The sequence below is a fragment of the Pseudomonas berkeleyensis genome, assembly GCF_014109765.1.
Classification (GTDB): Bacteria; Pseudomonadota; Gammaproteobacteria; order Pseudomonadales; family Pseudomonadaceae; genus Aquipseudomonas; species Aquipseudomonas berkeleyensis.
In genome coordinates this window covers 2,417,672-2,473,334 of sequence record NZ_CP059139.1, presented here as the reverse complement: position 1 = coordinate 2,473,334, position 55,663 = coordinate 2,417,672, and the positions used below count along the sequence as shown (strand labels likewise).

Genomic DNA, 55,663 nt, shown 5'->3' with positions numbered 1-55,663 from the left:
ACTTCGCCGCGCTGGGCAGCGGCCAGCAGGCGCTGCGAACCGGCATTGGCCGGTGCGTGGTCATTGATCGGCAGGCCAAGGCGCGTGCGGTTGTCACGGATACGCTCGAGGATCTCGGCGGCGCGTTTCCAGGCCGCCTCCTCGGTGTCCGCCACGATCGGCCGGAACGACACCGACACCCGCGGGCTGCGCCCCTGCGCCTGGGCAGCGGCACGTACGCGCTGCACGTGCTCGGCGAAATCAGCGACCGGCTCGCCCCACAGCATGTAGGTGTCTGCGTGGCGTGCGGCAACGTCGATGGCCGCTGGCGAGGAGCCACTGAAGTAGATCGGGATATGCGGCTTCTGCTGGGTGCGCACGTTCGGCAGCGCGCCCTTGAAGCGGTAGTAGGTGCCGTCGTGATCGACCGGCGCATTGGCCGTCCAGATCGCCTTGAGGGCATTCAGGTATTCATCGGTGCGGGCGTAGCGCTGGTCGTGGTCGAGCCAGTCGCCATCGCGCTGCTGGTCGGCATCGCTGCCGCCACTGATGACGTTGAGCGCCAGGCGGCCATTGCTGAACTGATCCAGTGTCGCCAACTGGCGAGCGGCCAGCGGCGGCGCGATCACGCCCGGACGGTAGGCCAGCAGAATGCCAAGGCGCTCGGTGGCGGCGGCGATGAACGAGCTGACCACGGCGCCTTCGGCACCATTGGAGAAATAGCCGACCAGTGCGCGGTCGAAACCGGCCTGCTCGTGAGCCTGGGCGAAGCGGCGCACGAAGTCCGCATCCACCGCCTCGCCCAACGGCTGATCCACCTCGGCACTGGGGGTGGCGGTGATCATGCCGATGATTTCCACGCTCATGTCGCGCTCCTGTGTGGTTATGCCAATCGCCAGCACAAGAACGCGTTTTGCTTATAAGCAGACGTTATTGCCTAACGGATGCTTATAAGCTATCGACAAGTTTCGCAGGAGGGAAATTCATTTTAGTCATAACGTAATATGCAAATTGCGCACTTAATGATTTTTCATTTTGCGCGTTACGCATATTGATAGAGCAGGTGTTGCGTAGGCCGCGTACCGCCGTAGCCCGGATGCAATCCGGGAGCCCCGTGGCGGCAATCCCCGGATTTCATCCGGGCTACGGCCTCCCGCTGGGGCATGCCGCAACACCGGGCCTATGCATAGGCGAAGAACGCCAGCGCACAGCCCGTAGGGTGCGCCGTGCGCACCAAGACATTCGCCCCGATAACTCACCCACACCTGACAGCACTCTCTCCTGTCCAGGTGCCGGTGCGCACGGCGCACCCTACAGCTACAGGATCACGCTGCGCTGCCGCTTTCCCCCAGCCGCTCGGCGATCACTTCACCGAACAGGTCGACGGCGCCCTGCAGGTTGCCGACGAAGGCAGCACGCACCAGCCACAGGTCGATCACCGGTTTGAAGTCGCTGACGTTGAGCATTTCCAGGCGCTCGCGATGGCGGCTGCCTTCCAGCAACGGCGCCGGTACCAGGCCTAGGCCCATGCCATTGGCCACCAGGCCCAGTTGCAGATCGGTGCCGAAGATTTCCAGGTTCACCGACAAATTCAGTCCCTGCTCCGCCAGCGCCCGCTGCAGACCAGCGCGGAAACCGCAACCATCCGGATTGAGCACCCAGCCCCGTGCCTGGCACTCGGCCAGGCGGCAACTGCGTTTGCTGGCAAAGCCCTTGGGCGCCACCACTACCAGGTTCATGCGCGCCAGCGACTGCCCCACCAGGCCTTCGGGGAACACCTTGCCCGCCGGGAACAATGCCGCCACCGCATCCAGCTCACCGTTCTCCAGACGCTTGAGCAGCCCGCCGCCCCAGCCATTGGACACCTGCACCTGCAGATCCGGATAGGCGCCCTGCAGGCGCTGCAGCGCTTCCAGCAACAGCGTATCGCCCACCGTCTGTGGCACACCGAGGCGCAACGAGCCCGATGGCATCGCATCGCTGGCCACCAGATCGCGCAGGGCATCGACCTCGCGCTGCACCGAACGGCACTGTTCATACACTCGCAAACCGATGGGCGTCGGCTTGAGCGGCTTGGTGTTGCGATCGAGCAATTCCACACCCAGCGCTTCCTCGAAATTCTGCAGGCGCCGGGTAATAGCTGACTGGGTGAGTTGCAGCGATTCAGCCGCCTGGTTCAGCGACTGCAGGCGAATCACCGCGACGAAGGCATCGATGTCATCTATCTTCATTCTTAATTCGCATATTAGCTTATGAATAAATTGAATTTTTATGATTATAGCGAGCTTGCTACCTTAGCGTTGTCTTTCAGCGGAAACCACTCATGAGCGTCCAACCCAACCTGTCCAGGCTGCGCGGCTTCATCGACCAACTGGCCACCCTGCTCGACCAGCAGCCCGAGGAAACCGTGGTGCTGGAGCGCGGCGCCGAGCTGTTGCGGCAGTTGGTCAGCCACGACGACTGGCTGCCCGAAGCATTCGCCCAACCTGACCCACAACGCTACCAGCAGTACCTGCTGCACGCCGATTCGCGCCAGCGCTTTTCCATCGTCAGTTTCGTCTGGGGGCCGGGCCAGCAAACGCCGGTACACGACCACCGGGTCTGGGGCCTGATCGGCATGTTGCGCGGTGCCGAGCTGTCTCAAGGCTTTGCCATCGACGCCAGCGGCCTGCGCGCCGAGGGCCAAGCGGTGCGCCTGGAGCCGGGGCATGTCGAGGCGGTCTCACCGCGCATCGGCGACATCCACCAGGTCAGCAACGCCTTCGCCGACCGCACCTCGATCAGCATCCACGTCTACGGCGCCAACATCGGCGCTGTGAAGCGTGCCGTCTACCTGCAGGACGGCAGCGAGAAAACCTTCATTTCCGGCTATTCCAACAGTCTTCTTCCCAACCTCTGGGACCTGTCCAAAGAGAACCCCGCATGAGCCAGATTGCTACCCGTTCCTTCCATACCATCCGCCAGGCCCTGCTCGACAAGCAGGAAGTGGCCCTGATCGATGTACGTGAAGAAGCGCCTTTCGCCGAAGAGCACCCGCTGTTCGCCGCCAACATCCCGCTGTCCAAGCTGGAGTTGGAGGTCTACGCCCGCATCCCGCGTCGCGACACCGCCGTGACCGTCTATGACGATGGCGAAGGCCTCGCCCAGAAAGCCGGCAAGCGCCTGCTTGCCCTCGGCTACAGCGACGTGGCGCTGCTCGAAGGCGGCCTGGCCGGCTGGCGCACTGCTGGCGGCGAGCTGTTCCGCGACGTCAACGTGCCGAGCAAAGCCTTCGGTGAACTGGTGGAAAGCGTGCGCCACACGCCATCGCTGGCCGCAGAAGAAGTGAAAGCGCTGCTCGACGCCAAGACCGACGTGGTGGTGCTCGACGCGCGCCGCTTCGACGAATACCAGACCATGAGCATTCCTACCGGCATCAGCGTGCCGGGCGCCGAACTGGTACTGCGCGCACGCGAACTGGCGCCGAACCCGGCCACCCGCATCGTGGTCAACTGCGCCGGACGTACCCGCAGCATCATCGGCACCCAATCGCTGGTCAACGCCGGCATTCCCAACCCCGTGTCGGCCCTGCGCAATGGCACCATCGGCTGGACGCTGGCCGGCCAACAGCTGGAGCATGGCCAGGCCCGCCGCTTTGGCGAAGTCAGCGCGAACAACCATGAACAAGCGGCACAATCGGCCCGCGCCGTGGCGGACAAGGCCGGCGTGGGCCGCGCCAACCTGGAGGATCTGGCGCGCTGGCAAGCCGAAGCCGGACGCACCACCTACCTGTTCGATGTGCGCACTCCGGAAGAATACGAAGCCGGCCACCTGCCGGGCGCCCGTTCCACGCCGGGCGGGCAACTGGTGCAGGAAACCGATCATTTCGCCAGCGTGCGCGGCGCCCGCGTGGTGCTGGCCGATAGCGACGGTGTGCGCGCCAACATGAGCGCCTCCTGGCTGGCGCAGATGGGTTGGGACGTGCATGTGCTCGATGGCCTGCAGGACAGCGACTTCACTGCGCGCGGCGCCTGGCAGCCACCGCTGCCGGCCCTGCCCCAACCTGCCGCCATCGATGCCCCGACGCTGGCCACCTGGCAGGCCGAGGGCAATACCCTGGTGCTCGATTTCACCGCCAGCGCCAATCATGTCGCTCGGCATATCCCCGGCGCCTGGTGGGCGCTGCGTTCGCAACTGCCGCAAGCACTGGAGAAACTGCCGGTGGCCGAGCGCTACGTGCTGACCTGCGGCAGCAGCCTGCTGGCGCGTTTCGTGGTCAGCGAGCTGGAAGAGCTGACCGGCAAACCGGTGACGTTGCTTGAAGGCGGCACTGCAGCCTGGGTCGCTGCCGGCCTGCCGGTGGAAGCCGGTGACCAGCACCTGGCCGTGCCGCGCAGCGACCGCTATCGCCGCCCGTACGAGGGCACCGACAACCCGCGCGAGGCCATGCAGGGTTACCTGGACTGGGAGTTCGGCTTGGTCGAACAGCTTGGTCGCGACGGTACCCATCATTTCCGTGTGATCTGAGAAAGGGCGCGGCGGTTTCGTCGCGCATACCTGCGCACACTGGTGCTCCCTACTCCTACACCCCCACCACAACCGGCGATACACGCGGTGCGCACGGCGCACCCTACCGCCTCGTAGGAGCGGCTTCAGCCGCGAGCTTTTGAGTGGCTGAAGTAACGCCTATAGACCTCGCCATAATCGGCGATCCATGCGGTGTGCACAGCGCACCCTACCGCCCTGTAGGAGCGGCTTCAGCCGCGAGCCTTTTCGTGACTGAAGCAACGCCTGCAGATCCCGCCACAATCGGCGATACACGCGGTGCGCACGGCGCACCCTACCGCCTCGTAGGAGCGGCTTCAGCCGCGAGCTTTTGCGTGGCTGAAGCAACGCCTGCAGACCCCGTCATAATCGGCGAGCCATGCGGTGCGCACAGCGCACCCTACCGCCCCGTAGGAGCGGCTTCAGCCGCGAGCTTTTGCGTGGCTGAAGTAACGCCTGCAGACCCCGCCATAATCGGCGATCCATGCGGTGCGCACGGCGCACCCTACCGCCCTGTAGGAGCGGCTTCAGCCGCGAGCTTTTCGTGGCTGAAGCCACTCCTACAACCTCCACCACAATCGACGCGCCGCGTGGTGCGCAAGCTGCTGTTTGTCGGGCCATGGCCGCACAACGATAAATTCGTCCCATTATTGGTGCTCGCCTTCTTCGCTGCGGTTCTGCTGGCTGATCGGCTGCGCTAGCGTCGGGCTTCACTCATGCCACAAGCGCGCACAAGGAGGTTCCATGCCGACCAAGACGCTTTACGCTCTGCCGATACTCGCCAGCCTGATGCTGGCCGGTTGTGTCGGCAGTCCCATGGAGCGGGCCATTCCCAATATCCCCGGTCTGATGGCGAAGAACTCCTGGCCCGGCAAGCCTGCCTCAGAGGCCATCGCCCAGTATGGTGAACCGCACGTGATCAAGGATCTCGGCGACGGCCGCCAGCAGTATCTGTGGTTCGACAATTGGAATCGCAGCTGGGAAGAGCTTTCCTCCAGTTACATCGCGCCAGGGCCGGGCGGCTGGTACCGCTACAACGAATATTCAACGCGTACGCGTCATTACAGTTGCTCGGTGATGATGGACATCGATCAGAACAAGATCGTCCAGCGCTTCGACTACCACGACAATATCCGTGGTGCCTGTAGCAATTACTTCAGTCTGTGAGCCATGGGCACAGTGAATAGCCCGGCAGCGCCCAGATCCAGACGCGCAAAAAAAGAACGCCGAGTCGGCTAAGCCGGCTCGGCGTAAACGCAAACCCGTTGGTACAGGTTTACTACCGTGATCTACGGTGGGCAGCTGCGACACAAAAAGAGCCACCGGGTGGTCAATACCGATCAGCCATTCTGTAGGGGATTGCAGGATCACCTGCCGTGCGTCCCCTACGTAGTGATTGGCATCAGCCGGGTAAATCGGTTCAGAAAGCCGGCAGCACCGCACCTTCGTAACGTTTCTCGATGAAGGCCTTCACCTCCGGACTGGTCAGCGCAGCGGAGAGTTTCTTGATCGCCTCGCTGTCCTTGTTATCCGGGCGGGTCACCAGATAGTTGACGTATGGCGAGTCGCTGCCTTCGATCACCAACGCATCGCGCTTGGGATTGAGCTTGGCTTCCAGCGCGTAGTTGGTGTTGATCAGCGCCAGGTCGACCTGATTCAGCACGCGTGGCACGGTAGCCGCTTCCAGCTCACGGAACTTGAAGTTGCGTGGGTTATCGGCGATGTCGCGCGGCAGAGCCTGGGCGCTGTTGGGATCCTTGAGAGTTAGCAGGCCGGCCTTCTGCAGCAGGAGCAGCGCACGCCCGCTGGTGCTGACTTCGTTGGGGATGGCGATGGTGGCGCCATTGGGCAGTTCGTCGAGGGACTTGTACTTGGTCGAATAGGCGCCGAAGGGCTCGACGTGTACGCCCTGCACGATCACCAGCTCGGTACCGCGCTGCGCATTGAAAGTGTCCAGGTACGGCTTGGTCTGGAAGTAGTTGGCATCCAGATTCTTCTGGCTCACCTGCAGGTTGGGTTGAACGTAGTCGGTGAAGACCTTGATATCCAGATCCACGCCTTGCTTGGCCAGTTCTGGCTTGATCAGTTCGAGGATTTCGGCATGCGGCACCGGCGTGGCGGCGACGCTCAGCTTTTCGCCAGCGTGGGCCAGGGAGGCAGTCAGGGCAGCGGCCAGAGCGGTCAACAGCAGGGTCTTCTTCATGGTGTCCTTGTTCTCGGTCTGTGGCACCGGCTGGATCGACAGTCCGGCGCGTTTTGGCAGATGCCCGACGGATGTGGCGGGCTGAGCGCGACAGTACGAATAAATTTTTATTCCATAAAATAATTATTAATTATTTTCTTATATCCAAAATAATATTCCGCTTGCGCTTGTGAGCCCAGCCTTCTCCCACCTAGAGTCAATAGCCTTCGCCACCAGGAGGCTCCCATGCTCACCACCGCCCTCGCCCGCTTCCCCCGCCTGACGCTGGTTCCTCAGGCCACCGCCCTGCAACACCTGCCACGCCTGTCCCAGCATCTGGGCCGCGATATCTGGATAAAACGCGATGACCTGACTCCACTGGCACTCGGTGGCAACAAGGCGCGCAAACTGGAGTACCTCGCCGCCGATGCTCAGGCCAGGGGAGCCGACGTACTGGTCACCGCCGGGGCCATCCAGTCCAACCACGTGCGGCAGACCGCAGCGGTCGCCGCGCAATTGGGGCTGGGCTGCCTGGCCCTGCTGGAGAACCCCATCGACAGCCGCAGCGACGACTACCTGAGCAATGGCAATCGCCTGTTGCTCGACCTGTTCGGTGCCGAGGTGGAAAAGGTCGCCAGTCTGGACAACGCCGACCAGTTGTTGGAGGACGCCAGCCAACGCCTCAGCGCTGCCGGACGACGTCCCTACCTGGTGCCGATTGGCGGCTCCAATGCACTCGGCGCGCTCGGCTACGTGCGCGGTGGGCTGGAATTGGCCGAGCAGATCACCGCCAGCGGCCAGGACTTCGCCGCCGTGGTGCTGGCCTCCGGCAGCGCTGGCACTCACGCAGGCCTGGCGTTGGCGCTGGAAACGGCACGCCCCGGCACTCGGGTGATCGGCGTGACCGTTTCGCGCAGCGAAGCCGCGCAGCGCCCCAAGGTGGAAAGCCTGCTACAGCGCACGGCCGAGCTGCTTGGCGTAGACGTGCCACCCGGAGTCACACCAGAGCTATGGGACGCCTATTTCGCGCCACGCTACGGCGAGAGCAACGCTGCCGGCCTGGACGCCATTCGCCTGCTGGCGCGCCTGGAAGCGATTCTGCTCGACCCGGTCTACACTGCCAAAGCCTTCGCCGGCTTGCTCGATGGGCTTGAGCGAGGCGCCTTTCCTGGCAATGGGCCGCTGCTGTTCCTACACACGGGCGGCTCGCCTGCGCTCTTCGCCTACAAACAAAAGTGAATATTTGAATAATTTTTAATTATTTAGCGGCATAAGAATTTCCGCCTAGAGTGGCGCCACCTTCCCACTTGCATGAGGTCACCATGAAATTCTCCAACCTGCGTCGCCATTTTCTCTTCGGTAGCCTGGCCCTCATGCTGGGCGCCAGCCTCAGCGCGCCGAGCTTTGCCGCCGACCTGCTCGATGACATCAAGGCCCGTGGCGCCATCAAGGTCGGCCTCGAAGGCACCTACCCCCCCTTCAACTACCAGGATGAGAACGGCAAGCTGACCGGCTTCGAAGTCGAACTGGCCGAAGCGCTGGCCAAGGAGCTGGGGGTCAAGGCCGAGTTCCAGCCGACCAAGTGGGACGGCATCCTCGCCGCGCTGGAATCCAAGCGCCTGGACGTGGTGATCAATCAGGTAACCATCTCCGACGAGCGCAAGAAGAAATACGATTTTTCCACGCCCTACACCATCTCCGGCATCCAGGCGCTGACCCGCAAGGCTGACGGCGACAGCATCAAGAGCGCGCAGGATCTGGCCGGCAAGAAAGTCGGCGTGGGCCTCGGCACCAACTACGAACAGTGGCTCAAGGACAACGTACCGAAAGCCGACATCCGCACCTACGACGACGATCCGACCAAGTTTCAGGATCTCAACGTCGGTCGCATCGACGTGATTCTGGTGGATCGCCTGGCGGCGTTCGAGATGGTCGAGAAAACCGGTGGCCGCCTGGCCGTGGCCGGCGACGCCTTCTCCCGCCAGGAGGCCGGAATCGCGCTACGCAAGGGCAACCCTGAACTGCTCGCCGCCATCGACCAGGCGCTGGCAAAACTGAGTGCCGACGGCACCCTCAAGCAACTTTCCGAGAAATGGTTCAAGGCTGACGTCACCCGATGATCGAGTCCGCCCTGCAGCTGGCTCTGGAGTCTGCGCCTTTTCTCCTCAAGGGCGCCTACTACACCGTCGTACTCAGCCTGGGCGGCATGTTCTTCGGCCTGCTGCTGGGCTTCGGCCTGGCAGTTGGCCGTCTGTACGGGCCGGCGCCGCTGCGCTGGCTCACCCGCCTGTACGTGTCCTTCTTCCGCGGCACGCCACTGCTGGTGCAGCTGTTCCTGATCTACTACGGCCTGCCGCAACTGGGCATCCAGCTCGATCCGTTGCCGGCTGCGCTGATCGGTTTCTCGCTGAACATGGCCGCCTATACCTCCGAGATTCTCCGCGCCGCCATTGCCTCCATCGACCGTGGCCAGTGGGAAGCCGCCGCCAGCATCGGCATGAGCAAGACGCAGACGCTGTACCGGGCCATTCTCCCGCAGGCGGCGCGTACCGCCCTGCCGCCGCTGGGCAACAGCTTCATTTCGCTGGTCAAGGACACCGCCCTGGCCGCCACCATTCAGGTGCCGGAACTGTTCCGTCAGGCGCAGCTGATCACCGCGCGCACCTTCGAGATTTTCACCATGTACCTGGCGGCCGCGCTGATCTACTGGGCGCTGGCCAGCATCCTCGCGCACTTCCAGGCGCGCCTGGAGGCCAGGGTCAACCGGCACGAGCAGGACAACTGATGATTTCCGTGCGCAATCTGCGAAAAGCCTTCGGCAGCAACGAAGTGCTCAAGGGCATTGATCTGGACGTCGCCGCCGGGGAAGTGGTCGCCATCATCGGCCCCAGCGGCTCGGGCAAGACCACCCTGCTGCGCTGCCTCAACCTGCTGGAACAACCCAGCGGCGGGCAGATCACCATTGGCGATATCCATATCGACGCCGACCGGCCGCTGAAGAGTCAACAGAAACTGATTCGTCAGCTGCGCCAGCACGCCGGCTTCGTGTTTCAGAACTTCAACCTGTTCCCGCACCGCACCGCGCTGGAAAACGTTATCGAAGGCCCGATACAGGTGAAGAAGGAGCCGCGCGAACAGGCACTGGCCCACGCCTATGCCTTGCTCGCCAAGGTGGGTTTGAGCGGCAAGGAAGACGCCTATCCCAAACGCCTGTCCGGCGGTCAGCAGCAACGCGTAGCCATCGCCCGTGCCCTGGCCATGCGCCCGCAGGTGATCCTCTTCGACGAACCCACCTCGGCACTCGACCCGGAGCTGGTGGGTGAAGTGCTGACCACCATCCGCGACCTCGCCGAAGAAAAGCGCACCATGGTCATCGTCACCCATGAAATGGCTTTCGCCCGCGATGTGGCGGATCGGGCGATCTTCATCGACCAGGGACGCATCGTCGAACAGGGCCCGGCCAAGACGCTGTTCACCGCGCCCCAGCACGAACGCACGCGGCAGTTCCTCAGCAAGTTCCTGCTCGACCGCTCGCTTTAGGAAACTGTAGACCCGCGCCTTTCTCCGTAGCGCTGGCGATCTGCTCTCACGCAATGCACTGACGCAGCCCAGGGGATTGCATCGAGCTGTTGCGAGGGATGCAGGCTGAAGGAGAGCGGGAGCAAGCGAGATTCTGGCGCCGCTTGCGGCCGACTCTGTTGTGTATTCCAGTGATTGCGACCCGCGACACCATGCTCGCGGCTCCGCGGCGATGGCGCCGTTCGTCTGCCTGGCAATGCCTAAGGCACTCGCCGAAGGCTGACTGCAAGCATCAAAAAACCCGCCCGGCGTGCACCGGGCGGGTTTCGTTTTTACTGAAGAATCAGGCCAGTCGGCTTAGCCCTGCCACTTGCCACCTTCGACGATGATCGCGTTCGGGTCGGTATCTTCGGCCAGTTGCGGACGCACGTACTGGTCATACAGCTTGAGCAGGAACTGCTCCTCGCCCAGCTTGGCCAGCTCGGCATTGACCCAGTCGCGCAGCTCGAGGTTGCCCTTCTTCACCGCCGGAGCGATGGGGGCTTCGTCGCCGAGGGTGTCACCCAGCACGCGGTAGCCCGGGTTCTGCTTGGCCCAGCTGAACAGCACCAGGTTGTCCTGTGCATAGGCATCACCACGGCCGTTGGCCAGGGCCTGCAGCGACTCGGAGTTCTTCTCGAACTTGAGCAGTTTCCAGTCCGGGTGGTTCTGCGTCAGCCAGATGTCGGCCGTGGTGCCGCTGGTGACGATGATGGTCTTGTCGGCCAGGTCGTCAAGCTTCTCGATGCCACTGTCGTCACGCACGATGGCCTGCACGGCGACACGCAGGTTGGGGTTGGTGAAGTCCACCGCCTCGGCGCGCTCCGGGGTGACGGTCATGTTGGCCAGGATCAGGTCGACCTTGTCGCTTTGCAGGAACGGAATGCGGCTGGCCGGCTCGACCACCACGAACTCCACCTTCTTCTCGTCGCCGAGCAGATCCTTGGCGAAGCGCTTGGCGATATCGGTATCGAAGCCGACGTACTCGCCCTGCTCGTTGACGAAGCCGAACGGTGGCTTGTCGCTGAACACGCCGACGATCAGCTTGTCGCGCTCCTTGATCTTGTCCAGATAGCCCTTCGGCGCCGGTGCCTCAGCGGCCGGGGCCGTCTCGGCAGCAGCCTGCTTGGGGGGCTCGTTGTTGCCACAGCCGGCGAGAATGCCGGCCGCGAGCATGGGGAACAGCATGGCAGATTTGAAGTTCATCGCTTACTTCCTTCTAGGCAGGTTTTCCACGTGGGAGAACTTCTCCAGAAACTGCTGCGCGCGTGCGGTTTGCGGGTTGCTGAAAAAAGTTTCGGGGTCGTTCTGTTCGGCGATCACACCGCCGTCCATGAACAGGATTCGGTCGGCCACCGCGCGGGCGAAGGCCATCTCATGGGTGACGATCAACAGGGTCATGCCGCCGCGTGCAAGATCCAGGATCACTTCCAGCACTTCCTTGACCATCTCCGGGTCGAGCGCCGCGGTGACCTCGTCGAACAGCATCACCTCGGGGTTCATGCACAACGCGCGGACGATGGCGATGCGTTGCTGCTGGCCGCCGGACAGCTCGCGCGGGTAGGCGTTGCGTTTGTCCAGCAGGCCGACCCGTTCGAGCAGCGCCTCGGCATGCGCCAGGGCCTCACCGAAGGCGCGCTTCTGCACCTTGAGCGGGCCGAGCAGGATGTTCTCCAACACTGTCTTGTGCGGAAACAGGTGGTAGCTCTGGAACACCATGCCGACCTCCTGCCGCACCTCGCGCCAGTCGGTATCGGCGTTCAACTCCTTGCCATCGAAACGCAGGCTGCCGCCCTGCCCGCTTTCCAGGCCGTTGAGGCAGCGCAACAGGGTGCTCTTGCCGCAGCCGCTGGGGCCGAGGATGACCACCACTTCGCCGCGCTCGACCTGCAGGTCGACTTCGCGCAATACCGGGGTATCGCCGAAACGCTTGCTGAAACCGGAGAGTTCGATAAGGGCGCTCATGCGTGACTCCAGCGCCGTTCCAGCACGCGTGAGGCGGCGGACAGCGGATAGCAGAGGAAAAAGAAGAACAGGAACAGGAAGCCGTAGATCAGCACCGACTCGTAGGTGCGCTCGATGATCTGCTGGCCCACCTTGATCACGTCGACCACGCCGATCAGCACCGCCAGCGAACTGGTCTTGATGATTCGCGTGTAGACGTTGATGGTCGGTGGCGTGATGCGCTTGAGCACCTGCGGCAACAGCACTTCGTGATACAGCTGCAGCGTGCCCAGGCCGATGGCCAGGCCAGCCTCACGCTGGCCGCGTGGCAACGAGCGCAAACCGCCACGCACCACCTCACCGACCTCGCTGGCCCCCCACAGGCTGAGCACCAGCACCGCGCACCAGAAGCTCGGCACGCTGATGCCGGCGAAGATCGGCAGGCCGAAGAAGAACAGGTACAGCCAGACCAGCACCGGAATGGCGCGGAACAGTTCCAGGTAAACCCGCAGCGGCACCTCCACCCAGCGCTTGCCGAGGCTGCGCAGCACACCATAGAGCACACCACCCAGGGTGCTGAAGGCGATCGCCGAGGCGGAAATGCTCAGGGTTTCCCAAGCGCCCTTGGCCAGTTGCGGCGCGGACAGCCAAAGCAGCTCAAGACCCGAACTGGCCATGTTGCAGCCTCCGTTCCAGGTACGCGAGCAGCAACGAAAGTGGCAGGAACAGCAGCACGCACAGTGCGGTCATCACTGCCAGCATCTCGTAGGTCTTGTAGTACATGGCGATGTAGTTCTTGGTGGTGTAGAGAATCTCCGGCACCGCCACCGCCGACACCACCGTGGTCTCCTTGAGCAGAAAGATGAAGTTGGCGAACAGCGCCGGCAGGCTGAGGATGCCGGCCTGCGGCAGGATGACGTGGCGCAGCAGTTGCCAGCGCGACAGGCCGATGGACAGCCCCGATTCGATCTGCGCCTTGGGCACCGCCTCGACGCCCGCGCGCAGCACCTCGGTCAGATAAGCCCCGCCGAGAAAGGTCATGGCGATGATCGCCGAGCTGAAGCCGGAAATACGGATGCCCACACTGGGCAGCGCGAAGTAGATGAAGAACAGCTGGATCAGCAGCGGCGTGTTGCGCGCCACCTCCACATACAGGCCGACCAGACGCTGCAGCACTGGCACGCGCAACACCAGGATCGAGGCATTGACCAGCGCCACCAGCAACGAGGTGGCAATGGCGATGGCACCGACCTGCAGGGTCACCAGCACCGCCCTGCCGAACGCTGGCAGGGTCGACAGCACGAAGTTCCAGTCGAAGTTCATCGCGGCAGCCTGTCACCCGGTTGCAGCAGCGGTACGTCCACTTGCACGGTATCCGGGTACTTGATGCCGGCACCGGTGTTGAGGATCACCACCCGTTCACCGGGCCTTATCCAGCCCCCTTCGCGCAGTTTGCGCGCGGCGGCATAGAGCGCAGCGCCCTCGGGGCAGACGAAGGCACCTTCCAGCTCGGCCACCTTGCGCTGCTCGACCAGCAGTTCGGCATCGTCGACCGCGATGGCATAGCCCTCGCTCTCGTACAGCGCTTCCAGCACCAGGAAATCCCCCAGTGCCTTGGGTACGTTGATGCCGAAGGCGATGGTGCTCGAATCGGCCCAGAACTCGGATGCGGCGGCGCGGGCCTCCCAGGCTTTGACGATGGGTGCGCAGCCGCTGGCCTGCACCGCGACCAGACGCGGCAATGGCTTGTCCGCCGCGATCCAGCCCAGCTCGCGCAGTTCCTTGAACGCCTTGTGGATGCCGATCAGACCGACGCCACCGCCGGTGGGATAGAGAATCACATCGGGCAACTGCCAGCCGAACTGCTCGGCGATCTCCAGGCCCATGGTCTTCTTGCCTTCGATGCGGTACGGCTCCTTGAGCGTCGAGGCGTCATACAGGCCGCCCTCGGCCACCGCCTGGGCGACCTGCTTGCCGGCATCGCTGATCAGGCCATCGACCAGATACAGGTTGGCCCCGGAAATGGCCGTTTCGTTACGGGTGATCAGCGGCGCGTCCTGCGGCATCACCACCGTGGCTTCGATCCCGGCACGCGCGGCGTACAGCGACCAGGCCGCGCCGGCATTGCCGTTGGTGGGCATGGCCAGGGCCTTGACGCCCAGCTCCTTGGCCTTGGACACGCCCACAGCGGCGCCACGCGCCTTGAACGAGCCGGTGGGGATGATGCCCTCGTCCTTCAGCCACAGGTCATCGATGCCCAGGTCACGGCCGATGCGTGGAGTGCAGAACAGCGGCGTCAGCCCCTCACCAAGGCTGACCACATTGCTCGGATCGAGCACCGGCAGCAGCTCGTGGTAACGCCACAGGCTGGCCTCACGGCCAATCAGGTCGGCGGGTTTCCAGTGCTGCTTGAGCGCCTGCAGGTCATAGGCGACCAGCAGCGGCGCACCGACTGCACTGAGTTGCTGGATACGGTCGGCGTCGTAGTGCTCGAGTGTTTTCGGGCAGTACAGGTGAGACAGATAGCTGTATGGCATTGCATTCACCGTTCGGCCACCGCTGGGTAAGCCGTGGTTAGGGTAAAAGCCACACCTACGGATAGCAGGAGTGGCCGGATGTTGCCGTGGCTGCGTAGGGTGCGCACAGCGCACCCTAGGGTTCTTAGCTCCCCGGATTGGCGTAAGCCTCTTCGAAGAAGTAGTCCTTCCAGGACGCGGCCTTGTTCTTCAGCACACCCAATTCATGCAACTTCTCGGCATAGATGAAGGTGCGTTGCGGCGATACGGTGAAGTCGTTCTCCGGGTCCTCGACGATCTTCTTCACGAAGTCCAGCGGCAGCTTGGAGTTCTCCACGCGGATGTAGATTTCGGCAGCCGCGGCCTTGTCGGCCTTGATGATCTGCTCGGCTTCCACCAGCGCGTCGTAGAACGCCTTGTAGGTCTTGGGGTTCTCGTCGTGGAATTTCTCGGTGGCGTAGAGCACGTTAAACGTGGCCTGACCGCCGAGGATGTCGTAGCTGCTGATCAGCTTGTGCACCTTGGGGTTCTCCAGCGCCTGGTACTGGAACGGCGGGCTGGAGAAATGCGCGGTGATTTCCGAACCACCCTTGATCAGCGCCGCGGTGGCATCCGGGTGCGGCAGGCTGACGGAGATCTTGTCGAAACGCTGGAAGTCGTCGTTGCCATAGCGTTTGGCCGTCTCGATCTGCAGGGTGCGCGACTGGAAGCCGACGCCTGCAGCCGGCACGGCGATGCGATCCTTCTCGCCGAGGTCATCGAGGCTCTTCACCTCCTCGCGATTGCTCAGCAGGTAGTTGGGCAGCGAGCCCAGCGCGGCCACGGCCTTGACGTTCTGCCGGCCATGGGTGCGATCCCACACGGTGAGCATCGGCGGCACACCGGCCGAGACCACGTCGATGGCACCGGCCAAGAGCGCCTCGTTCATCGCCGTGGCGCCGGAGATGGTGCGCCATTCGACTTCGATCTTGTCCAGGCCCTGGGCCTTGGCGTGTTTCTCGATCAGTTGCTGATCCTTGACCACGTGCAGCACCAGGTAACCGATACCGAACTGCTGAGCGATGCTGATCTGGCCTTCGGCCTGGGCGGCCAGCGGAGTTGCCAGGGCGCCAAGCAGGCCCAGTGCTGCAGCCAGTCGGCCGAATTTGAAGGTATTGGTCATCGTGTAGTTCTCGTTATGTGAGTTCAATTGTGTTGTGAAGACAGCATGTAGGGTGGGCCGGACGGCGATCCGCTTCAGGCTTGTAGGGTGGGCTTCAGCCCACCAACGGTGCGTCCAATTGGTGGGCTAAAACGGATCGCCGCCCGGCCTACCCTACGGAGTGATAAATCTCTTTCAACGCTGCATCCCCCAGCGTTTGACGGTCACGCGTTCGATGCTGGCGAAGATCAGGTTTTCCACCAGCAGACCGATCAGGATCACCGCCACCAACCCGGCGAAGACCTTGTCGGTGTACAGCTCGTTGCGGTTCTGGAAGATGTACCAGCCCAGACCGCCCTTGCCGCTGGACGCACCGAACACCAGCTCGGCGGCGATCAGCGTGCGCCAGGCGAAAGCCCAGCCGATCTTCAGCCCGGAAAGGATCGACGGCAGCGCCGCCGGAATCAGAATGAACAACACGAAGCGCAATCCCTTGAGGCCATAGTTGCGCCCGGCCATGCGCTGGGTCTCGGAAACGCCGAGAAATCCGGCATAGGTATTCAGGGCCAGCGCCCAGAGCACCGAGTGCACCAGCACGAAGATCAGGCTGTTCTCGCCCAGGCCGAACCACAGCAGCGACAGGGGCAACAGGGCGATGGCCGGCAGCGGGTTGAACATCGAGGTCAGCGTCGACAGCAGGTCACGGCCGAGCTGGGTCGAGACCGCCAGGCTGGTGAGCAGAAAGGCCAGGAAGATGCCGATCAGGTAGCCCTTGATCAGTACCGACAGCGAGATCGCCACCTTCCCCAGCAGCTCGCCGGTGCCGATGCCCTCGGCGAAGGCCTTGGCCGTCTGCAGGAAGCTGGGTAACAGCAGGTCGTTGGCCTGGTAGCGGGCAGCCGCCTCCCAGATCAGCGCCAGGACAATCAGGATCAGCGACTTGCGCAGCCAGCCCTGCTGCCACAGGCGCTGCACCAGGGGCAACTCACGCTCGACCTTGAGATCAGGCAGCGGCTGCAGGGTAATTTCGTATTCCTCACGCCGTGCGGGGGAAAGACTCATGGGATCACTCTCCTCAGTAGGCGATACGGATGTCTTGGAAGCCCAGCTCGGCGGCCTTGCCACCCTCGCCGTCCTCGTCGAACAACAAGCGGTGGATACGCTGCGCGGTCTGCTGGAAGGCCACGCCACCGAGGCTGTGCAGGTCGAACTGGTGGCTGTTGATCTCCGCACGGACACGCCCCGGATGCGGCGACAGCAGCAGGATGCGATTGCCGACGATCAGCGCCTCCTCGATGGAGTGGGTGACGAACAGCAGGGTGAAACGCACCTCCTCCCACAGCTCCAGCAGCTCCTCCTGCATCTTGCGTCGGGTCAGTGCGTCGAGGGCGGCGAAGGGTTCGTCCATCAACAGGATCTTCGGCTGCATGGCCAGCGCGCGGGCAATCGCCACACGGGCCTTCATACCGCCGGACAGGGTGTGCGGGTAGGCATCGGCGAAAGCGGCCAGGCCGACCTTCTCCAGGTAATACAGGGCGCGTTCTTCGGCTTCCTTGCGGCCCAGGGTGCGTGAGGCCAACAGCGGGAACATGACGTTCTGCTTCACCGTCTTCCACGGCGGCAACTGGTCGAACTCCTGAAACACCACGATGCGATCCGGGCCAGGTTCGCGTACTTCGGCGCCATCGAGGCGGATGCTGCCGCCGACCGGCTCGATGAAGCCGGCCACGGCCTTGAGCAAGGTGGACTTACCGCACCCCGAAGGGCCAAGCAGCACGAAACGATCGGCGCGATCCACCTCGAAGCTGACTTCGTGGGTGGCGCGCACTACGCGCTGTGGGGTGCGGTATTCGAGGCTGACGTTCTCCACCTGTAACAGGGTGTCGAGCGTGCCTGCGCTTGATGTGCTGGCCGTGTGGCCTTGCAGAGAGGCATTCATGGTTTATCAGCTTCCCTGACCGATGGCGGCGTCTTCGAAGAAGTAGTCCTGCCAGCTGGCCGGTTTGTTCTTGATGGCACCGACGCGTTGCAGGAACTCCGCCAGAGGGTAGGTATTGGTGGGGGTGACGCTGAACTGGAACTGCTCGTTGTCGATGATCTTCAACAACTCTTCGCGGCTGATCTTGGCGCCGGTGACGCGGATATAGGTGTCGGCTGCCGCGCCCTTGTCGTTCTGGGCGAACTGGGCTGCCTCGGCCAGCGCGGCGACGAAAGCCTTGTAGGTCTTGGGGTTGTCGTTGCGGAATTTCTCGGTGGCATACAGCACGGTCGGCGAGTTCGGGCCGAGCAGCTCGTAGGTATCGAGCACCACGTGCACGTTGGGGTTCTCCAGGGCCTGGTTCTGGAACGGCGGGTTGGAGAAATGCCCGGTCAACTCGGTACCGCCGGACAACAGCGAGGCGGTGGCATCCGGGTGCGGCAGCGCCACGGTGTACTTGTCGAGGCGGTCGAACTCCTTGTCGCCCCACTGTTTGGCGGCGGCGTACTGGAGGAAACGTGACTGCACTGAAACGCCCACCGCCGGTACAGCGATGCGATCCTTCTCGGTGAAGTCGGCGATGGTCTTGACCTTGGGATTGTTGCTCAGCAGGTAGTACGGGAAGTTGCCCAGCGAAGCCACGCCCTTGACGTTCTGCTTGCCGTGGGTGCGATCCCAGACGGTGAGCAACGGGCCAATGCCGGCACCGGCGATGTTGATGGCACCGGAGAGCAGCGCATCGTTGATCGCCGCGCCGCCAGAGAGCTGCTGCCAGTCGACCTTGATATCCAGGCCATCGGCCTTGCCGTGTTTCTCGATCAACTGCTGATCACGTACCACGTTGAGCAACAGGTAGACGATGCCGAACTGCTCGGCGATGCGAATCTGCCCCTCGGCATGGGCGGCCTGAGGCGCCGCCAGCGAGCCGGCCAGCAGGCTCAGAGAAAGCCCGATACCGCTGGCCAACCGGCCAAAACGCGGAATGAAGGAAAAACGTTTGCCTAGAGACATGATGTGACTCCATTCGGATGCAAGCGGAAAAGGGAAATAACGGTGTTGCGGTCTTTCAGAACGGCACGTCGCCCTGGATGGTCGTACGGTGCATGCGTCGGCGCAGGTGGCTGGGGCAACCGGTGGCCAGGTGGATCAGCGCACGGTTGTCCCAGAACACCATGTCGTGTGGTTGCCACTGGTGGCGGTAGATGAACTCGGGTTTGGCGCTGTGGGCGTAGAGTTCGGCGAGAATCTGCCGGCTTTCATCCTCGGGAATATCGAGAATGTGGGTGGTGAAGTTCTCGTTGACGAACAGGCCCTTGCGCCCAGTTTCCGGGTGAGTGCGTACCACCGGATGAACGACCGACTTGACCTCGGCCAGTTGCGCCTCGGTCAGGGTCGGGCGACGAACGCCAGCGAATACCTCATCGGCATAGCGGGCGGTGTAGGAATGCGCAGCGCGCTTGCCTTCGATCACCTGGCGCAATTCGGCTGGCAGGGTTTCATAGGCCAGTTGCTGGCTGGCGAACAGCGTATCGCCGCCCTCCTCCGGTAGCTCCTGGGCCAGCAGCATGGAGCCGAGGCTGGGCAACTCCTTGTAGGACAGATCCGAGTGCCAGAACTTGCCGGCATCACCCAGGCCGATCGGCTGACCGTTCTCGACGATGTTGGAGATGATGAAGATTTCCGGGTGGCCTTCCAGCAGGAACTGCTTGAGTACATGGATCTGCAGCGGGCCGAAACGGCGGCTGAAGGCGATCTGCTGCTCGGGGGTGATGCGCTGGTCACGGAACACCAGCAAGGCATGATCGAGGTGGGCGCGATGGACACGGGCGAAGTCTTCATCGCCAAGCGGCTGGGTCAGATCCAGACCGATGATCTCAGCGCCAACGGGCGCATCGAAGGGGCGAACCTCGAATGACTGTGCCGACGCCGCGATGGTGGTATGGGCTACTGCCGACATAGAAAACTCCATGCAAAGGCGCCAATCGGCGCATCACTTTGACCGGCCGAGGGTTCGGCCATGTGTTCAGTGCGGCGCGCCGATTGGTCGGCAGGTACGCATGGAATTGAACTTTATAGATATAAGAAAATTAATTTAAATACTGATTAGTCATATTCATATGACCCATCAGCGACTCGCGCCATGACTCCAGCGCGCATACAACGCACGCGCCGCAGCATCGAGCAAGAAGCCCAGCACACCGATCAGCAGCACCATGGCCATCAGTTCCGAATAGGCCAGGCGATCACGGGTATCGAGGATGTAGTAGCCCAGCCCGGCGCTGACGCCGAGCATTTCGCAGGGCACCAGCACGATCCACAGGATGCCGATGGCCAGGCGCACGCCGGTCAGCACATGGCCGAGCACGCCGGGCACGATCACCCGGCGCAGGGTTTCCCAGCGCGTCGCACTGAGGCTGCGCGCCAGTTGCAGCCAGCGGCCGTCGAGCTGCCTCACGCCAGCGGCGGTGTTGAGCAGGATCGGCCACACGGCGGCGAAGGCCAGCAGAAAGTAGATCGGCTGGTCGCCGACGCCCATCACCATCACGGCAATCGGCATCCACGACAGCGGCGAGATCATCCGCAGGAACTGGAACGCCGGTGTGGTCGCCCATTCCAGGTTGCGCCAACTGCCCACCAGCAACCCCAGCGGCACGCCGACCAGCAGCGCCAGGCCAAGGCCGATGAAGATGCGCTTGAGGCTGACCAGCACATGCTCGAACAGCTCCGGCCGCTGCAGCAGCTCGACCAGACTGGCCAGCGTGGCCTGGGGCGTGAACAACGCCACCAGGCCTTCGCCGCTGCTGAACGCCGCCAACAGCAGCCACCAGAGGAGGAACAGACCAAGCAGCCCGGCCAGGCCGAGCCCCCAGCTCTTCAGCGAAGTGCTCACACCGCGATCTCCTCGACGCGTTCGAAGCGGTCCGGCGCACCGAAGGCCTTGAGCCCGCCAACCGCTTCGATGGCGGTGCGCACGAAGCGATCATCGACCAGATCACGTGCCGTGGCCGATGGGTCGAGATCGGCGAGGAAGCGGCTGTTGCCTTCGATCAGGGTGTTCTTCAGGCGCTTGACCAGTTCCTCGGTGTAGCTGGGAAAGGGATACGGCTGGAAGTCGATACGCTTGTCGGCCCAGTCGCCATGCTGGATCGCGCCGCTGGCCAGGTAGGCGTCACGTTCGCTGGCAGCCGGCGCCAGCACCCGGCCGAGCACGTCCGGTGCATGGGGCGTGTAGCGATTGGCACCGTCCTTGGACAGCAGTTGAGCCGCTTCCGCGCGGTTGTCGCGCGTCCACAGTTGCGCCTTGACGATGGCGTTGACCACCTTCTGCGACCACTCGGGGCGGTTGTTCAGGTCGTGCTCGTGCATGAACACCACGCAGCAGGCGTGGTTGCGCCACACGTCGCCGGTAAAACGCTGGATGCGCCCGACCTTGAGATTCTCGGCCAGGGCATTGAACGGCTCGGCGACGATGTAGCCGGCGATGCGTTTGCTGGCCAGGGCCGGCGGCATGTCCGAGGGTGGCAGCACCACCAGGTTGACCTCGTTGGCGGCGATGCTGGCGTTGGCCGCCTTGCTCACCGGGGTCAGGCCGCTGTCGCGCAGCAACTGCTGCACCACCACGTTGTGGATCGAGTACCAGAACGGAATGGCGATGGACTGCCCGCCGAGCTGCTTCACATCCTCGATGCCCGGCGCCACGGTCAGGCCCGAACCACCGACGTGGTTCCACGCCACCACCTTGGCTGGCACCTTGCTGCCGTAGCGCGCCCACACGGTCATCGGCGACAGCAGGTGGATGACGTTGACCTGGCCGGAGATAAAGGCCTCGATCACCTGCGCCCAGCTGCGCAGCAGCACCGGACGTTCGGACTTGATGCCTTCGGCCTCGAACAGGCCGTTGTTGTGGGCCACCAGCAGTGGCGTGGCATCGGTGATCGGCAGGTAGCCAATACGCACCGGCGCGTCCGGCTCGCTGGCAGCGCGCGCCTGCAGGCTGGTAAGTAATGGGAAAGCGCCAGCTGCGGTCAGCAGGCTGGTGAGTTTGATGAAATCACGACGAGTATGAGTGGGATCGTCCAGGCACATGGCAGGGCTCCAGCGGTTCGATTGAATGTCCGTTGTTGCGGCTCGCCCGCCGTAGGGTTTTGAGGATATCGACGCGCAGGGCGCCCAGCTCATCGACCAGATCAGCGCGAGGCTGCGGCAGGTCGATGTGCCACTGGTCGAGCGTGTGCGCTGGGGTGCCACCCAGTAGCAGGATACGGTCGGACAGCAACAGCGCTTCATCGATGTCATGGGTGATCAGCACGGCGGCGGTCTGCCGCTCGCGGATCAGGTTCAGCAATAACTGTTGCATGTCGGCGCGGGTCACTTCGTCCAGCGCGCCAAAGGGTTCATCGAGCAGTAGGACATGCGGCTCGCGGGCCAGACAGCGGGCCAGCGCGGTGCGCTGGGCCATGCCGCCGGAGAGTTCGCTGGGGTAGCGTTCGCGGGCGTGCTTCAGATCCACGGCGACAATCGCCTGGTCGATCAGCACCTGACGCTGCGCCCCCGTGCGACTCGGCTGACGGGCGAAGTCCAGGCCGAAGCCGACGTTCTGCTCCAGGCTCAGCCAAGGCAGCAACGACGGATCCTGAAAGGCCACCGCCACTCGCGGGTGTGGGCCGTTCAGCACCTCGCCAAATAGCTCCACCCTGCCCTGTTGCGCCGTCTGCAAGCCGGCCAGCACACGCAGCAGACTGGACTTGCCCACCCCGCTGGGGCCAAGAATGCTGACCAGCTCACCGGCACGCAGCTCCAGCTGGAAGCCTTCCAGCACGCTGCGCTGGGCGTAGCCCAGGCTGATGTCACGCGCCTGCAGGACGTTCATGCCGCCAGCTCGCCGTGCTTGCGCAGCTCACTGCGCAGCTGCACCAGGCTCGGCGTGACCACCGGCACGAAGGCCGACTCGCGCAGGCGTCGGGCAAAACCGCTGCCATGCGCCTGCAAGTAAGCCTTGCCGCCGCTGGCTTGCAACTCCAGCTGTACTGCCTCGGCCGCCACCTGGGCCAGGCCGATACGGATCTTGAACAGCGGCACCGGGCCGGCTGCAAAATGGCCGTGTTTCAAACCGTCGCGCAGTGCGCGCTCAAGCCCTTTGAGTTCGTCGTTGAGTGTCTGCCATTCGCCTTCAAGCACCGAGCGACCGTCGCCCAGACGCGCCTTGGCTTCCGCCAGGGCGCGCCGGGCCAGACCGATCGACAGTCCGCACTGCAAGCCGAGGAAAGCCGGACGCACACGCGGCAGGTAACTGCGCGCATCAGCGGCGATCAGCCACTCACGGCCGAGTGCTGCACCGTCGATACGGATCGCTGCGGTGTTGCTCGACTGCAGGCCGAGCAGTTGCAGATCGTCACTGCGCACCAGCCCTGGCAGATCATTCGGCAGCGCCGCCACGAAAGGCTGCGCGCCCGGCAGGTCGATGGCAGCGGCCACGGTGAAACCGCTCTTGCGCAGGTTGGTCACCCAGGGCAGTTGGCCGTCCAGTCGCCAGCCATCGCCCCGCGCCTGGGCCACCACGCCCAGTTGCTCGATACCGGAAAGAAACTTCATGGCGTTGGACAGGCCGGTGGCGCCCGCCTTGCGCCCACTGAGCAGATCACCCAGCAGGCGTTCGCGCAGACCGACGTTATCGCTCTGCAGCAGGTACTCGATAAAGGCGCGCTGGCCCCAGAAGACGAACGCGGCGGTCAGCGAGTGGCTGGCGACCTGGGCGATGGCTTCAACGCCATCGGTCACGTCACCGCCCACGCCGCCAAGCTGCGGGGCAACGCCATGGCGCAGCACATCGGCCGCTGCCAGCTGGCTGAGCAAGGTTTCTCCGTCGAGCAGGCCACGGTCGAGTGCATCGGCCTGAGTGTCCAGCCATTGCCGCAATGAGTGATCGAGCATGCTGTCGGTCTCCTTCAACAAAAACGGGGCTCAGGCTTCAGCCTGTTCCCAGCTATAACGCGCAAGCTCAGGATTGAGCGGCGTATGGGCAAAGCTGTTGGCGAAGTTGCACAGGGTTGCCAGGCTTACGCCGAGAATCACTTCGAGCGCCTGCCCCTCTTCGAAACCGGCATCCTTGAACGCCTGGTACTCGGCATCGCTGACGTTGCCACGGGTGGCAATCACTGCACGGGTGAACGCGGCCAAGGCTTCATAACGGGCATTGGGCAACTCCCCTCGGGCGCGCAGCGCTTCGATTACCTCGGCCGGCAACTTGGCCTTGTTCTGTGCCACCGCTGTGTGGCCGGCAACGCAGAAACTGCAACCGTGGGTGGTGGCGGCGATCAGCTGGATCACCTCGCGCTCGGCCAGGCCGAGGCTGGCCTTGCCATTGAGTGCGGAGACGGTGACGTAGGTTTCCAGCGCTGCCGGCGCATTGGCCAGCACAGCCAGCAGATTGGGAATGAAACCCGAGTTGTTGAGGGCGTTCTGCAGGAAAGGACGGGCTTCTTGCGGGGCCGATTCAAGAGTCTGTAGGGTGACGCGAGACATGGTTCATCTCCTAACCAAGAGGTGTGGCACTATTGTCTTGGTTATAAAAATCGTGAGCCATATTCTAAAGTCGCGTTCACTTGCTCCTGAGTCTTTCCATTAGATGAATTCTTCCACTGCCCCTTTTGAATGGTTATTAGACAGCCTGGAACTGGACGCCAGCCTGTTCCATGTCGGCCGTTACTGCGGCAGTTGGCAAGCCAGCACTCATGGCCTGGCGCGCGCCAGTTTCCATTTGCTGGTTCAGGGCGAGTGCTGGCTGCACCTGCATGAACGCGAACAAAGCATCGCCCTGCACAGCGGCGACGCCGTGTTCCTGCTGCGCGACCTGCCCTATCGGCTGTCAGACGCGGCCTCGCCCGAACAGGCGCAGTGCAACCCGCGCATTGCCATGCAAACGCTCGACACGCATGCACGCGATGGCGTGAGCCTGGTCTGTGGTTTCTTTCATTTCCGTCCGGGGTTGAGCAGCCTGATCATCGACGCCCTGCCCGATCACCTGATCCTGCGCGCCGGTGATCCAGGCTCTAGTGCCGCACGGCGGCTGTTCGAACTGATCATGGTGGAATGCTCACGTAGCGAAGGCCCGGCCGGCGCCCTGCTGGAGCGTCTCAGCCACCTGTTGTTTCTCTACGTGCTACGCGAACAGAGCCAGGCCGTGGCCGACCTCGGCGGCCTGCTGGGCCTGGCCCGCCACCCGCAATTCGCCGCGCTGCTCGAACGCCTGATCGCCCAGCCAGAGCAGCCCTGGCCACTGGAACAGATGGCCGAATTGACCGGCCTGTCGCGCTCGGCGTTCTGCAAACGTTTCCAGGAGCTGGCCGGCACCTCACCCGGCCACGTACTGCTGAGCCTGCGCATGCGCCAGGCCTGCCGCCTGCTGCAACAAGGCCAACCGGTCGCCGAGGCAGCCGATGCCTGTGGCTACCAGTCGGTAGCCGCCTTTACACGGGCATTCAGCAAAGTGGTCGGGGTGTTGCCAGGCGCGTATCGGAAGCAGTTTGGGTGAGCGACGGCGCACATCAATAGCCTTAAGGTTGGGACGATCCGATATCCAGAAGCATGCAATGGCATCGGGAACATCCCCAGAAAGCCGGGGAAGCGACGGCCCCTGAGGGCTCGCCATTGATCAGTTGATTGCAATCGCCGGTTACAGCGTCGAGATGGTACCGCCGTCGATGCGGTGCTCGGATCCCGCAATCGAGGCCGCCCGTGGGGACGCGAGGAAGACGATCAGATCGGCCACCTCCTGAGGTTTGGCCGGCCTACCCAGAGGGATTCCGCCTATCGCCTCCATGACGATTCGTTTGCCGCCTTCGTAGTCGGTTCCCGCTTGTTCAGCCAGCCGCTCTGCAAACCTTACGGACGCCTCGGTCTCTATCCATCCTGGCGCGACGCTCAGCACACGAACCCCTTTAGGCGTTACCTCTCTCGCAAGGGACTTGCTGTAGGTGGTGAGCGCTGCCTTGGCGGCGGCGTAGGCGGTAGTGGACTCGGGCAGGGGCATCATGCGCTGGATCGAACTCACATGGATGATGACACCCGAGCCCTGCGCCAGCATGGATGGTAGCAGCGCGCGATCCAGGCGCACGGCAGGCATCAGGTTCAAGTTCAGCTCTGCCAGCCAATGCTCATCACTGAGGACGGCAAAGCCACCACCTGGAGCGCTTGATCCACCGACCACGTTTATCACGATATCGACACCGCCCCAGCTCTCGAGGACAGCCTGCGCGAGGTGAGCAACACCCTGTGCCGTCGTCAGATCGGCACCGATATAGGTGACGCCTTCCACAGGTGGTACTGACACGTTGCGCGCCGATATCGCCACCCGGGCGCCAGCCTCCACGAGGGTCTGCACGACAGCAGCACCAAGCCCCATCGTGCCGCCGGTGACCACAGCGCGCAGGCCATTGAGTTGCAGGTCGAAGCTCATGCCGTGATCTCCAGTGATGCGATCAGGCCGCGTTCAAGACGAAAGCGGTACGACAGAACGATCGGGCTGCCTGGGAAGTTGCCGCTGACGTTGGCGCGGACGAGCTGCAATCCGTCCTCTTGCTCAATGGCAAAGGGCACGCTCGTCGCGCTGTACTTGGCCGACGCCTCGGCCATAAAGGCCTTGATGGCGTTGATACCCGTGTAGGTGTGACCGTCGTCCTTCATCACGGCTTGCGCCGTGAAGCAATGCACCAGGGCTTCAGGGTTGTGTTCGGCGGCGAAGTACGCAGCGATGGGCTCGGGCAGGGTCAAGCTAGGCATGTTGTCGGCTCCATAGGGTCGGTGACAGCCCTAGGATGCGTATCGGACAGAATTAACTGAATCGCCTAGAATCAGCATTAGTTATGTAGAGAAAAATGCACAATGCGCGGATCCGAATTTGCTGAGCTAAAAGCCTTCGTGGCCATCGTCGAGCGCCAAAGCTTCGCCCGCGCGGCAGAGCATCTGGGTCTCTCACCCTCCGCGCTCAGCCAGACCATTCGGCAACTCGAAACTCGCCTTGGCACACGCCTGCTCAATCGCACCACCCGCAGCGTCGCGCCCTCGACCAGTGGCGAACAGCTCTACAACCGCATTGCCCCCTTGTTTCGAGAGATGGCTGTTGCCGTCGCTGAAGCCAGTGAGGCGACAGGACAAATAAGCGGAACGTTGCGCATCAATACGCCAGGGATCGCCGCCAGAACCCTCATCGCCCCCCGGCTGGCACGCTTCCACCAGGCATACCCTGATGTGCTGCTCGACATCGTGGTCGACGATGCACTGGCCGATATCGTGCTTGGCCGTTTTGATGCGGGCATCCGTATGGGTGGCCGGCTTGAGAAGGACATGGTGGCCGTCCGCCTCACCCCGGATCTGAACATGGTCGCCGTGGCATCTCCGGACTACCTCGCACATCGAGGCACACCCCAGTCACCTGCCGAGTTGCAGGATCATGCCTGCATCAACTGGCGACTGCAGATGGACGGCAGACCTTATCGCTGGGAATTTCAGGAGCGAGGGCAGCCCCTGGAAGTGGCAGTCGACGGCCCCGTCGTCACCAATCACCCCGACATCGGCATCGCTGCCGCTCTACAAGGGCTCGGCATTGCCTATCATTTCGAGAGAGAAGCCGTGGGTGAGCTTCTGGCCCAGGGACGACTGATCCAGGTCCTTGCTGACTGGTCGATCTCGCGTCCAGGGCTGTTCCTCTATTACCCGAACAGGCAACACCGGCCAGCCGCCCTGGGGGCCTTCATCGACTGTCTATTGGATCGCAACCTGTTCGATCAGCCCTGTTCCGAGTCCCATCGATGATAAGCGCAAGGCAAAGGGCGCGGCGGTAGCTTTTGAGCGCTTGTTTTTACTGTCAAAACCGTAACGCGGCCGAACTGAAATCTCCTGACCATCGGCTGCTGTTGTCCGATAGCAGCCGGTAACGACAGGAAGCTACCGGCCAGAAGCGAACGGTCTAGCTTATAAATAAATTCGTCCCTTTATCCTTATGTCCTAATTTCCGCGCACCGCAATCTATCGCAAGCATACGGTGAATACCTACTTGTTAACGCCCTGCCAGGTGCTGATATCAGCTTGACATACGCAAAACCTAGTCTATTACTCAATATATCCAGCTATCCAGAGCGATCCAGTTATTCAAGGAAGAATTTCAGGTGAAACCCTTGCGCATGTTACTTATCTCTATGCTTTGCGCCCTAGACGGATGCACAGTTATCAATATCTATGATAAAGGCATAAAAGTTAGTCGTTACGCTGGGCTCCCAATTTATTTATTAGAACCAAGTAATGGAGCTGTATACTTTGATATCACTGGCATTGGGTTAATTACCAGCCCTGGCGGGGCATCTCTTGGATATGTCCAACAAGTATATGCGCAAATTCCATCTGGTACGTGTTCGGTTGTCATTTTTACAAATAATCACACTCAGTCTGATGAGCTGGTTTCTTATCTAGAAAAATCTAACATCAACCCCGATAAAATCTGCCTGACACATAGCAGGAACTGATATGAAAAATACTATATTCGTGTCATTGACCATTATTGCCGGTTGTGCGCCCTTGCAACAAGCACCACTGATGTATACATCCAAGCAAGTTTTTGGGGTGGATATCTCGGCCCCCACCACAGAGTCTACTGGCGTAACTATGAATTTGGGCTTCAAGAACGTAGACGCTGCATATGTCCCCGTAGCTGTTTCGAAAAAGAGTGAGGATGGCGGAAAAGATATAATTCCGATTACCGCATCCTATGGGAAAGGAGATGGGAGGGCTGAAGAAAAAGATGAGTCGGAAATACAAAGGATAAGAGTAGATAAGCTGCGGGAGGCGCTTTCAAACGAGGCTGCAGCGGCCACAGCCTTGGCAACCATCAAGGCTGAAAATGATGCGATCAATGAATACGACACTAAGTTCGCCATTGACAAGGATCAAGCAAGGATTTTTGTCGAAAATAGTAAGAGTTTCAGTCCGGTTACTGCTGAAAGGATTAAGCAATCTGCTGATGCTGGCAATCCAATTCCGGCAGACGTAATAAGTACAATGAAAGAAGCTCAAGGCGAAGCGCAGAAAAAATATGATCAAGCCAAAGGGGCTGTTCAGGGCGCCAAAGATGAATTGGCCGAGTCATTATATGTGACCCGTCGCGACGCAATGTCTGTATATGGAAGTTTTGGCTCTTCGACTGGAGGTAACTCTAACTCAATAACTAACAAATTAGGCAAGATGTTCTCAACAGGTGTTGCAGCACAAAACTTAACCGAAGGAATAGCAGAGGAAGGCAGAGGACTCGCGATAGGCCAATTTCTCGCGAACTGCATCAAGATTGCAGAGTTCATTGATAATGAACAAGAAAAGGAAAAGTTCTCTGAAGACTGTGCGAAAGCCGCGATAGCTAAGAAATAGGCACAGTGCCGCAATCGACTACTGATGAAAGAGTAAGTTTTTTCAACGCTAGGCCACAAAACTATCGGATAAGGCGTTACCTGTAGTTTTGTGGCTGCTCCTGGCCAGGAGCGGTCAGCCGGAATCCGCCCCATTATTCGCTCTTTTCTTTAGCATTTCGCTATCGATTTCCACAGCTGAAAACAATCGCAATGATGGCATATTGACTTTCTGCCGCGACAAAGATATCACCTTCGTCTGGAGCTCTCTATTCTTGGATGCTCGAATTACAATGACAGGGATTTTTCTATGGCTAAGAAGTCAGCAGTATCCGAAGTTGTTTCGCTGATTGAAGAGGGCACCCCTCGTCCAAGACTACATAAACTCATCATTCAGAATTTTCGTTCAATCGGCTCAACTCCAGTTGAGATCGAACTGGATGACATAGTTGTGTTAGTTGGCGCCAATAACGCCGGAAAAAGTAGCATCTTGCGAGCCTACGAAATCGTGATGTCTCACGGGTCGTCTGCCGGCAAGCTGAACATCAACGACTTCCCAAATGGCATAGTAGAGAGGGAAGCGCTTCCGACCATTGAGCTTCAAACCATCGTGTTCAGTGATGCGCCAGGGGAACGCTGGCTTGGTGTCCAGGCCAACGGAGAATTCCTGATCCGCGAACGCTGGATCTGGGATAGTCCAACCAAAGATCCGATGCGACAGGGCTTCGATGTGCAGAAGGGGGATTGGGATGCCCAAGTGCCGTGGGGAGCTCCAAACGTGGCCAACGCCAAACGCCCACGCCCACATCGCATCGACGCGTTTGCTTCACCCGACGCTCAAGCGAATGAGATCATCAACCTAATCAGCTCCTTGCTTAAAGAGCGTGTTCAACAGATCAAGTCGGATCCCGCTCAGGCGTTATCTGACTACGAACTTGTGATTGAGAAGATCAAATTGCTCCAGACAAAAGCTGTGGAAGCGACTGAGGCAGAGGTTGCCTCCATCGAGTCTGAGATCACCAAGTATCTCGACCGCCTGTTCCCGAACCACCATGTGAAGTTTGATGCCAAACCTGAGTTGGACATCGAAAAGGCCTACACCCCATTCAAAACCACTGCCGATCTGTTGATGGGCCCAAAAGATGGTTACCTGTCAGGCATTGCCAACCAAGGTAGTGGTGCCCGTCGAACCTTGCTCTGGGCAGCCTTGAAATACCTGTCGGAGGCGAAGGATCGCGAGGGGACAAGGCCGCACGTCTTGCTGCTGGATGAACCTGAGATTTGCCTTCATCCCTCGGCCATCCGGGAGGCCAGAGCAGTGCTTTACGATCTGCCTCAGACAGGCAACTGGCAGGTGATGATTACTTCGCACTCACCAATCTTCATCGATCTGTCCAAGGACAATACCACCATTATTCGCGTGTACCGTGGCGAAGGTAACGAGGTGGAAAGTACTACCCTGTACAGACCTACCCGCGCCAAGCTGGACGATGACGATAAGAAAAACCTCAAGATGCTCAACGTATGTGATCCCTACGTGAACGAGTTTTTCTTCGGTGGGCGGCAGATCATTGTTGAAGGCGATACCGAGTACACGGCCTTCTCCATCATCAGGGACATATACGTTGACGAGTATAAGGACGTCCAGATCATCCGGGCTCGTGGCAAGGGGATTATCCCGTCCTTAGCGAAAGTCCTCCTGCAGTTCTCCAAGCAGTTTACGATCCTTCACGATACCGATTCTCCACTCACGGCAGCAGGTAAAGGCAATCCAGCTTGGGGAATGAATGGAACCATCGCCTCCGTGCTAAAGCTCGACAACGCAGAAGGACGCGTCAGGCTTGTTGCGTGTCGTACCTGCTTTGAGACGGCGTTGTTCGGAAAAGAGTCCAAGGACGAGAAGCCATATCGAGCTTTTGTCCGTATCCAAAACGATGCAGAGTCTGCAGAGAAGGTGAAGGCGCTATTGGATTATCTGCTAGACGCCTCTAAGCCAAAACCGGTTAATTGCCTTGAGTGGACAGCGATTGAAGAGCTGGATGAGGTCGGCTAGAGCGCCTGAGGGGACGACGACCATGAACAGCCTAGGGCATCGTCCCCTGCTCCAAGCGCTTACAGCACAAAGCACTCTACCGTCGAGATGGTTAAATGGCTTTTCTATGAGCTCGGCGTAGGCGCTCATGATTGAACAAAGGCTTTCTTGTGAGCGCACTGGTCAAAAGTGGCTAGCCCCAGTATTGATCTGGCGTTGGAAGGTCTTGACATCTCGCTGCAAATCTCTGGGTTGATCAATTCAGCCAACCTCAAGGTCTCTGAGCATAGTCGCCTCGTTTCGGGCTTCCGTTGAACCTCAAAATGGAGTGCTGATGGACGTCCGCTTCTGGCCGATACAGCCAGTCGTGGCGGGCAGCTACTGGCAGATGGTCGGCCGTTGTCACACGCGGCCTCTGGCAGGGCACTGCCTAGTCACACAAACAGCTCACAGCTACAACCGGGTATGAAGGCGGCACTGCTTTTTCCGAAAGCGGCCGCCTCTAACAAGACGCTCCTACCAACCGACCCCGACGATCCATGGCCACCGCGACAATAGCCATGAGGATGACGAGGGTGTAGGCGAAAAGTCCCAAGTTGATGCCGAGGATTAGTTTCTCGGAGCCGTCGCTGAGTACCATCGAACCGCCGTAGCTGGCGCGCAGCCAGTAACTCAGTAAAAAACCGCCAGTCACGAACACCGTCAACCAGCTTGCGGGGAATGCTCAGGTAGCGGAAAACCTGAGCAATGGAGCCCTACAGTCATGGCCTAGGCCTGACAAAACGCTGCTCCAGGACTTCCTTGCCCCATTGCGCGCCTGGCCGCTCCTCTGCCAGTACGAAGTTGCGTGTTTCATAGAGATGGCGTGCGGCGTGCAGTCCGGAGAAGGTCCATAGGTGCGTTTCAGTGAAATTCCGTTCATCGACGAACGACAGGGCCGCGTCCAGCAGCTTTTTCCCCACCCCACCGCCACGGGCCTCATCGGAGAGAATGAACCAGCGCAAATGCGCTACGTTCTCGCCCATGTCCTGGCCATCGATGGCCACGGAACCTACGATCTGACCATCGAGACACGCCGTCCAGATGGCATTTCCTGGGTTTTCCAGGCGATTGCAAAACTCGGCGAGCCCGCTCGCCACTACGGACTCGAAGCGCTGGCCGAAACCTGACTCGCGTGAGTAATACAGCGCATGCATGTCCGTGATACGGGCGATGATGCCTGGTCGGTATCCCTGCACGATCTCGATATTGAGTGAACGATCAGGGTGGCCCGACGTGATATCGAGCGCCTGGGTATAAAGCCGCATGCCTTCGAGTACAAGCTGGCCCTGGCCAGGTTTCAAACGCTCCAGAGCGGCAATGACCTGAGCGCGGGCGAAGTCGTGGATTGCCGCCACACGCTGCTTACCCGCAGCGGTCAGAGAGAGCATCTTGACGCGGCCATCGTCCTTCCCCGGCGTCTCCTGCAGCTCACCGGACGCCACCAGCTTGCTCAGCATACGGCTCACGCTCGACTTTTCGAGTCGAAGCCGAGCACCGAGATCACGCGCCGTGATCTCTCCTTGCTCGATCTCGATCAGGGCATGCACGGCTGACGGCGAGAGGTCGGTTCCTGCAAAGTCTCCCCCCATGAATCCAAGCTCGCGAACCATTGTTCGAGAGATCGCGCGAATTTCTTCAACCAGGTACTTATCAGCGTGCATGCCAAGGCCTCCGCAATAATGGATGCACGTTACAACCAATAAGTTGCTTAGCACAACTAAATTCGGACATGTGCCTTCGGTGAGGCCTGGGCACAGACTCGCTGCAAGGAAGGGCTGAAAGAAAAACCATCTGAGCGCCTAATACCGATCAGATAAAACGTAGTGTCTGGCACGCATAGCCTTTGTAGGGTGTCGCGGGGTCGCCCAGGCCGTGCGTACCGAAATGCTGGCGCCACGACCATTGGTGCGCACGGCGCACCCTACGTAACCTTATCCTGACGCTTAACTGACCGGCATTAACCTGAGCGCCCTACTCCTGGGCGTCCTCGGGGTACTGCTCTGCACTTCACAGCGCGGATCATCTCTCGGTGGTCCGCTACAGGTCGAAATGCACGCCCATGGCGTGGCAGCTTGTAGCCGATAGCCGCCAGGCTTCTGACGGTGCCCATGCACAAACGAAAGCCCCCGGCCTCGCGACCGGGGGCTCGTTCATGGCTGAGGGTTCAGCGTCTGCGCGCCAGACGCTGCACGGTATCGACCAGCAGATCCACTTCACCAATGGTGTTGTAGAACGCCAACGACGGTCGCACCGTAGCCTCGACCCCAAAGCGTCGCAGGATCGGCTGCGCGCAGTGGTGGCCGGAGCGTACGGCGATGCCCTCGCGGTTGAGGACGGCGCCGACTTCCTCGGTGCGGTAGCCGTCGAGCACGAAGGACAGCACGCTGGCTTTGTGCGCCGCGGTACCGATCAGGCGCAGCCCGGGAATGGCCGACAGGCCACGGGTGGCGTAGACCAGCAGGTCGTGCTCGTAGCGCTGGATGTTCTCCAGCCCCAGTCGCTCGACGTATTGCAACGCCGCCCCCAGCCCCACCGCATCGGCGATGTTACCGGTGCCGGCCTCGAAACGCGCAGGCGGCCCCTGATACACCGTCTTCTCGAAGGTGACGTCGGCGATCATGTTGCCGCCGCCCTGCCAGGGTGGCAGTTGCTCGAGCAGCTCGCGCTTGCCGTAAACCACACCGATACCGGTGGGGCCGAAGATCTTGTGTCCGGAGAACACCAGAAAATCGGCATCCAGCGCCTGCACGTTGACCCGCAGGTGCGAGACCGACTGTGCGCCATCCACCAATACCTTGGCACCCACCGCATGCGCCAGGCCAATGATCTCGGCTACCGGCGTCACCGTACCCAGGGCGTTGGAGACCTGAGTGATGGAGACCAGCTTGGTGCGCGGGCAGAGCAGCTTGGCGTATTCCTCAAGAATGATCTGCCCCGTGTCGTCCACCGGAATCACCCGGATCTTCGCGCCCACTTCGGCCGCCAGCTGTTGCCAGGGGACGATGTTGGCGTGGTGCTCCAGGTGGGAAACGATGATCTCGTCCCCCGCACCGATGAACTTGCGACCGAAGGTGTTGGCGATCAGGTTGATGCCTTCGGTGGCGCCACGCACGAAGATGATCTCCTCCTCCGAACGTGCACCGAGAAAGCGTCGCACCGTGCTCCTGGCACCTTCGTAGGCATCCGTGGCACGCGCCGCCAGTTCGTGCGCGGCGCGGTGGATGTTGGAGTTCTCGTGCTCGTAGAAGTAGCTGATGCGCTCGATCACCTGGCGTGGCTTCTGCGTGGTGGCGGCATTGTCGAACCACACCAACGGCTTGCCATTGACCCGCTCCTGGAGGATGGGAAAGTCACGACGCACGGCGTTGACATCGAAGCTGCCGCTAGCCTGTGGCTGGCCGGATGCCTGCGGTGCCTTCTCCAGGCGCGGTGCCGAACCCTGATCGAGGAAGTAGAACTGCCCCGCTCCGGTCTGCGTTTGCGTGGGTGACGGTGTCGTGCTGCGCGGCTCGCCCAGCAGCGATTGCAGCACCTGGGCCAGCTCGTCGCCACCCGGCAGGCCATCGCTGCGCGCAGCGACGCGATCCTCGCGCGTTGCAGAATCGCTGACACCGGGTGCCGGCAGGTCACTGAAGTAATAGCCAGAGGGTGCAGCCGCACCACCGGCACCCGGCGGCTGCACGATCGCGGCGCCCGGATAGACCTGTGGAATGGCCGCCGTATAGGCCTGCGGCGAACCCAGATCCAGACCATCGAGGGTGCCGGCCGGAGCAGTCGCCGTCTGCGGCGCTTCATGGGCGGTCAGGCTGGGCGCCTCACCGCCGGCACGCGGCACCTCGCCCGGTTTGGCGGCGAACAGCTCATTGGCCAGGCGCGCCAGGCTGGCGAGATCCGGCAGGCCGTCAGCCTGGGGCTCAGCGGTAAGCAACTGGGTAGTCATGGTATTTGTCGACCTCTACGTCATCGAGTACGGCCAGGGCATCTTCGGTCAGCACCGCCAGCGAGCAGTACAGCGAGATCAGGTAGGAAGCGATGGCGTTGCGGTTGATCCCCATGAAGCGTACCGACAGCCCCGGGCTCTGCTCGCCCGACACGCCCGGCTGGTACAGACCGATCACGCCCTGACGCTTGTCGCCGACGCGCAGCAGCAGGATCTTGGTCTTGCCGTCGTCATCGAACGGCACCTTGTCCGACGGAATCAACGGCAGCCCGCGCCAGGTAAGGAACTGCGAGCCGAACAGGCTGACGGTGGGTGGCGGCACACCACGACGGGTGCATTCGCGGCCGAAGGCGGCGATGGCCAGCGGGTGGGCGAGGAAGAACGCTGGCTCTTTCCAGACCTTGGCGATCAGCTCGTCGAGGTCGTCTGGGGTGGGTGGGCCGCCCAGGGTGGAAATGCGCTGGGCCGGGTCGACGCTGGACAGCAGACCGTACTCGGGGTTGTTGATCAGCTCGTTTTCCTGACGCTCCTTGATGGTCTCGATGGTCAGGCGCAGCTGCTCACGAATCTGGTCGTGCGGGCTGCTGTAGAGGTCGGAAACGCGGGTGTGCACGTCGAGGATGGTGGTCACCGCGTTGAGGAAGTACTCGCGCGGCGCGTCTTCGTAGTCGACGAAAGTCTGCGGCAACACCGCCTCGTCGCGCTGGGAACAGGCGACCTGCACGTTGAGCGGGTTCTTGACCTTATTCAGGCGGAAGATGCCGGCCTCCACCGGCGTCCACTGCAGCAGGTGTACCAGCCAGCGCGGGGTGATGGTGGAAAGTTGCGGTACGGTCTTGGTCGCGTTCGCCAGTTGCCGGGCGGCACTGTCGCCGAGGGCAAGGCGTACATCCTGATTGTCAGCCATGGAACACTCCTGTTGCGTTTTTCAAGGCGCACAGAACCCCGTACGGTCGTGCGAGCACGACCGTCGTGTGGATGCTGTGCAGGGGTTGCGGCGAACGCCGCGGATTAACCGGTGTTGCTGGCCTGGTGCTGCAGGCTGGCCTGGGTCACGTTGCTGCCGGGCGGTACGCTGCGCGTCAGCCAGACGTTGCCACCGATGCTGGAGCCCTTGCCGATGGTGATGCGTCCCAGGATGGTGGCGCCGGCGTAGATCACCACGTCATCCTCGACGATCGGGTGACGCGGCTCGCCCTTGAGCAACTGCCCGCTCTCGTCGGCCGTGAAGCGCTTGGCGCCAAGGGTCACGGCCTGGTAGATGCGCACGTGGTTGCCGATGATCGCAGTCTCGCCGATCACCACCCCAGTGCCGTGATCGATGAAGAAGCTGTGGCCGATCTGCGCGCCAGGATGGATGTCGATACCGGTGGCGGAGTGAGCGATTTCTGCGCCGATACGCGCCAGCAATGGCATGCCGGCGCGGTAAAGATGGTGGGCCAGGCGATGGTGGATGACAGCGAGGATGCCCGGGTAACACAGCAGCACTTCGTCGACGCTGCGCGCCGCCGGGTCGCCGGCATAAGCGGCCAGCACGTCGCTGTCGAGCAGGCGGCGCAGGCCCGGCAACGCGGCAGCGAAGTCGCGCACGATGGCGATGGCCTCGGCCTCGCTGTCCTTCTCCGCGTCGCCCTGCTGACGCGCGGCATAGCGCAACTCCAGGCGCACCTGCGACAGCAGGCTGTTGAGCGCACTGTCGAGGGTGTGGCCGACGTAGAAATCCTCGCTTTCCTGGCGCAGGTCGCTGGGGCCCAGACGCATGGGGAACAGCGCCCCGCAGAGGCCTTCGAAGATCGCCTCCAGCGCCTGCCGTGAGGGCAGCTCGCGACTGCCCAGCTCACGGTTACGGCTGGTGCGGCTGCGCCAGTCGCTGCGCGCCTCACGCAATTGCTCGACGATCTGCTCGAGCTGCCAGTTGACGCGCGGCGCTCGACTGTCTGCCAGGTGCGGGTTGAGATATTCCAGGTCTGCAATGTGCTGGTGGGGCATTTCGATTACTCAGAAAAACGCTGCGGTGCCTGAGGCAACGAGCATGGCTCGCGCCCCCGTTGGCTACGAATGGCTCAATCCTGTACCCAGGGCAGGTTCCAGTGCCGCCAGCCGCCGCTCTCGCCCCGTTGGCGCTGGGCATCCAGATCGCCTTCGAAACCTTCGAGTACGTTGAACACCTGGGAGAAACCTGCCGCCGTCGCCGCAATCGCAGCGGCCGCCGAGCGCTTGCCGCTACGGCACAGCAGTACCACCGGCTTGTCGCGGGGCACCTTGGTCTCCAGCTCACGCAGAAAACGCGGGTTCTTGATCAGCGCCGGGCCGGTCTGCCAGGCCACATGCAGGCTGTTCGGCACATGGCCGACGAATTTGAGTTCCTCGAAGGTGCGCACGTCGACCAGGGTGGCCTCGCCCGCTTCGACCAGCGCCCAGGCCTCCGGTGGGTAGAGGCTGCCGGCATAGGCGCTGCCCTGCTCCTGACCACGGGCGCGGGCGCGTTCGAGCAATTCGTCGCTGGAAACATCCAGCACGCTGCGCAGGTCGGTGGGACGTTGGATGGAAACGGCAGGCTGAGAAGCGATGTCTGCGGACGGCATTAACAGATCCTCTAGTTGGCTAGTCGGGGCAGGCAGTCGGTCTGCGGCGCCGCGTGAGGCCTACTCTATGCCTGGCGCATATATCCAAAAAATAATTAATTATTTTATTTACCAAACAAAAAGGAATATTAAATCAAGCGCAGGGTGCATCATGCGTAGCGGGAATACCGAGGTGCTTGCTTGGTGCGCACAGTGTTCAGCCGGGGGACATGGTAAACACCTGTCGGGAGACATGGGTAACAGGTTGATGATCATGTTGCCCGTTGCCTCAGGTCTATTTGACGCAGCGTTTTGCGGATGAATACCACATCGTAGACACCCTCTTCAGCGGTTGAGCGTATGGCGACCTTCTCTCCATACAGACCTCCGCTTACGAAGACGTTGAGCCCTTTGAAATACACCTGCCCGGTCTGACGTACGTTTACAACGTGATCTCCCGGTTCATATTCGATGGCTGGCAGTTGCTCCGGGTAGTTTCGTGGACTTGGCCGATAGCGCTCTATGGGCGGCCGTTGATCAAGTGCTTCATGCGGACGGTAATGGTTGTACTCGTCTCGCCAACGGCTCATCACTTGCTGACAATGCTGCAAGTCGCTGAACGCGCGATGCAGCACTTCGCGTTTGAGTGTCTGGTGGAAGCGCTCCAGCTTGCCCTGAGTCTGTGGATGATGAGGTCGGCTATGGCTGACTTCGATCCCCAGCCGCATCAGCCAAACCTCCAGCTTCGATAGCCCACCGGCAATATTCGAACCCCAAGGCGGCCCATTGTCGGCGGTGATACGCAGCGGCAAGCCGTACTGACGGAAAACCTCGATCAGATGTGGTTTGACCAGTTCCAGTCGCTCTCCCTGGCAGGCTTGCAAGCAGAGCGAAAAGCGCGAGTGATCGTCCAGCAGGGTCAAGGGATGACAACAAGGCGAACGGCGATCATTGAGGGGGACGTTACCCTTGAAGTCGATCTGCCAGAGGTCGTTCGGGTTGGGATGCTCGAAACGGCGGTTAGCCGGCGCTTGCGACTGTTCATTGTGGTAGAGGACGTGGCAATCGTAGCGCTTGAGGATTGCGTCGATGGTGCTGTGGTGAGGCGGATCAATAGCTGCAGTCATCAACAAGCTTCGCAGTTTGCGAGCGCCCCAATAGGGATAGCGGTGGTGCAATTGCACCACCGTTTGTTCCAGCTTCGGATCGCTACGCCCTGGACTGCTCAGAGGACGCCGAGATCGATCCTGCAAGCCTGCATCGCCTTGCTCACGGTACCGAGCCAGCCACTTGTAGCCAGTTCTGGGACTGATGCCATACCGCCGACAGAGCTCCCGCACATTACTTTGGGGCTGCCCCGCCAGCAGAACAAACTCTCGCCTTATCGACATAGTGCTTCGCTCCAGCCACGGCATCATTCGATCTCCCAATTCGATGAACACCGTAAGCCTAAATGCGTTACCTATGTCTCCCGACACCCGTTACCTATGTCCCCCGGCTGAACACACAGCGCACCCTACGAGAAGGCATAGAGGCATAGTCCAGCTGCAGCTTCAGCTACAAACCAAAGCCGGCCGCATCATGTAGGGTGCGCCATGCGCACCGCTCGCCACAGGAAGTTGCGTCAGTCACGAAAAGGCTCGCGGTTGAAACGCAATGCCGGCCAGCCTCTCCTACAGCTCGCGCAGGTAGTCCCAGGGATAGATGCCGCGGTCGTGGCCGTCGCTGAAGATCAGTTGCACGCCATAACCCTGGGCATTGATGGCCTGCACGCGGATATCGCTCGGGGCCAGGTCGATACGCCCGTGCAGGCGCGCTGCGCGGCACTGCGAGCAGGGGCAGGCCGCGCGCAGGCGCGTATGGGCAAGCTCGCTGCGGCTGCCGTCCGGCCAGTCCAGAACGAGCTGGCCGGCAGTGCTGCGCAGCGCGGTCGGCGCTATCACCGGCCCGTACCCTGCAACTGTGCGAGGGCGATGCGTACGGCCTTGCGCACTTCCGGATCGCCGTCGTTTTCCGCAGCCTGCAGAGCCGGTACCGCGCTTTTGTCAGCCAGCTCGCCCAAGGCCAGGGCCGCCTCCTTACGCAGATTGCTGATGCTGTGACCGAGCAGTTCCACCAGCGCCGGCAAGGCAGCGGCATGGCGCAACTTGCCCAGCGCTCGGGCGGCGCGCAGGCGCACCTGCCAGTAGCCATCGCCCAGCGCTTCGATCAGCGCCGCACCGGCTTCGCTGAGACCGACCTTGCCAAGGGTGGTGGCGGCCTCCTCGCGCACCTGCCATTCACGGTCGTGCAAGGCTGCGCGCAGTGCGGGCAAGACGCTGGCATCACGGGCCAGGCCCAAAGCGCCAGTAGCCGCGCGCCGCACTTCGGTATCGGCATCGTCACTGGCCAGGCGCGCCAGGGCCGGCAGCGCCTCATGCTGCTTGAGCCAGCCGAGAATACCGACTGCTTCGCGCCTTACGAACGCGTCGCTGTCGGCCAGCGCCTCGAGCGCCTGCGGTGCGGCGTCGGCCAGACGCAGCTCGCGCAACGCACGCAGAGCGCTGGCGCGGACGAAGGCATCGGCGTGCGTGGCCCACGGCAGGATCACCCGCCCTGCTTCGGCGCTTTTCAGTTCGCTCAGACTCTGCGCGGCGGCGCTGCGCACGCGCTCATCGGCATCGGCCAGCGCGGCGCACAGGGCGGCGACCACTTCGGGCTCCTCCCAGGCCTCGAGCAGGCGCGCAGCCTCGGCGCGTACCGCGGCGTCGGCATCCTCGCGCAGGGCGCGGGCAAGCCAGGGCAAGGCGTCCGGGTCTTCCAGATCGGCCAGGTCGATCAGCGCGATGCGGCGGATGCCGGCATCGTCAGCGGCCAGACGCGGCAGCAGGTCGAGAATGTCGGGGTTGTCGGTGCTCAGGGCAGCAAGGTTCAGGTCGGTCATAGGGCGATTCGCAATGGCGGATGGTCGGTGGTCGGCAGGCCCAGCGGCGTCAGGCGCGGCAGTTCACGGCCATCCTCATGGCGCAGCAGCTCCAGGCAGTGGCGCTTGAGGTGGGTGAAGCCGGGGCTGGTGAGCAGGCTGGCATTGCGCGGGCGTGGGAATTCCAGGCGCAGGTCTTCGATGAAGCGGCCCGGACGCGGGCTCATCACCAGGATGCGGTCGGCGAGAAACAGCGCCTCGTCGATGTCATGGGTAACGAACACCACGGTGGTGCGGATGCGCGTCCAGATATCCAGCAGCAGTTCCTGCATGCGTGCACGAGTCTGCGCATCCAGGGCGCCGAAGGGTTCGTCCATCAGCAGCAGGCGCGGCCGGTTGATCAGCACGCGGGCGATCTCGGCGCGTTGCTGCATGCCGCCGGACAGCTGATTGGGCCAACGCTGGGCGAAGTCCTGCAGGCCGACCAGGCGCAGCATATCCAGCGCCTGCTCGCGCCGTTGTGCCTTGCCGATGCCCTGCATCTTCAGGCCGAAGGCGACGTTGTCCAGCACGCTGCGCCAGGGCAGCAGGGTGTGGTGCTGGAAGACCATGCCGCGCTGCGGCGATGGCCCTGCGACGGCATTGCCATCGACCAGCAGGCTGCCGCCGCTGAGCTGCAGGTGCCCGGCCAGGGCGCCGAGCAACGTCGACTTGCCGCAGCCGGAAGGCCCGAGAATGCAGACGAACTCGCCGGGTTCGATGGCGAAGTCCAGACGTTGCACCGCCTCGAAGGCCTCGCGACCCTGACCAAGGCGAATGGACAGTTGTCGGCCATCGATACGCCCCGGCGTTGGAGCCTGTTGGTAGACACTCATGTGCGCTTGCCTCCGCTCTGGTACCAGGGTGTGGCGAAGGCGCCGAGGCGCCGCACCAGCGTGCTGCTGACCATGCCGAGCACGCCGATCAGCAGCATGCCGACGACGATGTCCGGGTAGTTCTGCAGGGTGTAGGACTCCCAGGTGTAGTAGCCGATGCCGAACTGGCCGGAGATCATCTCGGCGGTGACCAGGCAGAACCAGGAGGTGCCCATGCCGATGGCCAGGCCGGTAACGATGCTGGGCGCGGCGCCGGGCAGCACCACTTCGCGCAGGATGGCCAGCCGCCCTGCCCCGAGGCTGCGCGCCGAGGCCACCAAGCGCGGGTCGACACCTTCGACGCCATGCACGGTGTTAAGCAGGATGGGAAACAGCGCGCCGGTGAAGGTGATGAAGATCATCGACGCCTCGGACGACGGGAACATCAGGATCGCCAGGGGAATCCAGGCCACGGCGGGAATCGGCCGCAGCACTTCCAGTGGCGGCAACAGGCTGTCTTCGGCCCACTTCGAGCGGCCGATGGCCAGGCCCAGCAGCACGCCTGCAACGGCGGCAGCCAGATAACCGGTGAACACCCGTCCCAGGCTGCTGCCGAGGTGGTCGGCGAGCTTGCTCGATTGCAACAGGTGCCAGGCGGCATCCAGTACAGCGGCCGGGGTCGGCACGTAGGTGAAAGCGATCAGCCCCAGATCCAGGCGCTGGTTGGCGGCCACCTGCCAGAACAGCAGGCAGGCGGCCAGCGAGGCCAGGCGCAGGGGCCAGCGATAGAGCGAGGTCATGGCAATCTCCGTAGCCCGGATGAAATCCGGGAAGAACCGTGCTGCGTTGTCCCGGATTTCATCCGGGCTACGTCAGGCCCTCTGCCACCGCCCTTTCGCAGGATCGGAAGGCGGTGGACAGAGGGCCAGGTCTTAGCGGCTGGCCAGCAGCTTCTGGTTGACGCCGACAAAGTCCAGCGCTTCGCCGCCGTTGGCCTGGGCGTAGGACTGGGCCTGCTCCTTGAGCAGGAAGGCGCTCAGCTCACCCTTGCCGTTGCGCACGAACCAGGCCTGGTTGGCCAGCAGCTTGAGCCCGCTGTCGGCGGCGTGAGCGTAGATGGCGCGGATGTCCTTGCCCTCTTCTTCCAGCGCAGCCAGGGCCTGGAGCGCGGCCTCCGGCGAGGCGTAGCTGCGTACCTTGTCTTCGCCACGCACCCAGATCTGCGCAACACGCTTGAAGTCGGTGATCGGCTTGCCGGTGACTGCATCGTTGGCCTTCAGGGCGACCGGCGCGTAGTCGGCCAATGCCTTGTCGTAGTCCACGCCGGACGCGGCAAAGGCCTGACGCACGTAGCGGTCGTCGATGAAGGTATTCAGGTCGAGATCGCGGTTGGTGCGTTTGAGTGTCTTGAGGGTTTCCAGCGCCCCCGCCACGGCCTTGCGGTACTCCGGCTTCCAGGTCAGGTCACGGGTCTGCAGGCCCAGCGGGCCATGGAACAGGTAGTTCACCTCGGCTTCGATGCCGGTGACCTTCTCGATCAGCAGGCTGTATTTCTCCGGATCGCTGGCCAGCAACTGGTTGGCTTCGATACCGGCACGCAGGTAGGCGACCACCACTTCCGGGTACTTCTCGGCGTACTCGGCGTTGACCAGACCCCCGTGGAAGGTCGGCGCCTGGGTCTGCGAACCATCGAAGATCTTGCGGGCGAAGCCGCGGTTGGGGAACAGGTCGGCGAAGGGCACGAAGTCGGCATGGGCATCGATACGGTTGCTGCGCAGCGCCGAACCGGCGATTTCCGGCGCCTGGGCGATGATCCGCACGTCCTTTTCCGGATCCCAGCCCTGGGCCTGGATCGCACGCAGCAGGACGCCATGGGCCGTGGAGGCGAAAGGCACGGAAATGGTCTTGCCTTTCAGGTCGGCCAGCGACTGCACTGGCGAGGCAGCCGGCACCACGATGCCATTGCCGCTGCCCTTGATGCTGCCGGATAGCACGTTGATCAGTAGGCTGCGTTTACCGGCTTCCTCATGCGCGACGCCATTGAAGGCGGCGGGGAATTCAGCCATGGCGCCGAAATCCAGCTTGCCGGCAACCATCTCGTTGGTCAGCGGTGCGCCACTGGTGAAGTTCTTCCATTCGACGACGTATTTGGCGTCCTTGTACTTGCCGTCCTTCGGCAGGTACTTGTCGAGCAGGCCCAACTCGCGGATGAGCAGGCCGCCAGCGGCGCAGTTGATGGTGGTGTCCTGGGTGCCGATGGCGACCCGGATGGTTTCGGCCGACGCCTGGGTGGCGGCGATTGCCAGCGCGAGGCCGGCCAGGGTGCTACGCAAGAGCATGGGTTTTCTCCCCTCGAATCATTGAGAGCCTGTTCAACGTCTGCTGCGCGTCGGCCAAACGGCGCTGGTAACGACCTCAGAATGCTCATTTACAGGACGTAAACTCCGCTTCTTCGATCCTTCCCATCACCGTTTTGCTCTAGCTCGCGATACGTTGAATAGGCTCGGAGTATTGGAATCGTCTCCGCCAGCAGGTGGGCCGGTGGGAAACGAGGGGTGTTGCATCAGGCGTCCGGTGGTTGGCCGGATGGCGGGTTTTGCTTGTCGTAGCCCGGATGAAATCTGGGAGCGGTGGATCAAGGTGGCCAGAGCATTCCCCGGATTGCATCCGGGCTACGCGCAGGGACCGTGATATTTCGTAAGGTGCGCCGTGCGCACCGACTCAACGCAGCAGGTAAGGAATCTCCACCTTCACCGCACCGGTCGGGCAGTCCTTCTCGCAGGGCATGCAGTACCAGCATTCGTCGAAGGCCATGTAGGCCTTCTGCGTGGCCGGGTTGATCGCCAGCAGATCCATCGGGCAGACCTCGACGCAGACGGTGCAGCCCTTGTCGGCGATGCACTTGTCTTCATCGATGGTCACCGGTGCGCTGCTGCGAAAGAAGATTTCCTGGGGTTGATAGGCCATGTCACGTTATCCATGTAGGGTGGGCTTCAGCCCACCAGGCTGTTCGGTGGGCTGAAGCGGATCACCGCCCGGCCCACCCTACGAAGTCACGCCGCCGCCTCGGTTTTTACCCGCAGGCGGTCGTAGGCGCTCTGTTCATCCGCAGCCAGGTCGATCAGGTAGGGCTCGACCGGCTTCTTGAAGCTGCTCATCTCGCCCTGTTCGTTCTTCTTCAGATGGGCGTGGCAGAACCATTCGGCATCGTTGCGCTGCGGGTGGTCGACGCGGTGGTGGTACAGCCCCCAGCGGCTCTCGGTGCGGAACAGCGAGGCACGTGCAGCCATCTCGGCGCAGTCGCGAATCACGCTGACCTCCAGCGCACGCATCAGCTCATGCGGATTGTTGGCCTTGAGCTGATCCAGATCACGCTCGATCTCGGCGAAGCGGGTCAGGCCGATCTCCATCTTCTTGGTCACCTTGGGCGGCTGCAGGTAGTCGTTGACCATGCGCCGCAGCTTGTATTCCACCTGCGCCGGCGGCAGGCCGTGCTCACGCTTGAGCGGCGCATACACCCGCGCCTGCTCACGCTCGACCTGCGCGGCATCCACCGGGCTGAAGTCGCGCCCGGCGATGTAGGCGGCGGCGTTGCTACCGGCGAACCAGCCGTAGGTGAAAGCCCCGAGCATGTAGTTGTGCGGCACCGCGGCCATGTCGCCAGCGGCGTACAGCCCCTTGACCGAGGTCTCGGCCTTCTCATTGACCCATACGCCCGAGGCGCTGTGACCGGAGCAGAAACCAATCTCGGAGATATGCATCTCGACCATGCCGGTGCGGTAGTCGGTACCGCGACCCGCGTGGAACTGGCCACGGCTGGGGCGCTCGTTGCTGTGCAGGATTTCCTCGATGGTCTGGATGGTTTCCTCGGCCAGGTGATCGAGCTTGAGGAACACCGGGCCATTGCCGCCTTCGAGTTCCTGGTGGAACTCCCACATCATCTGCCCGCTCCAGTAATCACACTCGATGAAGCGCTCGCCCTTGTTGTTGGCGGTGTAGCCGCCCAGCGGGCCGGTGACGTAGGCGCAGGCCGGGCCGTTGTAGTCCTTGATCAACGGGTTGATCTGGAAGCATTCGAGGTTCGCCAGCTCGGCCCCGGCGTGATAGGCCATGGCATAGCCGTCGCCGGCATTGGTCGGGTTCTCGTAGGTGCCCATCAGGTAGCCCGAGGCCGGCAGGCCCAGACGCCCGGCGGCGCCACAGGCGAGGATCACCGCCTTGGCGCGGATCACATGGAAGTCCGCCGTGCGGCAGTCGAAGCCCATCACGCCGTTGACCGCACCATCAGCATCGGTGAGCAGGCGGGTGGCGATGACGCGGTTGGTAATCTCCACCCGCGCCCGCTTGAGCTGGCGGTACAGCACCTTCTTGATGTCATGCCCTTCCGGCATCGGCAACACGTAGGCGCCCATGTGGTGCACCTTCTTCACCGCGTAGTCGCCGGTCTCGTCCTTCTCGAACTTCACGCCCCAACGGTCGAGCTGCTCGATGGTCTCGAAGCTCTTGCTGGCATAGGCGTAGACCGCCGCCTGATTAACGATGCCGTCGTTGGCGATGGTGATTTCCTTGGTGTACTGCTCCGGCGTGGCGTGGCCGGGAATCACCGCGTTGTTGAGGCCGTCCATGCCCATGCTGATGGCGCCGCTGCGCTTGACGTTGGCCTTGTCCAGCAGCAGCACACGCAGTTCACGATTGGCCTCTTTGGCCTTGATCGCCGCCATCGGCCCGGCGGTGCCGCCGCCGATCACCACCAGGTCGTATTCGCGTTCGAGGGTGTTCATGCCGGGCGCTCCTTGTTGCGGTCGATGCGCAGGCGGTACTGGAAGGCATCGCCACGGTAGTAGAGGTATTCGAAGTCCAGCGGTGTGCCGTCGGCGCCATGGGTCAGGCGTTCGATGCGCATGATCGGCGCGCCCTCCTCCACGTCCAGCGCGTGGGTCAGGTCGTCCTCGGCAAGTACCGCGTCGATGGCCAGGTCGGCATGACCGAGGGCGATGCCGCAGTCGTTCTCGATGATCAGGAAGATGTCGCGCGCCACCAGGTCGGCCTTCTCCAGCTTCTCGCCGATGGCACGGGGCACGTAGGTGACTTCCAGCGAGACCGGCTCACGGTTGACCAGGCGCACACGCTTGATCTCGGTCACCGGCGCGCCCTCCTCCAGTTGCAGGCGCTCGGCCACACGGGCGCTGGCCGGCAGGTGCTTGAGGCTGGTGAGGCGGTTGAGCACCTCGTAGCCCATCTGCGACATGGACTCGGCCAGGCCCTGCAGGGTGCTGACGTTCTGGAACGCCTTGGGCTTGGCGACGAAGGTGCCCTTGCCGTGGATCTTGAAGATCAGCCCTTCCTTCTGCAGGTCGCCGAGGGCCTGGCGCACGGTGATGCGGCTGACGTCGAACGCCTTGCCCAGCTCGCTTTCCGAGGGCATGCGGCTGTGCGGCGGGTAGGTGCCATCGAGGATGCGCGTGCGCAGCAATTCCTTGAGCTGGCTGTACAGCGGTACGGGTGAAAGCGGTAGCAGTTGGGCCATGTTCCGTCTCGTCATCTCTACTTGTCATAACAAGTTGTAGCAAGACGATATCGAGCATAAGTATGAGATTGGAAATACTTTTATTGCATAAGGTTATGACGCCAGGAGCAGGTTCGAATTACCGACATGCAACAACGCTTCTTATCTCTAAAAATAATATAAATATTTATTTATATTATTTTTAGAGATAACTCTTAGCCTTTATAAGACGAGGGATCAAGGCTGTAACAAGACCGTACCGCCAATGCTCGAAGACTCGGAAAAGCTGATGCCTGAGCCAGTGCCTGCTTCCATTCACGCCCCACAAACTGTTGCCACAGCAACAGCAGGCCAACTGTTCGCCCAGCAACAGCGATTCAACAATTCACCTGGCATATCAACAGCGCCGAGGCCCCTGGGTGCCGGCCAGGCCAGTATTTCCGGGGGGATCGCGGCTGGTATGGCGATTGCTCCAGGTGCCTCACCTCGAGCAACAGCCCTACAGGAATATCTCGGATGAGCACTCCCCTCAAAGTCGTCGCCGTTTCCGGTGGCACCTCCCGCCCCTCGCGCACACTGGCACTGACCGAAGCCATCGTCAGCGAAGTCGGCAAGCATCTGGCCATCGACACTCACCTGATCGAACTGGGCAACATCGCTCGCCCGCTCGGTGGTGCGCTGTGGCGCAAGGAACTGCCGGAAACCGTCGAACACGAACTGCGCCAGATCGAGTCAGCCGATCTGCTGGTGGTCGCCGCACCGGTCTATCGCGGCACCTACCCGGGGCTGTTCAAGCACCTGTTCGACCTCATCGGCCAGGATGCGCTGATCGACACCCCGGTGCTGCTCGCCGCCACCGGTGGCAGTGAACGCCATGCCCTGGTGCTCGATCACCAGCTGCGTCCGCTCTTCAGCTTCTTCCAGTCGCTGACCTTGCCCATCGGCGTGTACGCCAGCGAGTCCGACTTCGCCAACTACCGCGTCGCCAGCGATGCCCTGCAGGCGCGTATCGAACTGGCTGCCGAGCGCGCCGCCGCTCTGCTGCGTGGCCAGACGCATGCCCTGCGCAAGATCGCCTGAGGAGCCCGCATGATCCAGCACCCCATTTGCCTGGAAGGCCAATCAGCGAGGGACATCGCGTGAGAACCAATCAACAACCCACCGTGCTCAGCCCCTTGCAGACCGCTCGCCGGCTGGCTGCGGATTTCGCCGAGACCGCCGTCGAACGCGACGAGGCCGGCGGCACACCCAAGCAGCAGCGTAATGCGATCCGTCAGAGCGGCCTGCTGTCGCTGAGCATCCCGACCCAGTTCGGCGGCCTTGGCGCCAGCTGGAGCGAAACCCTGGGTGTGGTGCGCGAGTTCGCCAAGGTCGACAGCTCCATCGCCCATGTTTTCGGCTTCCAGCATCTGATGCTGGCCACCGTACGCCTGTTCTCGCGCCCCGATCAGTGGCAGCCCTGGTTCGAGCAGACCGCGCGCAAGAACTGGTTCTGGGGCAATGCGCTCAATCCGCTGGATACCCGCACCGTGGTCAAGACCTTCGATGGCTGGCGTGAGTTTTCCGGCAAGAAGAGCTTCTGCTCCGGCGCCAGCGACTCGGAAATGCTGATCGCCTCGGCGGTCGACGAAAGCGCCGGCGGCAAGCTGCTGATCGCCGCCATTCCCAGCGGCCGCACCGGCATCACCCTGCACGGCGACTGGAACAACATGGGCCAGCGCCAGACCGACAGCGGCAGCGCCACCTTCGAACGCGTGCGCGTGGAAGAGAACGAACTGCTGCTCGACCCCGGTCCGCTGAGCACGCCCTTCGCCTGCCTGCGCCCGCTGATCGCCCAGTTGCACTTCGCCCATATCTTCCTCGGCATCGCCGAAGGAGCCCTGGAGGAAGCCCGTCAGTACACCCTCAAGGAAGGCCGCCCCTGGTTTCGCTCCAAGGCCCAGCACGTCAGCGAAGACCCTTACGTACTGCGCCACTACGGCGAGTTCTGGGTCGGCCTGGAAGGCGTGCGCCTGCTGGTGGAACGCGCCGCCGCGCAACTCGACGAAGCCTGGCACAAGGAACACGCCCTCGGTGCCGAGGAGCGCGCGCAACTGGCGCTGTCCATTGCAACGGCCAAGGTGGCGGCTGCCCGCACCGGGCTGGATATCTGCAACCGTCTGTTCGAGGTGACCGGCGCCCGCGCCACCCACGCCTCGCTACGCCTCGACCGCTACTGGCGCAACCTGCGTACCCAGAGCCTGCACGACCCGGTGGACTACAAGCTCCACGAACTGGGTGAGTGGGCACTGAACCAGACGCGTCCCACCCCGTCTTTCTACTCATAGGGATGCCCATGCAACTGCTGACCCTCCCCCCCTCGCCGACACTGGCTACCTCGATCCGGGCGACCGCACAGGTCTTCGAAGACCCTAGATCGCAGGCGCTTCTCGCCCACTTGCAACAGGTCGCCCCCAGCGAGGCCAGCGTCCTGATCATCGGCGAAACCGGCACGGGCAAGGAGCTGGTCGCACGCCATATCCATAACCTCAGCGGCCGTCGCGACGGCCCCTTCATGGCGGTCAACTGCGGCGCCTTCTCCGAGTCGCTGGTGGAGGCGGAACTGTTCGGTCATGAGAAAGGCGCCTTCACCGGCGCCCTGGCGGCCAAGGCCGGCTGGTTCGAGGAAGCCAACGGCGGCACGCTGTTCCTCGACGAGATCGGCGATCTGCCCATGGCCATCCAGGTCAAGCTGCTGCGCGTATTGCAGGAGCGCGAGGTGGTGCGCCTGGGCTCGCGCAAGAGCATCCCGATCAACGTGCGCGTGGTCGCCGCCACCAACGTGCAGTTGGACAAGGCCATCGGCGCCGGCAACTTCCGCGAGGATCTTTACTACCGCCTCAACGTCGTCAGCCTGCAGCTCTACCCGCTGCGTGAGCGCCCGGGCGACATCCTGCCGCTGACCCGGCACTTCATCAAAACCTACTGCAGCCGCCTGGGCTACGGCGAAGTGCGCCTGTCCCCCGAGGCCGAGCGCAAACTGGTGAGCTACGACTGGCCGGGCAACATCCGCGAGCTGGAGAACGTCATCCACCACACCCTGCTGGTGTGCCGCAACGGCCTGGTGCAGGACGACGATCTGCGCCTGTCGCACATGCGCATCGAGCGCCAGGATCAGCCGCAGGCCGCCACCCTCGAAAGCGCTGACGAGCAGTTGCTGCGCGCCTTTCACCGCCTGTTCGAAGAGCAGGCCGGTGGCCTGCACGAAAAGGTCGAGGACAGCCTGCTGCGTGCCGCCTACCGCTTCTGCCACTGCAACCAGGTGCACACCGCCAGCCTGCTGGGCCTGAGCCGCAACGTCACCCGCGCACGGCTGATCGCCATCGGCGAACTGGTGGTCAACCGACGCAGGCCGGAGCCCCCCACACGGCCCAATCGGGCGGTACAGCTATCGATATAAGAAGCCGGCGCCCATCGGCTCACTACCTACCTTGCGTTGCCCAACCACAGCAACGAGGAAAACATCATGAGTCTCGACATCTTCTGGTTCCTGCCCACCTCCGGCGACACCCGCTACCTCGGTCACTCCGGCAGTGGTCGCCCGGCCACCAACGTCTACATGCGGCAGATCGCCGTGGCCGCCGACCAGCTCGGCTACGACGGTTTGCTGATTCCCACCGGCGCCAGTTGCCTCGATCCCTGGGTGACCGCCGCCAGCCTGGTGCCGGTCACCCAGCGCATCAAGCTGCTGGTGGCGCTGCGCACCTCGCTGGGCAACCCCACTGCTTCGGCCCGCCAGGCGGCGAGCCTGGATCAGGCCAGCGGCGGTCGCCTGCTGCTCAACGTGGTGCCCGGCGGCGATGCCACCGAACTGGAAGCCGACGGCGTATTCCTCGCCCACGACGAGCGCTACGAAGCCTCCGATGAATTCCTCAGCATCTGGCGCCGCCTGCTACAGGGCGAAAAGGTCGACTTCGACGGCAAGCACCTCAAGGTACGCGGCGCGCAGAACTTCTTCGAGCCGCAGCAGAAGCCCTACCCGCCGCTGTACTTCGGCGGCTCCTCGCCTGCCGCCCACGAACTGGCGGCCAAGCACGTCGATGCCTACCTGACCTGGGGCGAGCCACCGGCCGCCGTGGCCGAGAAGATCGCCGACGTGCGCGCCCGCGCGGCCAAACAGGGCCGAACCGTGCGCTTCGGCGTGCGTCTGCACGTGATCGTGCGTGAAACCGTTGATGCGGCCTGGGCCGCCGCCGACGAGCTGATCAGCCATCTGGACGAAGCCACCATCGCCGCGGCCCAGGCCAACTACGCCAAGATGGACTCCGAGGGCCAACGGCGCATGGCCGCCCTGCACGGTGGCGACCGCAACAAACTGGAGGTCGCACCCAACCTCTGGGCCGGTGTCGGTCTGGTGCGCGGCGGCGCTGGCACCGCGCTGGTGGGCGACCCGGAAACGGTCGCAGCACGCCTGCTGGAATATGCGGATCTGGGCGTCGACAGCTTCGTGCTGTCCGGCTACCCGCACCTGGAAGAAGCCTACCGCTTCGCTGAACTGGTGTTCCCGCTGCTGCCCGGCAAGGGCAAGGTCACCGTCGAAGGCGCGTTCACCGGTGGTGCGTTCGACGTGCGCGCCGGCAAGGAGAAAGTCGCATGAAGGTCATCGACCTGCGCTGTCGCCCAGCCTACCTGCACCCCTTCTTCGGTGGCGTACCCGGCTCGCCCGAACATGACGTCGCCCGATGGCTCAACCGCCGCGTCGGCACCCGTGGCTCGGACGATCACTTCGAGCGTTCGCTGACGCCCGAAGGTTTCCTGGCCGAAGTACGCGAGGCAGGCCTGCACAAGGCTGTGGTGGTTGGCCGCCATACACCAAGCCAGCACCTGCCCAACGATACGATCCACGGCATCGTCCATGGCCACGACGAACTGCTCGGTATCGGATCAGTGGAGCCGGCGCTGCAGGGCATCGACGCTGCGTTGACGGAAATCGACCGCGCCATCGACGTGCTTGGCCTGGCCGGCATCGACCTGGAGCCCGGCTTCGGCGACCCGGCGCGGCACCCGGACGATCCGCTGTACTGGCCGATCTACGAGCACCTGCAGAAGCGCGGCATCCCCCTGTTCCTGATGAGCGGCCCGACCACGCCGGATCCGAGCTACAACGATCCCGCGCGCCTGGCCGCCGTCGCCCGAGCGTTCCCGGCGTTGCAGATCGTGGTCTACCACGGCTACTGGCCCAACGTGCAGCAGGCCATTGGCGTGGCATTCCGCTACGAGAACATCCACCTGGTGCCGGACATGTACCTGTTCCTGCCCGGCAGCGAAGGCTACGTGCAGGCGGCCAACGGCTTTCTCGCCGAGCAGTTGCTGTTTGGCTCGTCCTACACCTTCCGCCCGATCCGCCAGAGCATCGAGGATGCCCAGCGCCTGGGGCTCAAGGATGAGGTGGTGGAGAAGTTCTTCAGCGGCAATGCCGAGCGCTTGTTCGGGTTCGCTTGAAAAAGCGGGCGTTGGCGGGCGAGGAATTATCCGCAGTACCGCCAGCGCCTGGGTAAACTGCCGAGCCTATGACCGACCTTCCCACACTGCTGACCTGCCTGCTGTTTCTCGCCATCGCCCTGCTCTATGCCTGCGCGGGCCAGGCAGGTGCCTCCGGCTACATAGCGGTCATGGCCCTGCTGGGCTATGCACCCGAGAGCATCAAACCCACGGCACTGATCCTCAACACCCTGGTTTCCCTGGTGGTGAGCTGGCGTTTCGTCAAGGACAAACACTTCGACTGGCCGCTATTCTGGCCCTTCGCACTTGGCGCCCTGCCCCTGGCGCTGCTTGGCGGCTACCTGACCTTGCCGCAGCAGTGGTTCGAATATCTGCTGGGCGTCCTTCTGCTGATCGCAGGCGGCCTATCTTTTCTGCGCAAGCCCAGCGCTGAAACCCAGCCGCAAGCACCACGGCGCAGCGTTGCCTATGCCTGGGGCGCGCTGATCGGCCTGATGTCTGGCCTGACTGGCGTAGGCGGTGGCGTACTGATTACGCCACTACTGCTGTTCTTCAACTGGTCGGGGGTGCGAACCGCAGCCTCTGTCTCCGCACTGTTTATCCTGCTCAACTCCGTCGTTGCCCTGATTGGCCACTGGAGTGCGACTTCCTTTTACCTGCCCGAGGGCATTGCCTTACTCGCAGTAATGGCGGTTGCCGGCGGCCTGCTCGGCGCCCGCCTGGGTAGCCGGGTGCTCACGCCCAGCCAGATCCGACTGGTGCTGAACGTGATATTGATTGTGGCTGGGCTCAAGATGATCCTGTCTGCATAAAGCATCTAAAGACGCTACGGTGGTGGTAGCCGCAGAATCATCGCACCGGCCGTCCTGAAACAAAGTGCGTCGGGTCGTTGTAGCCCGGCGTGGAGGCATGCCCCGGCGTCACCAGCGAGTCGACGAAGGCTTCGTCCTCGGCGGTGATGCGAACGTCCAGCGCCTTGATGTAGGTGGCCCAGTGCGCCTCGGTACGCGGCCCGACAATGGCCGAGGGAACAGCCGCGTTGTTCAGCACCCAGGCAATAGCGAACTCCACCACGCCGACACCACGCTGCTCGGCGTACTGCTTGACCTGCTGGGCGATCTGCAGCGACTCGTCACGCCACTCGGTCTCGAGAATGCGCTTGTCATTGCGCCCTGCCCGGCTGTCGCCGTCTGGGGTCACGCCGGGCTGGTACTTGCCGCTGAGTACACCACGCGCCAGCGGGCTGTAGGGCACCACGCCGAGGCCGTGGAAGGCGGCGGCAGTGATCTGCTCGACCTCGGCCTGGCGGTTGACCAGGTTGTACAGCGGCTGGCTGACGATGGGTTTGGCCACGCCCAATCGCTCGGCAACATTGGCGATCTCGGCGATGCGCCAGCCCCGATAGTTGGACACGCCCCAGTAGCGGATCTTGCCCTGGCGCAGCAGATCGCCGATGGCCGACACGCTTTCCTCCAGCGGGGTCTGGTTATCCTCGCGGTGCAGGTAGTAGATATCCAGGTAATCGGTGCCCAGGCGGCGCAGGCTGGCGTCGATGGAGCGCAGGATGTGCTTGCGGCTCAGACCATTGCGGTTGGCGTGGCCATCGGCCTGGCCCATGCCGACCTTGGAGGCCAGCACCCAGTCGTCGCGGTGGGCGGCAATGGCCTGGCCGACGATCTCCTCGGAACGCCCGGCGTTGTAGACGTCGGCGGTGTCGATGAAATTGATGCCCTGGTCGAAGGCCGTATCGATGATCCGCCGCGACACCTCGGCGTCGGTCTGCCCGCCGAACATCATGCTACCCAAGGTCAGGGGTGAAACCTGCAGGCCGCTGCGGCCCAGGGAACGGTGACTCATGGCTGTCTCCTGTAGAGAGGTGGGAGAAACTCAGACCGCCTCGGCAGCCTCTTCGTTGAACATGCCGTCTGACTGACGGCTCCACAGGCGGTGGTAGTAACCGCGCTTCTTCAGCAATTCCTGATGGCTGCCATCCTCGACGACCCGGCCCTTGTCGAACACCAGGATACGGTCGAGGTGAGCAACGGTGGACAAGCGGTGAGCCACGACGATCACCGTCTTGCCCTCCATGATCTCGTCCAGCTTGTCCTGGATGAAACGCTCAGTAATCGAATCCAGGCTCGAGGTGGCCTCGTCCATCACCAGGATCGGCGCGTTCTTCAGCAGCACGCGGGCAATGGCGATGCGTTGCCGCTGGCCGCCAGACAGCTTCACCCCACGCTCGCCGACCAGCGAATCGTAGCCCTTGTCCATCGATTCGATGAAGGCGCTGGCACCGGCGCGGTGAATTGCCGCCGCCAGTTCTTCCTGGGAGGCATCCAGCCGACCGTAGTGGATGTTTTCGCGAATGCTGCGGTGGAACAGCCCAGGCTCCTGCGGGATCAGGCCGATCTGCTGATGCAGCGAATGCTGAGTGACCTCACGCACATCGGTGCCATCGATCAGCACCTGGCCGCCGTTCACGTCATACAGACGCAACAACAGGTTGAGCAGCGTCGACTTGCCGGAACCGGACGAGCCAACCAGCCCCACCCGCTGTCCGGCCGGGATGACCAGGTCGAGTTGCTCGAAGATCGGCTTATCCGGCGCATAGCCGAACGTCACGTTGCGAAACTCCACCCGCCCCTGACTCACTTCCAGCTTGCCGGCGCTTGGCTTGTCCACCACTTCATGCGGGCGGATCAGCGTGCGCACGCCGTTGGCGATGTTGCCAGTGGCCTCGAAGAACTCCAGAAAGCGCCGCGACAGGCTGGCCACATCATTGATGATCAGCAGCGACAGGCTGGTGGACATGACGAAGGTGGCGATACTGATCTGCCCGCTACGCCACAGATACAGCGACAACAACATCACGCCGATCTTCAGCGACATGCCAGACAGCGACTGGAACCAGCGAATCTTCTCCATGTAGCCGAACGAGCGATAGGCCGCCCCCACCTCGCGCTCAAGAAAATCGCCCAGATAGCCGTGCTCGTAGGAGTGACGGGCGAACAGGCGAATGTTGGTCAGGTTGGTCACCGCGTCCACCACCTTGCCGGTGCTGGTGCTGCGCGCCGACGAGTACTGCTGCGCCAGCGGGTGGCTGCGCTTGGCCAGGTGATAGCAGACCAGG

Annotated in this window: 54 protein-coding genes (2 of these 54 cut by a window edge); 18 read left to right on the top strand and 36 right to left on the bottom strand. The window is 62.5% G+C overall.

What is annotated here, in order from left to right; all coding sequences use genetic code 11:
* Both HS968_RS11490 and HS968_RS11485 read right to left on the bottom strand, forming a co-directional pair.
* Window positions 1–824, bottom strand: partial view of an LLM class flavin-dependent oxidoreductase gene (locus HS968_RS11490; RefSeq protein ID WP_182371613.1) — the 5' portion only. 241 nt of this gene lie to the left of the window's left edge; 824 of the gene's 1,065 nt are visible here — the first part of the coding sequence; its start codon is at window positions 822–824; its stop codon lies beyond the left edge, outside the window.
* A 480-nt stretch (window positions 825–1,304) separates the two neighbouring features.
* Window positions 1,305–2,210, bottom strand: a complete 906-nt coding sequence (locus HS968_RS11485) for a LysR family transcriptional regulator (RefSeq protein ID WP_182371340.1) — start codon at window positions 2,208–2,210, stop codon at window positions 1,305–1,307.
* A gap of 92 nt (window positions 2,211–2,302) precedes the next feature.
* Between HS968_RS11485 and HS968_RS11480 the strand changes: the two genes are divergently transcribed.
* The 3 genes from HS968_RS11480 to HS968_RS11470 all read left to right on the top strand — a co-directional run bounded on the left by HS968_RS11480 (window position 2,303) and on the right by HS968_RS11470 (window position 5,670).
* A complete protein-coding gene (locus HS968_RS11480) occupies window positions 2,303–2,905 on the top strand; it encodes a cysteine dioxygenase family protein (protein ID WP_182371339.1) in 603 nt (200 codons plus the stop codon).
* Window positions 2,902–4,485, top strand: coding sequence for a rhodanese-related sulfurtransferase (locus HS968_RS11475; RefSeq protein ID WP_182371338.1), 1,584 nt, complete (start codon window positions 2,902–2,904; stop codon window positions 4,483–4,485). Before HS968_RS11480 ends, HS968_RS11475 begins: the two co-directional genes overlap by 4 nt.
* Window positions 4,486–5,247: 762 nt before the next feature.
* On the top strand, window positions 5,248–5,670 hold the full coding sequence (locus HS968_RS11470) for a hypothetical protein (protein ID WP_119691005.1): 423 nt from the start codon (window positions 5,248–5,250) through the stop codon (window positions 5,668–5,670).
* 253 nt (window positions 5,671–5,923) lie between these two features.
* On the opposite strand, the gene HS968_RS11465 is transcribed toward HS968_RS11470, so the two are convergent.
* Window positions 5,924–6,706 carry a MetQ/NlpA family ABC transporter substrate-binding protein gene (locus tag HS968_RS11465; protein ID WP_182371337.1) on the bottom strand — a complete coding sequence of 261 codons (783 nt, stop codon included), beginning with the start codon at window positions 6,704–6,706 and terminating at the stop codon, window positions 5,924–5,926.
* 225 nt (window positions 6,707–6,931) lie between these two features.
* Here HS968_RS11465 and HS968_RS11460 point away from each other — a divergent pair, with 225 nt between their 5' ends.
* The 4 genes from HS968_RS11460 (at window position 6,932) to tcyN (ending at window position 10,225) form a co-directional block, all read left to right on the top strand.
* Window positions 6,932–7,924: a D-cysteine desulfhydrase gene (locus HS968_RS11460; protein WP_182371336.1), complete on the top strand. Its 993-nt coding sequence runs from the start codon at window positions 6,932–6,934 to the stop codon at window positions 7,922–7,924.
* A gap of 83 nt (window positions 7,925–8,007) precedes the next feature.
* A complete protein-coding gene (tcyJ, locus tag HS968_RS11455) occupies window positions 8,008–8,805 on the top strand; it encodes a cystine ABC transporter substrate-binding protein (protein ID WP_182371335.1) in 798 nt (265 codons plus the stop codon).
* Window positions 8,802–9,470, top strand: a complete 669-nt coding sequence (gene tcyL, locus HS968_RS11450; protein WP_106742089.1) for a cystine ABC transporter permease — start codon at window positions 8,802–8,804, stop codon at window positions 9,468–9,470. The genes tcyJ and tcyL overlap by 4 nt, the downstream gene beginning before the upstream one ends.
* Window positions 9,470–10,225, top strand: a complete 756-nt coding sequence (tcyN, locus tag HS968_RS11445) for an L-cystine ABC transporter ATP-binding protein TcyN (protein ID WP_182371334.1) — start codon at window positions 9,470–9,472, stop codon at window positions 10,223–10,225. Before tcyL ends, tcyN begins: the two co-directional genes overlap by 1 nt.
* A gap of 336 nt (window positions 10,226–10,561) precedes the next feature.
* On the opposite strand, the gene HS968_RS11440 is transcribed toward tcyN, so the two are convergent.
* The 15 genes from HS968_RS11440 to HS968_RS11370 form a co-directional block, all read right to left on the bottom strand.
* Window positions 10,562–11,449: a transporter substrate-binding domain-containing protein gene (locus HS968_RS11440; protein WP_182371333.1), complete on the bottom strand. Its 888-nt coding sequence runs from the start codon at window positions 11,447–11,449 to the stop codon at window positions 10,562–10,564.
* A gap of 3 nt (window positions 11,450–11,452) precedes the next feature.
* A complete protein-coding gene (locus tag HS968_RS11435; protein WP_182371332.1) occupies window positions 11,453–12,208 on the bottom strand; it encodes an amino acid ABC transporter ATP-binding protein in 756 nt (251 codons plus the stop codon).
* Window positions 12,205–12,864, bottom strand: a complete 660-nt coding sequence (locus tag HS968_RS11430) for an amino acid ABC transporter permease (RefSeq protein WP_182371331.1) — start codon at window positions 12,862–12,864, stop codon at window positions 12,205–12,207. Before HS968_RS11430 ends, HS968_RS11435 begins: the two co-directional genes overlap by 4 nt.
* Window positions 12,845–13,510, bottom strand: a complete 666-nt coding sequence (locus HS968_RS11425; protein WP_182371330.1) for an amino acid ABC transporter permease — start codon at window positions 13,508–13,510, stop codon at window positions 12,845–12,847. The genes HS968_RS11430 and HS968_RS11425 overlap by 20 nt, the downstream gene beginning before the upstream one ends.
* Complete coding sequence (locus HS968_RS11420) at window positions 13,507–14,724, bottom strand: threonine synthase (RefSeq protein ID WP_182371329.1); 1,218 nt, start codon at window positions 14,722–14,724, stop codon at window positions 13,507–13,509. Before HS968_RS11420 ends, HS968_RS11425 begins: the two co-directional genes overlap by 4 nt.
* Window positions 14,725–14,848: 124 nt before the next feature.
* Window positions 14,849–15,865 carry an ABC transporter substrate-binding protein gene (locus HS968_RS11415; protein ID WP_182371328.1) on the bottom strand — a complete coding sequence of 339 codons (1,017 nt, stop codon included), beginning with the start codon at window positions 15,863–15,865 and terminating at the stop codon, window positions 14,849–14,851.
* A gap of 174 nt (window positions 15,866–16,039) precedes the next feature.
* Entirely contained in the window at window positions 16,040–16,906 is an 867-nt protein-coding gene (locus HS968_RS11410; RefSeq protein ID WP_182371327.1) for an ABC transporter permease, read from the bottom strand.
* 13 nt (window positions 16,907–16,919) lie between these two features.
* Window positions 16,920–17,783, bottom strand: coding sequence for an ABC transporter ATP-binding protein (locus HS968_RS11405; RefSeq protein WP_182371326.1), 864 nt, complete (start codon window positions 17,781–17,783; stop codon window positions 16,920–16,922).
* Window positions 17,784–17,789: 6 nt separating this feature from the next.
* Window positions 17,790–18,833 (bottom strand): ABC transporter substrate-binding protein, encoded by a 1,044-nt coding sequence (locus HS968_RS11400; protein ID WP_182371325.1) that lies wholly within the window; start codon window positions 18,831–18,833, stop codon window positions 17,790–17,792.
* A 55-nt stretch (window positions 18,834–18,888) separates the two neighbouring features.
* On the bottom strand, window positions 18,889–19,779 hold the full coding sequence (locus HS968_RS11395; RefSeq protein WP_182371324.1) for a TauD/TfdA dioxygenase family protein: 891 nt from the start codon (window positions 19,777–19,779) through the stop codon (window positions 18,889–18,891).
* Between the two features lie 168 nt (window positions 19,780–19,947).
* Window positions 19,948–20,712, bottom strand: a complete 765-nt coding sequence (locus HS968_RS11390) for an ABC transporter permease (RefSeq protein ID WP_182371323.1) — start codon at window positions 20,710–20,712, stop codon at window positions 19,948–19,950.
* Complete coding sequence (locus HS968_RS11385; protein ID WP_182371322.1) at window positions 20,709–21,908, bottom strand: ABC transporter substrate-binding protein; 1,200 nt, start codon at window positions 21,906–21,908, stop codon at window positions 20,709–20,711. Before HS968_RS11385 ends, HS968_RS11390 begins: the two co-directional genes overlap by 4 nt.
* Window positions 21,874–22,692 (bottom strand): ABC transporter ATP-binding protein, encoded by an 819-nt coding sequence (locus tag HS968_RS11380; protein WP_182371321.1) that lies wholly within the window; start codon window positions 22,690–22,692, stop codon window positions 21,874–21,876. Before HS968_RS11380 ends, HS968_RS11385 begins: the two co-directional genes overlap by 35 nt.
* Entirely contained in the window at window positions 22,689–23,753 is a 1,065-nt protein-coding gene (locus tag HS968_RS11375; RefSeq protein WP_182371320.1) for an acyl-CoA dehydrogenase family protein, read from the bottom strand. Before HS968_RS11375 ends, HS968_RS11380 begins: the two co-directional genes overlap by 4 nt.
* 30 nt (window positions 23,754–23,783) lie before the next feature.
* A complete protein-coding gene (locus HS968_RS11370) occupies window positions 23,784–24,344 on the bottom strand; it encodes a carboxymuconolactone decarboxylase family protein (protein WP_182371319.1) in 561 nt (186 codons plus the stop codon).
* Between the two features lie 103 nt (window positions 24,345–24,447).
* On the opposite strand from HS968_RS11370, the gene HS968_RS11365 reads away from it, so the two are divergent.
* Entirely contained in the window at window positions 24,448–25,353 is a 906-nt protein-coding gene (locus HS968_RS11365; protein WP_182371318.1) for an AraC family transcriptional regulator, read from the top strand.
* A gap of 141 nt (window positions 25,354–25,494) precedes the next feature.
* Here HS968_RS11365 and HS968_RS11360 read toward each other — a convergent pair whose 3' ends face one another.
* A complete protein-coding gene (locus HS968_RS11360) occupies window positions 25,495–26,277 on the bottom strand; it encodes an SDR family oxidoreductase (protein WP_182371317.1) in 783 nt (260 codons plus the stop codon).
* Window positions 26,274–26,600 carry a nuclear transport factor 2 family protein gene (locus tag HS968_RS11355; protein ID WP_182371316.1) on the bottom strand — a complete coding sequence of 109 codons (327 nt, stop codon included), beginning with the start codon at window positions 26,598–26,600 and terminating at the stop codon, window positions 26,274–26,276. The genes HS968_RS11360 and HS968_RS11355 overlap by 4 nt, the downstream gene beginning before the upstream one ends.
* 102 nt (window positions 26,601–26,702) lie before the next feature.
* On the opposite strand from HS968_RS11355, the gene HS968_RS11350 reads away from it, so the two are divergent.
* From HS968_RS11350 to HS968_RS11335, 4 genes are all read left to right on the top strand, one after another.
* Window positions 26,703–27,632 carry a LysR family transcriptional regulator gene (locus tag HS968_RS11350; RefSeq protein ID WP_182371315.1) on the top strand — a complete coding sequence of 310 codons (930 nt, stop codon included), beginning with the start codon at window positions 26,703–26,705 and terminating at the stop codon, window positions 27,630–27,632.
* Between the two features lie 353 nt (window positions 27,633–27,985).
* Window positions 27,986–28,339, top strand: coding sequence for a hypothetical protein (locus HS968_RS11345; RefSeq protein WP_182371314.1), 354 nt, complete (start codon window positions 27,986–27,988; stop codon window positions 28,337–28,339).
* 1 nt (window position 28,340) lies between these two features.
* A complete protein-coding gene (locus HS968_RS11340) occupies window positions 28,341–29,234 on the top strand; it encodes a hypothetical protein (RefSeq protein WP_182371313.1) in 894 nt (297 codons plus the stop codon).
* Window positions 29,235–29,522: 288 nt separating this feature from the next.
* Window positions 29,523–31,265 (top strand): ATP-dependent nuclease, encoded by a 1,743-nt coding sequence (locus tag HS968_RS11335; protein ID WP_182371312.1) that lies wholly within the window; start codon window positions 29,523–29,525, stop codon window positions 31,263–31,265.
* Window positions 31,266–32,005: 740 nt separating this feature from the next.
* On the opposite strand, the gene HS968_RS11330 is transcribed toward HS968_RS11335, so the two are convergent.
* The 14 genes from HS968_RS11330 to HS968_RS11265 all read right to left on the bottom strand — a co-directional run bounded on the left by HS968_RS11330 (window position 32,006) and on the right by HS968_RS11265 (window position 47,073).
* Window positions 32,006–32,947, bottom strand: a complete 942-nt coding sequence (locus tag HS968_RS11330; RefSeq protein ID WP_182371311.1) for a bifunctional helix-turn-helix transcriptional regulator/GNAT family N-acetyltransferase — start codon at window positions 32,945–32,947, stop codon at window positions 32,006–32,008.
* A gap of 503 nt (window positions 32,948–33,450) precedes the next feature.
* Window positions 33,451–35,226: a family 2A encapsulin nanocompartment cargo protein cysteine desulfurase gene (locus HS968_RS11325; RefSeq protein ID WP_182371310.1), complete on the bottom strand. Its 1,776-nt coding sequence runs from the start codon at window positions 35,224–35,226 to the stop codon at window positions 33,451–33,453.
* Entirely contained in the window at window positions 35,201–36,133 is a 933-nt protein-coding gene (locus tag HS968_RS11320) for a family 2A encapsulin nanocompartment shell protein (protein WP_119691001.1), read from the bottom strand. Before HS968_RS11320 ends, HS968_RS11325 begins: the two co-directional genes overlap by 26 nt.
* Window positions 36,134–36,237: 104 nt before the next feature.
* Window positions 36,238–37,215 (bottom strand): serine O-acetyltransferase EpsC, encoded by a 978-nt coding sequence (gene epsC, locus HS968_RS11315; protein WP_182371309.1) that lies wholly within the window; start codon window positions 37,213–37,215, stop codon window positions 36,238–36,240.
* A gap of 74 nt (window positions 37,216–37,289) precedes the next feature.
* Window positions 37,290–37,811 (bottom strand): rhodanese-like domain-containing protein, encoded by a 522-nt coding sequence (locus HS968_RS11310; RefSeq protein ID WP_182371308.1) that lies wholly within the window; start codon window positions 37,809–37,811, stop codon window positions 37,290–37,292.
* A 251-nt stretch (window positions 37,812–38,062) separates the two neighbouring features.
* Window positions 38,063–39,205: an IS481 family transposase gene (locus HS968_RS11305; RefSeq protein WP_182371612.1), complete on the bottom strand. Its 1,143-nt coding sequence runs from the start codon at window positions 39,203–39,205 to the stop codon at window positions 38,063–38,065.
* Window positions 39,206–39,463: 258 nt separating this feature from the next.
* Window positions 39,464–39,733: a DUF971 domain-containing protein gene (locus HS968_RS11300; protein ID WP_119690998.1), complete on the bottom strand. Its 270-nt coding sequence runs from the start codon at window positions 39,731–39,733 to the stop codon at window positions 39,464–39,466.
* Window positions 39,730–40,713, bottom strand: a complete 984-nt coding sequence (locus HS968_RS11295) for a HEAT repeat domain-containing protein (RefSeq protein ID WP_182371307.1) — start codon at window positions 40,711–40,713, stop codon at window positions 39,730–39,732. The genes HS968_RS11300 and HS968_RS11295 overlap by 4 nt, the downstream gene beginning before the upstream one ends.
* Window positions 40,710–41,567, bottom strand: coding sequence for an ABC transporter ATP-binding protein (locus tag HS968_RS11290; RefSeq protein WP_182371306.1), 858 nt, complete (start codon window positions 41,565–41,567; stop codon window positions 40,710–40,712). The genes HS968_RS11295 and HS968_RS11290 overlap by 4 nt, the downstream gene beginning before the upstream one ends.
* Window positions 41,564–42,346: an ABC transporter permease gene (locus HS968_RS11285; protein ID WP_106742149.1), complete on the bottom strand. Its 783-nt coding sequence runs from the start codon at window positions 42,344–42,346 to the stop codon at window positions 41,564–41,566. The genes HS968_RS11290 and HS968_RS11285 overlap by 4 nt, the downstream gene beginning before the upstream one ends.
* A gap of 132 nt (window positions 42,347–42,478) precedes the next feature.
* Window positions 42,479–43,885 (bottom strand): ABC transporter substrate-binding protein, encoded by a 1,407-nt coding sequence (locus tag HS968_RS11280; protein ID WP_182371305.1) that lies wholly within the window; start codon window positions 43,883–43,885, stop codon window positions 42,479–42,481.
* Window positions 43,886–44,267: 382 nt separating this feature from the next.
* The gene (locus tag HS968_RS11275; RefSeq protein ID WP_182371304.1) at window positions 44,268–44,513 is read right to left on the bottom strand and encodes a 4Fe-4S dicluster domain-containing protein; all 246 of its coding nucleotides are present in this window, start codon (window positions 44,511–44,513) and stop codon (window positions 44,268–44,270) included.
* An 86-nt stretch (window positions 44,514–44,599) separates the two neighbouring features.
* Window positions 44,600–46,327 carry a fumarate reductase/succinate dehydrogenase flavoprotein subunit gene (locus tag HS968_RS11270; RefSeq protein WP_182371303.1) on the bottom strand — a complete coding sequence of 576 codons (1,728 nt, stop codon included), beginning with the start codon at window positions 46,325–46,327 and terminating at the stop codon, window positions 44,600–44,602.
* Window positions 46,324–47,073 carry a GntR family transcriptional regulator gene (locus HS968_RS11265; protein WP_106742159.1) on the bottom strand — a complete coding sequence of 250 codons (750 nt, stop codon included), beginning with the start codon at window positions 47,071–47,073 and terminating at the stop codon, window positions 46,324–46,326. The genes HS968_RS11270 and HS968_RS11265 overlap by 4 nt, the downstream gene beginning before the upstream one ends.
* Window positions 47,074–47,568: 495 nt before the next feature.
* Between HS968_RS11265 and msuE the strand changes: the two genes are divergently transcribed.
* The 6 genes from msuE (at window position 47,569) to HS968_RS11235 (ending at window position 53,345) form a co-directional block, all read left to right on the top strand.
* Window positions 47,569–48,132 (top strand): FMN reductase, encoded by a 564-nt coding sequence (msuE, locus tag HS968_RS11260; RefSeq protein ID WP_182371302.1) that lies wholly within the window; start codon window positions 47,569–47,571, stop codon window positions 48,130–48,132.
* Between the two features lie 59 nt (window positions 48,133–48,191).
* A complete protein-coding gene (locus HS968_RS11255) occupies window positions 48,192–49,379 on the top strand; it encodes an acyl-CoA dehydrogenase family protein (RefSeq protein ID WP_182371301.1) in 1,188 nt (395 codons plus the stop codon).
* An 8-nt stretch (window positions 49,380–49,387) separates the two neighbouring features.
* On the top strand, window positions 49,388–50,491 hold the full coding sequence (locus tag HS968_RS11250; RefSeq protein ID WP_182371300.1) for a sigma-54 interaction domain-containing protein: 1,104 nt from the start codon (window positions 49,388–49,390) through the stop codon (window positions 50,489–50,491).
* Window positions 50,492–50,557: 66 nt separating this feature from the next.
* Window positions 50,558–51,688, top strand: coding sequence for an FMNH2-dependent alkanesulfonate monooxygenase (ssuD, locus tag HS968_RS11245; protein ID WP_182371299.1), 1,131 nt, complete (start codon window positions 50,558–50,560; stop codon window positions 51,686–51,688).
* Window positions 51,685–52,533 carry an amidohydrolase family protein gene (locus HS968_RS11240; protein WP_182371298.1) on the top strand — a complete coding sequence of 283 codons (849 nt, stop codon included), beginning with the start codon at window positions 51,685–51,687 and terminating at the stop codon, window positions 52,531–52,533. The genes ssuD and HS968_RS11240 overlap by 4 nt, the downstream gene beginning before the upstream one ends.
* A gap of 68 nt (window positions 52,534–52,601) precedes the next feature.
* Window positions 52,602–53,345, top strand: a complete 744-nt coding sequence (locus HS968_RS11235; protein WP_182371297.1) for a sulfite exporter TauE/SafE family protein — start codon at window positions 52,602–52,604, stop codon at window positions 53,343–53,345.
* Between the two features lie 37 nt (window positions 53,346–53,382).
* On the opposite strand, the gene HS968_RS11230 is transcribed toward HS968_RS11235, so the two are convergent.
* Together HS968_RS11230 and HS968_RS11225 are read right to left on the bottom strand one after the other, a co-directional pair.
* On the bottom strand, window positions 53,383–54,390 hold the full coding sequence (locus tag HS968_RS11230) for an aldo/keto reductase (protein ID WP_182371296.1): 1,008 nt from the start codon (window positions 54,388–54,390) through the stop codon (window positions 53,383–53,385).
* A gap of 30 nt (window positions 54,391–54,420) precedes the next feature.
* A protein-coding gene (locus HS968_RS11225) for an ABC transporter ATP-binding protein (RefSeq protein WP_182371295.1) crosses the window boundary here: on the bottom strand, window positions 54,421–55,663 show its 3' portion. 590 nt of this gene lie beyond the right edge of the window; 1,243 of the gene's 1,833 nt are visible here — the last part of the coding sequence; its start codon lies beyond the right edge, outside the window; its stop codon occupies window positions 54,421–54,423.

What these genes read in the sequence shown, in the direction of transcription:
- tcyN (WP_182371334.1), top strand. Translation starts at nt 9,470, where the DNA reads ATGATTTCCGTGCGCAATCTGCGAAAAGCCTTCGGCAGCAACGAAGTG.
- tcyL (WP_106742089.1), top strand. Translation starts at nt 8,802, where the DNA reads ATGATCGAGTCCGCCCTGCAGCTGGCTCTGGAGTCTGCGCCTTTTCTC.
- HS968_RS11460 (WP_182371336.1), top strand. Translation starts at nt 6,932, where the DNA reads ATGCTCACCACCGCCCTCGCCCGCTTCCCCCGCCTGACGCTGGTTCCT.
- HS968_RS11420 (WP_182371329.1), bottom strand. Translation starts at nt 14,724, where the DNA reads ATGCCATACAGCTATCTGTCTCACCTGTACTGCCCGAAAACACTCGAG.
- HS968_RS11360 (WP_182371317.1), bottom strand. Translation starts at nt 26,277, where the DNA reads ATGAGCTTCGACCTGCAACTCAATGGCCTGCGCGCTGTGGTCACCGGC.
- HS968_RS11275 (WP_182371304.1), bottom strand. Translation starts at nt 44,513, where the DNA reads ATGGCCTATCAACCCCAGGAAATCTTCTTTCGCAGCAGCGCACCGGTG.
- HS968_RS11285 (WP_106742149.1), bottom strand. Translation starts at nt 42,346, where the DNA reads ATGACCTCGCTCTATCGCTGGCCCCTGCGCCTGGCCTCGCTGGCCGCC.
- HS968_RS11410 (WP_182371327.1), bottom strand. Translation starts at nt 16,906, where the DNA reads ATGAGTCTTTCCCCCGCACGGCGTGAGGAATACGAAATTACCCTGCAG.
- HS968_RS11270 (WP_182371303.1), bottom strand. Translation starts at nt 46,327, where the DNA reads ATGAACACCCTCGAACGCGAATACGACCTGGTGGTGATCGGCGGCGGC.
- HS968_RS11425 (WP_182371330.1), bottom strand. Translation starts at nt 13,510, where the DNA reads ATGAACTTCGACTGGAACTTCGTGCTGTCGACCCTGCCAGCGTTCGGC.
- HS968_RS11335 (WP_182371312.1), top strand. Translation starts at nt 29,523, where the DNA reads ATGGCTAAGAAGTCAGCAGTATCCGAAGTTGTTTCGCTGATTGAAGAG.
- HS968_RS11305 (WP_182371612.1), bottom strand. Translation starts at nt 39,205, where the DNA reads ATGCCGTGGCTGGAGCGAAGCACTATGTCGATAAGGCGAGAGTTTGTT.
- HS968_RS11310 (WP_182371308.1), bottom strand. Translation starts at nt 37,811, where the DNA reads ATGCCGTCCGCAGACATCGCTTCTCAGCCTGCCGTTTCCATCCAACGT.
- HS968_RS11325 (WP_182371310.1), bottom strand. Translation starts at nt 35,226, where the DNA reads ATGACTACCCAGTTGCTTACCGCTGAGCCCCAGGCTGACGGCCTGCCG.
- ssuD (WP_182371299.1), top strand. Translation starts at nt 50,558, where the DNA reads ATGAGTCTCGACATCTTCTGGTTCCTGCCCACCTCCGGCGACACCCGC.
- HS968_RS11355 (WP_182371316.1), bottom strand. Translation starts at nt 26,600, where the DNA reads ATGCCTAGCTTGACCCTGCCCGAGCCCATCGCTGCGTACTTCGCCGCC.
- HS968_RS11470 (WP_119691005.1), top strand. Translation starts at nt 5,248, where the DNA reads ATGCCGACCAAGACGCTTTACGCTCTGCCGATACTCGCCAGCCTGATG.
- HS968_RS11400 (WP_182371325.1), bottom strand. Translation starts at nt 18,833, where the DNA reads ATGTCTCTAGGCAAACGTTTTTCCTTCATTCCGCGTTTTGGCCGGTTG.
- HS968_RS11480 (WP_182371339.1), top strand. Translation starts at nt 2,303, where the DNA reads ATGAGCGTCCAACCCAACCTGTCCAGGCTGCGCGGCTTCATCGACCAA.
- HS968_RS11230 (WP_182371296.1), bottom strand. Translation starts at nt 54,390, where the DNA reads ATGAGTCACCGTTCCCTGGGCCGCAGCGGCCTGCAGGTTTCACCCCTG.
- HS968_RS11380 (WP_182371321.1), bottom strand. Translation starts at nt 22,692, where the DNA reads ATGAACGTCCTGCAGGCGCGTGACATCAGCCTGGGCTACGCCCAGCGC.
- HS968_RS11385 (WP_182371322.1), bottom strand. Translation starts at nt 21,908, where the DNA reads ATGTGCCTGGACGATCCCACTCATACTCGTCGTGATTTCATCAAACTC.
- HS968_RS11485 (WP_182371340.1), bottom strand. Translation starts at nt 2,210, where the DNA reads ATGAAGATAGATGACATCGATGCCTTCGTCGCGGTGATTCGCCTGCAG.
- HS968_RS11465 (WP_182371337.1), bottom strand. Translation starts at nt 6,706, where the DNA reads ATGAAGAAGACCCTGCTGTTGACCGCTCTGGCCGCTGCCCTGACTGCC.
- HS968_RS11235 (WP_182371297.1), top strand. Translation starts at nt 52,602, where the DNA reads ATGACCGACCTTCCCACACTGCTGACCTGCCTGCTGTTTCTCGCCATC.
- HS968_RS11370 (WP_182371319.1), bottom strand. Translation starts at nt 24,344, where the DNA reads ATGTCTCGCGTCACCCTACAGACTCTTGAATCGGCCCCGCAAGAAGCC.
- epsC (WP_182371309.1), bottom strand. Translation starts at nt 37,215, where the DNA reads ATGCCCCACCAGCACATTGCAGACCTGGAATATCTCAACCCGCACCTG.
- HS968_RS11440 (WP_182371333.1), bottom strand. Translation starts at nt 11,449, where the DNA reads ATGAACTTCAAATCTGCCATGCTGTTCCCCATGCTCGCGGCCGGCATT.
- tcyJ (WP_182371335.1), top strand. Translation starts at nt 8,008, where the DNA reads ATGAAATTCTCCAACCTGCGTCGCCATTTTCTCTTCGGTAGCCTGGCC.
- HS968_RS11475 (WP_182371338.1), top strand. Translation starts at nt 2,902, where the DNA reads ATGAGCCAGATTGCTACCCGTTCCTTCCATACCATCCGCCAGGCCCTG.
- msuE (WP_182371302.1), top strand. Translation starts at nt 47,569, where the DNA reads ATGAGCACTCCCCTCAAAGTCGTCGCCGTTTCCGGTGGCACCTCCCGC.
- HS968_RS11250 (WP_182371300.1), top strand. Translation starts at nt 49,388, where the DNA reads ATGCAACTGCTGACCCTCCCCCCCTCGCCGACACTGGCTACCTCGATC.
- HS968_RS11330 (WP_182371311.1), bottom strand. Translation starts at nt 32,947, where the DNA reads ATGCACGCTGATAAGTACCTGGTTGAAGAAATTCGCGCGATCTCTCGA.
- HS968_RS11435 (WP_182371332.1), bottom strand. Translation starts at nt 12,208, where the DNA reads ATGAGCGCCCTTATCGAACTCTCCGGTTTCAGCAAGCGTTTCGGCGAT.
- HS968_RS11415 (WP_182371328.1), bottom strand. Translation starts at nt 15,865, where the DNA reads ATGACCAATACCTTCAAATTCGGCCGACTGGCTGCAGCACTGGGCCTG.
- HS968_RS11430 (WP_182371331.1), bottom strand. Translation starts at nt 12,864, where the DNA reads ATGGCCAGTTCGGGTCTTGAGCTGCTTTGGCTGTCCGCGCCGCAACTG.
- HS968_RS11290 (WP_182371306.1), bottom strand. Translation starts at nt 41,567, where the DNA reads ATGAGTGTCTACCAACAGGCTCCAACGCCGGGGCGTATCGATGGCCGA.
- HS968_RS11365 (WP_182371318.1), top strand. Translation starts at nt 24,448, where the DNA reads ATGAATTCTTCCACTGCCCCTTTTGAATGGTTATTAGACAGCCTGGAA.
- HS968_RS11405 (WP_182371326.1), bottom strand. Translation starts at nt 17,783, where the DNA reads ATGAATGCCTCTCTGCAAGGCCACACGGCCAGCACATCAAGCGCAGGC.
- HS968_RS11265 (WP_106742159.1), bottom strand. Translation starts at nt 47,073, where the DNA reads ATGGCCCAACTGCTACCGCTTTCACCCGTACCGCTGTACAGCCAGCTC.
- HS968_RS11340 (WP_182371313.1), top strand. Translation starts at nt 28,341, where the DNA reads ATGAAAAATACTATATTCGTGTCATTGACCATTATTGCCGGTTGTGCG.
- HS968_RS11320 (WP_119691001.1), bottom strand. Translation starts at nt 36,133, where the DNA reads ATGGCTGACAATCAGGATGTACGCCTTGCCCTCGGCGACAGTGCCGCC.
- HS968_RS11395 (WP_182371324.1), bottom strand. Translation starts at nt 19,779, where the DNA reads ATGTCGGCAGTAGCCCATACCACCATCGCGGCGTCGGCACAGTCATTC.
- HS968_RS11240 (WP_182371298.1), top strand. Translation starts at nt 51,685, where the DNA reads ATGAAGGTCATCGACCTGCGCTGTCGCCCAGCCTACCTGCACCCCTTC.
- HS968_RS11375 (WP_182371320.1), bottom strand. Translation starts at nt 23,753, where the DNA reads ATGCTCGATCACTCATTGCGGCAATGGCTGGACACTCAGGCCGATGCA.
- HS968_RS11280 (WP_182371305.1), bottom strand. Translation starts at nt 43,885, where the DNA reads ATGCTCTTGCGTAGCACCCTGGCCGGCCTCGCGCTGGCAATCGCCGCC.
- HS968_RS11350 (WP_182371315.1), top strand. Translation starts at nt 26,703, where the DNA reads ATGCGCGGATCCGAATTTGCTGAGCTAAAAGCCTTCGTGGCCATCGTC.
- HS968_RS11295 (WP_182371307.1), bottom strand. Translation starts at nt 40,713, where the DNA reads ATGACCGACCTGAACCTTGCTGCCCTGAGCACCGACAACCCCGACATT.